Here is a 56746-nt window from a genome sequence, read left to right on the forward strand (position 1 = left end):
CGTCCACGCATGGTCATAGGCGACAAGGTCGGAAATCTTCACGCGCACGTTGGGCGCGCCGCCGAGCGCCCGCAGGCCGCGATACCAGAGCGCCATGCCGTCCTTCGTCCGGTCGGCAGGGCTGCCGCCGTGGTTGAGCACGAAAAGCGTGTCGGGAAAAGCCTGCACCAGATCGAGCGCCTCAGCCATCTGCCAGGGATAGAGCATCAGGTCGCAGACCAGCCCGAGCCGCGTGGCATGGGCAAGCCCCGCGCGCCAGGCGGGATCGGCCATGCGATCCGGACGCGATGCAAAACGCTTCGCCACATCGGGATGCCAGCTCAGAATATCGCGGATGCCGACGACGTTGGGGTTTTCCGCTTCCGCCTCGAGCAGGCGCGCGGCATCCGGACCGTCGAGGGGAACGCGGGCGACATAACGGCGGGCCACGCCGGAACTGCGGTCGAGACCCTCAAGCCAGCGGCTCTCTTCCAGCGGGTAGGCAACCGACCAGCCGGCCTCCACATGCACCGTCGCAATGACGTTCTGTCGCGCAGCATCGGCGCGATAATCGTCGATGCCGTAATCACGCAGGATCGGTCCGAGGTTTCCCACCACCATCTCCTCGCCGGAAGCCCGCGCCTTCTCAAGCCAGGGGTGGCGCTGCAGGCTGAGGTCCCAGAGATGGTGGTGCGGGTCGATCACCGGCCCGTCATAGCACTTCGTCATCGGCGCGCCTCGCGGCCGGAAACGAGCAGCAGGGCGAGGATCAGCGTGCCGAACATGATCGAGCGCCAGCCGGGCGAGGCATTGACGACGGTGATCAGCGCCGTCGTGGTGACAAGCAGGATCGCCCCCGGGATAGTGCCGGCATAGGTGCCGCGGCCGCCGAGGATGGAGGTGCCGCCGAGCACGACGGCGGCGATCGAGGTCAGCAGATAGGGGTCGCCGATGCCGACATAACCCTGCCGGTTCATGCCCAGCACGAGAATGCCCGCAAGCCCGGCGAAGAAGCCGGACAGGGTATGGACGATCAGCGTGTTACGGGTGATGCTGACGCCGGAAAGCCGGGCGGCGAGCGGGTTTGCCCCGAGCGCCAGGAACCGGGCGCCGATCGGCATGCGGTGGACGAGCAGCAGGACGACGATCGATACGGCGAGCCACAGCAAGATGCCCGAGGGGATGCCGAGCGGCCGCGCCTGCCCGAGCAGGATGACGGCCGGATTGCTGACGGTGACGGCGCTGCCGCCGGCGACGATGACCAGCAGGCCCTGCAGGAAAGTCGCCATGGCAAGCGTCATGATGATCGGCGGCACGCGCAGATAGGCAGCGCCCGCACCGTTCATCAGGCCGATGCCGGTGGCGATGGCAAGGCCCACCGCGATGCCGGCAAGGCCGGTCGGATCCCAGGCCGGCGAGATCAGCGGCAATAGGATCGCCGTGACTGTGATAACAGCGCCGACCGAAAGATCGATGCCGCCCATCAGGATGACGAGCGTCTGGCCGGCCGCGACGATGCCGATCACCGCGGCGAGTTCGAGGAGGTAGCGCAGATGGCCGTAGGCGCCGAAACCGCGCAAGGTGACGCTTGCGACGATCCAGACGAGCGCGACCAGAAGGAAGGTAAGCAGCGGCGGATTGCGAAATGCGGACCGGATGATGTTCATCGCCTTGCCCTCCAACCCTTAACAAGTTCCGGCACGGCGACCGCGCCGACGATGATCAATCCTTGCGCGACATATTGCGCGACCGGCGGAAAGCCGAGGAAGAACATCACGTTGATCATCACCGAGAGCAGCAGGCTGCCGCAGATCGCGCCGCGCATCGTGCCCTTGCCGCCAAGGAAGCCGACACCGCCGAGCACGGCCGCGGCGATCGAATTCAGCGTGAAGGGTGTGCCGATCACGGGATCGCCCGAGCCGGTCTGCGCCGCGACGAAGAGGCCGGTCAGCGCCGCAAGCAGGCCGGAGAGCGCGAAGGCAGCGACCCTCACCCGTTCGACCGGGACACCGGAGCGGAATGCGCCGACCGGGTTGTCGCCGGCCGCATAGATGCCGAGGCCGAGCGGCGTTGCCAGAAAGGCTTTCCAGAGCGTGAGGATGACGACCAGCAGCAGGAAGGCGATGGGCGTGTGGCCGGCAAGCGCCGTCGACAGCCAATCGGGAATGAACCCGCCCGGCCGCGGCAGCAGGATCAGCGCGACGCCGCCGATGATGAAGGAACCGGCCAGCGTGACGATGATTGCCGGCAGCCTCAGATGCGTCACGATGGCGCCGATGATGGCGCCGATCGAAAGGCCGGCGAGCGCGACAGCCAGAATGCCGCCCGGCACGCCGAGCACCCCTTGCATCGTCGTCGCCGCGATCACCGCTCCGAGGCTGACGAGTGGGCCGATCGCCAGGGTGATGCCGCCGTTCAGCATCAGCAGCGCCTGCGCCATGGTGACGAGCGCCAGCGGAAACCAGTTCTGCGTGAATTTGGAGAAACCGCCGACGGACAGGATGCCGGGAAAGAGCACCGCATAGAGGATGAGAAAGCCGGCAACGACGAGATAGAGGCCGGCGAGGCCGCGGTTGCGGCGGAGCTGGATCGAACCGTAGAGCCGGGAGGACGCAATCGTGCTCATGCCGCCTCTCCCTGCGTCGCAGCCGCAATACCCATGGCCGCACCGACGATCGCGCCTTCGCTGATCGCATCGCCCGAGAGCGTCGCGGCAACGCGCCCCTCGCGCAGAACCACGACGCGGTCACAGAGATGGACGAGCTCCGGCGTATCGGAACTGACGAGAATGACGAGCCGCCCCTCGGCGGCGAAGGCGCGCAGCATCAGGTAGATTTCCCGCTTGGTCTCGATGTCGACACCGCGCGTCGGATCGTTGAGGAGCAGAATGGAAGGATCGAGCGGCAGCCATTTGGCGAGCGCCACTTTCTGCTGGTTGCCGCCGGAAAGCGCCTGCACCAGGCGGGCCGTATCGCCCTTGATCGTCAGCCGCCGGGCAAGATCGGCGACCAGGCCGCTTTCCGCCGTCAGGTCGCGCAGCCCCTTGCGGGCGAGCCGTCCGAGCGAGGGCAGGATGAGATTGGCGGCGATGGAGTGGGGTAGCACCAATCCCTCATGTTTGCGGTCGGCCGGCACATAGACGATGCCCGCCGCATTCGCCGCGCCGACGTTTGCGGGCAGACCGGGATTTCCCGATACTTCCGCCCGGGCAGCAGACGCGGGAATCGCGCCATAGAGGCCGAGCAGCAGGTCTTCCTGGCCTTGTCCCACCAGCCCGCCGATACCGACGATCTCGCCAGCGCGGGCGGAGAAGCCGATATGGCGCACCATGCCGGCGGAAAAATCCTCGACGCTGATGCGCGTCGCGCCGGGCTTGGCGGCGACACGCGGCGGGAACAGGTCACCGGTCTCGCGGCCGACCATCAGGCGGACCAGCCCCTCGCCGTCGATGCCGGAGAGCGACTGGTCGGCCGTGACGCCGCCGTCCTTCAGCACCGTGACATGCGAGCAGAGCGCCTGCACCTCGTTGAGCCGGTGGGAAATATAGAGAAGGGCGGTGCCGCGACCCTTGAGCGTTTCGATGAGACGGGCAAGGATGCCGGCTTCATGGGCGGAGAGCGATGAGGTCGGCTCGTCCAGAATGAGCACGCGCGGCTTGCGGAACAGCGCCTTGGCGATCTCGACCACCTGACGGCGGCCAAGGGCCAGATCGGCGACCGGCATGTCGAGCGGTTCGGTGAGCCCGACCATGTCGCAGACCTCTCGTACGCCGCGATGCAGCGCTCGATAGTCGATCAGGCCGAACCGGCGCGGAAAGGCGCCGGTTCCGATGTTTTCGGCAATCGACAGGCTGGCCGTCAGGCTCAGCTCCTGCTGAACCACGGCGATGCCGGCCGCGCGCGCCGCCGCCGGGCTGAAACGCCCGACAGGCTTGCCGTCGATGAGGATGGAGCCGCTGTCCGGCTGAAGGGCGCCGGACAGGAGATTGATCAGCGTCGACTTGCCGGCGCCGTTTTCACCGAGCAGGGCGTGAACCCTGCCCGGCAGAAGGGCGACGTCGACGCCCTTCAAAACGGGATTGCCGAAAAATCCCTTGAACACCTGCCGGGCTTCCAGCAGGGGCCGTTCTTCCGTCATGACGGTGTCCTCAGCTCGGGATTACTTGGCCAGCAGCTTGTCGAAGAGCGCCTGGTCGTAATCCGAGTAGATATAGCCGTCGGCCGGAAACTTGTCGGCCCGGGCGAGGTAGCTGCCGATGGTGCTGTCGTCGATGACGGGAAGCGGCACCTTGACGAAAGCGGGCACGTCCTTGCCTTGCAGCGCCTGCACGGCGGTATAGACGGAGAGCGCGCCGAGCCAGTTCGGCTGCATCGTCGCCCAGCCCTTCAGGCCCTTCTCCTTCCACAGCTCCAGAAACTGCCGGGCGTTTTCGCCCGTCGTCGGCACCTGGTCGCGGCCCTGGCGCTCAAAGGCGAGGACGGAACCGGCCGACAGCGCGCCGCCGAGCGACAGCACGCCGTCGATATCGGGATTGGCGAAGAGCAGGCTGGTCATCGCTTCCTGTGCGGGCGCAACGTTATATTCGGTATTGGTCTCGGTAATCACCTGCAGACCCGGATTGGCGTCGAGGACCGGCTGGGCACCCTTGCGGCGATCATCACTCACCGAAATGCCGGCCGGGCCGTTCATGATGATGATCTTGCCCTTGCCGCCTAGCTGGCTGACCATCCACTTGGCAGCGGTCGCACCCCATTCGTTGGAATCGGTGTTGATCTTCGCCGTCACCTTGTCGGTGTTCACAAGGCTGTCGAAATTGACGACGGCGATGCCCTTCTCGCAGGCATCCGAAATGACGCGGTCGAGCGCGTTGGAGGAGCCGGCGATGACGACGATGGCGTCGACATTGGCGTCGATCATCGACTGGATATGCTGGATCTGCGTCTGGGCGTTGCCCTGCGCGTCGGTGATCATCAGGTCCTTGACGAGACCCCCCTTCTTCAGTTCCTCCACCTCGGCCGTGATGGTGCCTTCGGTCTGCTTCATCCAGGTCGGCACCGAATAGATGTTCGCCCAGCCGATCGTATAGGGCGCTTTCCTATCGCCCTTGATGCAATTGGCGGCGGCCGAGGCCGTGCCAGTGGAAAAGACGAGGAGGGCCGCGGCAGCGGCGGCACCGGCGAGAAGGCGGCGGCGCAGTGAAGCGGAAATGCTGTTTTCAAAATTCTTCATGTCGATCCCCTTTTTTGTGCGGCAGCCTTGACGGCCTGCCATCAATGTCCAATATATTGTACACATGATCTTTATACCGGACGAGGCGATCTTATGCCGATTTTTCTACCTCGCAAGAGGGGTGAAAAAAATTTTCGTCTGCTGCGAAATCACGGAGGTCGGTTGACAGATGCGGCGGAGGATTTGAAAAGCTTGGCCGAACAGAAATTGGGATCGACAGCAATGGATGCAGTTCAGGACGAAGCAGCCGGCAAACGCGCCCGCGGGCTCGACCGCGCCTTCGAAATCCTCGATTTCCTGCGCCAGAAACGGCAGGCGCTGAAGCCGAACGAAATCGCAGCGCAGATCGGCGCGCCGCGCTCCTCGGTCTACGAGCTCGTCAACCTGCTGCTGAGCAACGGCATTCTCGAATTCACCGGCGGCGAGGGACGGGTCTATCTCGGCCGCAAACTCTATTTCCTCGGCGCCGCCTATGAAAATCATTTCGATTTCACCCGCGAATGCGAGGCGACGCTGGAACGGCTTGCCGACGAGACACGGGAGACGGCGCAGTTCTGCATGCTGGATGGCAACCGGTATACGGTGGTGCGCATGCGCGAAGGCGCGCGGCCGTTCCGCATTTCGACCGATGTCGGCCAGTCGGTGCCGATCCCGTGGACGGCGTCGGGACGGCTGCTGGTTGCGCATCTTTCGGATCAGGACATTCTGAATTTCATTCCGCCGCAGGATTTCCGCCTACCGGGCGGCGAATGGCTCGAGCCCCAGACCTTCATCGCCGAGGTGCGCCAGGCCGAGCGCGAAGGCCTCTTCACCTTCAATAGCATCGTCGACAGCTTTACCCATTGTTTTGCCGTGCCGGTGCGCGGCGAGGAAGGCCATGCCGCCGCAACGCTCTGCCTCGTCACCCCGCGCGACGACGGCATCGCCAACCGGGACCGCTATCTCGACTGCCTGAAGAAGGCTGCCGCCGGCTTGGAGCATGCCCCGGCCCGGCCAAAACGAGGCTGACGCCAAATCATGTCACGCTAAGGCAGGACGCCACTCGTCGACCTGTCCGACATGGAAAGATAAAAGACCGCCGCAAGAGATATCTCTTGTTGGCCGCCGCGATCGTCGATTTCCAGATTCAAGCCGATCCCGCAAAACTATTCACGCTTCCTCCGAAATTATGAAATGTAGTTTCTCTATAAAATTTATGGAAAACGTAGTTTAGCGTCCTGACAGCCTATCTATGCCTTGGCCTTGAATAAGACCGGGCGATCAACGGCAAACGGAGAGGACGCGAAATGACACGGAAAATCAGGCTTGGAGCATTTCTCCCCGGTGGCGGTCAGCACGTCGCCTCGTGGCGCCATCCCGACCAGCCGGCCGACGGCGCCACCAGTTTCGAGTTTCACAAGCAACTCGCCCTGACGGCTGAGCGCGGCCTCTTCGATGCCTACTTCCTGGCCGATGGGCTGGCCGTCGGTTTTGGCGGCGCACGCGAAGGCGGCAATGCTCGTGTCGCAGGCTTCGAGCCCGTCACCTTGTTTTCCGCACTCGCGCCTCTGACCACCCATCTCGGCTTTATCGCCACCTCCTCGACCACCTATGAGGAACCTTATACGACCGCCCGCAAATTCGCTTCGCTCGATCTGATCTCGGAGGGCCGCGCCGGCTGGAATGTCGTCACCACGACGGGCGACCTCACGGCGCAGAATTTCAATCGCGACACCCAGCTTCCGCATGCCGAGCGCTATCGCCGTGCTGCCGAACATGTCGACGTCGTCCGCAAACTCTGGGAGAGCTTCGAGGACGACGCCTTCATCCGCGACAAGGAGAGCGGCGTGTTCTTCGATCCGGCGAAGCTGCACGATACCGACCATCGCGGCGAGCATTTCAGCGTGCGCGGTCCGCTCAACGTCTCGCGCTCGCCCCAGGGACATCCTGTTATCGTCCAGGCCGGGCAGTCGGACGACGGGCGCGGGCTTGCCGCGGCAACGGCCGAAGTCATCTTCACCGCCCATCAGCACATCGAAACCGCCCAGGAATTCTACCGGGATATCAAGGCGCGCGCCCGCGGCCTCGGCCGCAATCCCGATCACATCCTGGTCATGCCCGGCGTCTCCGCCTTCGTCGGCAGGACCGAAGCCGAGGCGCGGGAGAAGTATGATCGCCTGACCTCGCTCATCGTCGAAGAGGATGGGATCGGCCTCCTCAACGGCCTGACCGGCGGCACGCTCGACCTGCACGGCTATGATCTCGACGGGCCGCTGCCGCCGGCGCCGCCGACCGAAGGCATGAAGAGCCGCCAGGCCCTCATCCGCCAGATCGCCGACGAAAATAACTTCACCATCCGCCAGCTCTATCAGTGGATCGCATCGGCCCGCGGCCACTACACCATCGTCGGCACCGCCGAGCAGATCGCCGACACGCTGCAGCAATGGTTCGAGAACGAAGCCGCCGACGGCTTCAACATTCTGCCGCCCTGGCTTCCCACCGCGCTCGATGACTTCGTCGATCTGGTCATCCCGGAACTGCAGCGCCGCGGCCTGTTCCGCACCGCCTATGAAGGCAAGACGCTGCGGGAAAACCTCGGCCTACCTTTCCCGACCAACCGATGGGCTGCGGGGCGCGCAGCTCTCCAGGCAGCAGAGTGAGGAGCGATCCATGGCTTATGAAATCAATCAGGTCCTCCCAAGAAGCTTCGGCCGCCTGAAGAGCAGCGAAAGCAATAGGCCCACTTTCGCGTCGCATGTGCGCCATGCGCTCGCATCGCTTCTGCCGCGCTACGGCCTGCTGATCGCCTTCCTCGCACTCTGGCAGGTTTCGAGCACCAGGGGCTGGATCAATCCGGCCATTTTCCCGCCCCTGAACGTGATCCTGTCGGCCCTCTGGACCAACCTTGCCAATGGCGCGCTGCTTGATGACATCGCCATCAGCCTGCAGCGATCGGGAACAGCCTTTGCCTTTGCCGTCGTGGTCGGCATTCCGCTCGGCCTGTTCATGGGCCAGTTTCGCGCGGTCGAGCAGGCGCTCGATCCGATCCTGCAGCTCTTCCGCCAGACCTCGGCGCTGGCGCTCTATCCGGTCTTCATCCTGCTGCTCGGCCTCGGCGAAACATCGAAGATCTTCGTGATCTTCTGGGCGACGCTGTTTCCTGTGCTGCTCGCCACGATCAGCGGCGTCAAGGAGGTGGACCAGAAGCTCATCGAGATGGCGCGAACTTACGGCGCCGGATCGCTGACCGTCTTCCGCCGCGTCATCCTGCCGGCCTCCGTCCCCGCAATCTTCGTCGGCCTGCGCCTCTCGGCGACGACGGCACTTCTGCTGCTGATCGCCGCCGAGATGATCGGCGCCAACAAGGGCATCGGCTTCCAGGTCATGAACGCTCAGTACAATTTCCAGATCCCGCTGATGTTTGCGGCGATCCTGCTGCTCGCCTTTCTCGGCCTTGCCGCCAATGCCTTGCTCGTTCTGCTGCAGCGCCGCCTCTGCCGCTGGTCTCAGCCGAACGCCTGACCGCTTCCACCGATTTTCCTCCTCCGAAAGGACACGTCATGACTTTCCATCCCCGCAACCTTCTCCTGCCGGCCGTGATCGCTCTCGGTCTCGCCACGCCGGCCGCCGCCACCGATACGGTCAAGCTGCGCTATCTCGCGAGCCAAGGCGGCCTTGCCGCCCATGAACTCGCCGACGCACTCGGCTACTTCAAAGATACCGGCATCACGTTTGAGAATGTCGGCTATGCCCAGGGTGGCCCGGCCTCTCTCATCGCTCTTGCATCCGGGGATGTGGAGATCGGCAGCGCCGCCACGTCAGCCGTCTTGAATTCGATCATCGGTGGCAATGATTTCGTCGCCGCCTACCCATCGAACGGCATCAATGACGAGGTGCAGTCGACCTTCTACGTGCTGGAAGACAGCCCGATCAAAAGCATCAAGGACATTGCCGGCAAGAGCATCGCCGTCAATACGCTCGGCGCCCATCTCGATTACACCATCCGCGAAGCCCTGCATTCCGTCGGCCTGCCAAGCGACTCCGCCAATCAGGTCGTCGTTCCCGGGCCGCAGCTCGAGCAGGTGCTGCGCTCCAAGCAGGTCGATATCGCCGCCTTCGGCTACTGGCAGACGACCTTCGAGGGTGCTGCGCTGAAGAACGGCGGCCTGCGTGCGGTCTTCGACGATACCGACGTGCTCGGCGACATTGCCGGTGGTTTCGTGGTCCTGCGCCGCGATTTCATTCAGCAGCATCCCGAAGCCTCGAAGATCTTCGTCGAGCAGTCGGCCCGCGCCCTCGACTATGCCCGTGAACATCCCGAGGAAACCAAGAAGATCCTGGCAAGGGCACTCAGCGAACGTGGCGAGAACCCTGACATCGCACAGTATTTCCGCGGTTACGGCGTGCGCGCCGGTGGCCTGCCGGTCGAGCGCGACATCCAGTTCTGGATCGACGTGCTGGTCCGCGAAGGCAAGCTGAAGCAGGGCCAGCTGGCGGCCAAGGACATCATCTACGCGGCCGATGCCAAGCCGGTAAGCAACTGAGGAAGAGTGATGAGCCTCGCCCAGGACATTCGCCGCGGAGAGGTGACAATCCGTCACCTCTCCAAATCCTACAAGCTGAACGGCAGCCATCTGCAGGTTCTGAAAGATATCAATCTCCACATCCGCTCCGGCGAAAGCCTTGCAATCGTCGGCGCCAGCGGTTCGGGCAAGACGACCCTGCTCCGGGTTCTCGCCGGCCTCGAAGAGGCCGACACTGGTGAGGTGCTTGTCGACGGCAAGGCGATCCGCGGCGTCGGCGCGGAACGCGCCGTCATCTTCCAGGAGCCGCGCCTTCTTCCCTGGCTCGATGTCCTCGGCAACGTCGCCTTCGGGCTGGAAACGAGAGGCCTCACCCGCGAGCAGGCGAGGGCGCGGGCGCGTCACTACGTCAAGCTCGTCGGTCTGCAGCAGTTCGAGGCGGCCTATCCCCGGCAACTCTCCGGCGGCATGGCACAGCGCGTCGGCATCGCCCGAGCGCTTGCCGTCCAGCCGGAAATCCTGCTGCTCGACGAACCGCTCGGCGCGCTCGATGCGATGACCAAGATCGGCATGCAGCAGGAACTCGCCCGGATCTGGCGCGATGAGGATGTGACGACCATTCTCGTCACCCACGATCTCGAGGAGGCGATCTATCTCGCCGACCGGATCCTGATCCTGCCGCGGGAAAAGGGGGCCGAACCGCGCCTGATCGACATCGATCTGCCGCGCCCGCGCGACCGCAGCGCACCGGAATTCGTCCGGCATCGCGAGCAGCTGCTGAACCTGTTCGGGCTGCATTGAAGGCTGCCGCTGCAGCCTTCGCCAAGACTATACGATCCAGGGATCGATCAGTTCGATCCCAAAACCCTCGAAATCCCTAGGGTTGCGCGTCTCGGCCCCGCATTGCGCTGAAGAAACCGGAGGCGGCTATCAAGACTTGCTCTTCGCTCCGGCGGTCAGATAAGGCCGCCGATCCAGTTCCGCCGACCGGTAGGAGCTGCGCAGCCGTAACAGATCCTTGCGGGCTATCAGGCCGCAGAGTTTGCCGGACGCCGGATCGACGATCGGAATACGCCCATCGCCGGTCGACAGCATCAGGTCGGCGATGAAGGCAACGGTATCATCCGGATGCCCGACGGGAACGGAATCGTCCGTGACGTTTTCGGCCAGCGTCTGTAGGGCCAGATCCGCCTTCCCCTGCCAGAGCAGGGCATCGGCGCGCGAGACGATGCCGGCCAATCTGCCTTCCGCGTCCACCACCGGGTAGATCCGATGGGTTTTCTCCTGAGAGGCGAAGAAATCGCAGGCCTCGCCGATTGTCATCGTAACGGGAAGCGTGTCGACATCGGCGATCATGATCTCCCTTGCCCGGGAGAGTTCGAAGGGATCGACGCCATATTCGCGGGTGATGTGCTGCCCACGGCGCGCGATCTTCTCGGTGAGGATCGAGCGGCGCAACAGCAGCACCGTGACGGCATAGGCCACCACTGTTGCGGCGAGCAGGGGAACGAGCGTGCTGACGTCGCCGGTAATCTCCATCGCAAAGAAGGTGCCGGTCAGCGGCGCGCGCATGGTTCCGCCCATCATCGCCGCCATGCCGAGCAGCGCCCAGAAGCCGGGATCATAGCCAGGCAAGACGAGGCCGACCAGCCATCCGAGCGCGCCGCCGAAGATGAGAAGCGGCGCGAGCACGCCACCCGAGGTGCCCGACGACAGGGCAAATAGCCAGATGATCGTCTTCACCAAGAGGATCGACAGAACCGCCGGCGCGAGCAGCCGATTGTTGAGCAGGCCATCGATAATGTCGTAGCCGACACCCATCGCCCGCGGCTCGATCAGGCCGCCGAGGCCGATGACGAGACCGCCGAGCATCGGCCACCACATCCAATGGATCGGCAGCGCCTCGAACAGGTCCTCGATCCGGTAGAGCAGCGTCGTCAGCAATCCCGATTGCAGCCCCGATATGATGCCCATCGCCGCACAGGCAAAAATCCCCCACCAGGGCAAATCAACCTGGAAATGGGTTGGGAACAGCGGTCCGGTGCCGAAGAGTAGCGGACGCCAGCAGATCGACACGCAGGCGGCAACGGCGACGGGAATGAAGCTGCGCGGCTTCCATTCGAACAATAGGAGTTCGACCGCCAGCATGACCGCGGCGATCGGCGAGCCGAAGATCGCCGTCATGCCCGCGGCGGCACCGGCGACGAGCAGCGTCTTCCGCTCGGCCGCGCTCATGTGGAAGAACTGGGCAAAGAGCGATCCGATCGCCCCGCCCGTCATGATGATCGGTCCTTCGGCGCCGAACGGGCCGCCGGTTCCGATCGAGATTGCCGAGGACAGCGGCTTCAGGACCGCGACCTTCGGCGACATCCGGCTGCCGCCGATCAGGATGGCTTCGATTGCCTCCGGAATGCCGTGGCCGCGGATTTTTTCCGACCCGAAGCGGGCCATCAGGCCGATGACCAGTCCGCCGAGCGGCGGCACCAGCACCACCCATAGCGAGCGCGGCACTGAAGCCAGAGAGTTAGGCTGAGTGCCGATCTCTCCGAACCAGATGACATTGGTCACCAGCGCGATCAGGCTGACGAGACACCAGGCCGCAAAGGCGCCCGCCGTGCCGACGATGATGGACATCCCGACCAGCAGGAGAACCCGCCGGTCGGTAGTGAAATCGCCGGCCTCGCGTCGGGAAAGACCGCCGGTAAAATCATGCGGGCGGTTGCTGGGTTGATGCTGCGCCATGGAAGCCTCTGCTACGCGAAAATGGGTCTGCTTGAGTGGCGTCATTATATCGTGATACGATATAAATCAATGGACGAAAGCAAGTAGGCGAAAATCTCTCGGAAGATGCTTCACTTGACCGGCCGGCGGCTGTCCATCTATTCGAGATCGGCAATAGCGCGCGCATGGATCGCCTCCTGCGAACCAAGCGGCAAAGGAGAATGAGTGTGAAGAAAATCCCGCCGCCGCTGAGACAGGAGGATTACGAGGCGCTCGCCGACCTCAGATTCGCGCTTCGCCAGTTCATGGACTTCAGCGCGTCGGCCGCCCAGTCGGAAGGACTGCCGGTGCAGCAGCATCAAGCGCTGCTGGCGATCAAGGGGCAACGCGGCGGCGAAACCATGACCATCGGCATGCTCGCCGAGCGGCTGATCATCGCGCCGCATACGGCGACCGAGCTCGTCGGGCGGCTGTCGGATGCCGGGCTGGTCGAACGACATGCCGATCCGGTCGACAGGCGCCGTCAGACACTCCTCCTGACCGAGAAGGCGGACGAGCTTCTGACGAGGCTGAGCGCCGTCCACCTTTCGGAAATCAGGGTGATGGCGCCGAAGCTGATCGAACTTCTGCTCGAGCTTCAAAAGACGGCGCCGAAAGTGGAGTGAACGAAGCCGCGCTGCGGCTTATCGTGAAAGCGTCTTGCCGAGACGATGGATATGAGCGGCGCCGATTCCGCAGCAGCCGCCAATGATCGTCGCACCGGCTTCGGCCCAGGAGCAGGCAAAACGCGAATAGGCATCGTCGTTCAGATCGTCGCGGGTATCGTGCAGGCCTTCATTGGCGGCCGAGGTGCCCTGTTCCCCTTCGAAGGCGTTGGCATAGACGCCGATTTCGATCTGGGCGTCCATCTTGCGGAACGTCTCGGCGGCCGTCTCGACCGCTTCTCGCATGACCTCGGGCTTGCTGCAGTTAAACAGGAAGGCTTCGGCGCCCGATGACGCCGCCCAGGACGCCGCATCCTCGACGCTTTCGCCGGAGCGAAGCTTCGGCTCGCTGCTTTCGATATCCGCTTCGTCATCGGCCAGCGTGAAGGAAATCCAGAACGATTTACCCGATCCCGCCACCGCCTGACGGACGGCCTCGCCCTCGGCGATCAGGCTCAGCGTCTCGCCGAGCCATATGTCGACGAAGGGGGCGAGGTTTTCGACCAGCACCTCGAGATAACCCTGCACCCGCTCAGGCTGAAAATTCTGCGGCTCGTAGGAGCCGAAGATCGGCGGCAGCGAACCTGCGACCAGCACCTTGCGATCGGTGGTGGAATCGGCCGCCTCGCGCGCCAGGCGGCCGGCAAGACGGATCAGCGCCGCACCCTCCTTCTGGAACCGGTCCTCGCCGATATGGAAGGGCACCAGCGCATAGCTGTTGGTCGTAATGACCTCAGAGCCGGCGGCGATGAATTCCTTATGCACCTCGCGGACGATATCCGGCGAATTGATCAGCGCCAGGGCCGACCATTCCGGCTGTTTCAATTCGGCGCCGAGCCGCAGCAGCTCGCGGCTCATGCCGCCATCGAGGATTCGTGTCCTGCTCATGAAGGGTCTCCATTCGGGCCGCCGCACCGTCACCGGCGGGCGTGCTTTTCATTTACAAAATAGTGAGTGAGTGTTGTTCGCTCCGACAGGCGGCGGGGTTTCATAGCGGGCTCTTCCGATCGGCTAACGACGAACCGGCACTTGCGCTTCGAGACCTCGAAAGACGCGGGCAATCACTGCGGTCAGGGCGAGATAGAAGAGAGTGACGACGAGCAGCGGCTCATAGACCAGCAGCGTATCCTGACGGACCTTGTTGGCCACGGCATAGAGATCCATCACCGTCACCGTGAAGGCGAGCGGCGTCGCCTTCAGCTGCATGACGATCTCTCCGGCAATGGTCGGCAGGGCGATGCGGATGGCGCGCGGCAGCCAGATGCGGCGGGTCAGCTTCCAGGGTGACAGGCCAAAGGCCCGCCCGGCTTCAAGTTCGCCCTTGGGAACGGCAAGCAGCGCGCCGCGCAAAACCTCCGCCTCATAGGCCGCATAATTCAGCGTGAAGCTGACGGCGGCAAAGAAGAAGCCCTCGCGCAGGATCGGCCAGAATAGGCTCTGGCGGATACCGGGGATCATCGGCAGCAGCGAGCCGACCCCATAGTAGAGCAGCCAGAGCTGGATCAGCAGCGGTGTGCCGCGGAAGAAGGTGCAGTAACCGCGGGCCAGCAGCCGCGTCAGCCTGCCGCCGCTGACCTGCGCGAAGGCGAGTCCGATGGCGATGATGAAACCGAACACGACTGAGATGACCAGCAGCGCCACGGTCTGCCAGGCGCCGGTCAGAAGCAGCGGCCAATAGGAGGAAATCCAGGTGAAACTCATGGGCGCGGCTTCCTCAGGCGAGACGCGGCTGTCCGCGCCGCACCCGCCCTTCGATCAGCTTGAAGGCGACGTTGGAAACAAGGGTGATGGCGAGGTAGAGAAAGGCCGAAGCGAGGAAAAACACGAAATAGTGTTTGGTGCTTGCCCCGGCAAGCCGGGTGGCGAGCGCCAGTTCCTGGTAGCCGACGACCGCGACGAGCGCACTGTCCTTGGTGACCGACATCCAGAGATTGGCCAGCCCTGGCAGCGCGTTCGGCAAAAGCGCCGGCAGCAACACGCGGCGGAACCGCAGCATCGGCCCCATGCCAAAGGCCTTGGCCGCCTCGATCTGACCGGTGGGAATGGCGAGGATCGCGCCGCGCAGCACTTCGGTCATATAGGCGCCCTGCACGAAGCCGAGCACCGCGACGGCGGCGACGAAGCCGTTCACATTGACCGGCGGCAGGTCGAGTGCCGCCAGCAGCCGGTTGAGGCCGTCGGTGCCGGCATAATAGAGGCCGACGATGAGGATCAGTTCGGGAACGGCGCGGATGAGCGTGGTGTAGAGATTGAGCACCAGGCGCAGTGCTCGATTGCCGGAAAGCTTTCCGAACGCGCCGCCGGTGCCGAGCAGCAGGCCAATGGCGAAGGCGCAAGCCGAGATGGCGACCGTGGAGACAGCACCTGTCAAAAGAACGCCGCCCCATCCCGGAGGATAGGGAGACAGCAGATCCAGAATGCCTTGTTGAGCGGTCGCCATCTCTTGGATCGCTTACTTCGCGCCGTAGATGTCGAAGTCGAAGTATTTCTTGGTGATCGCGTCGTACTGGCCGTTGGCGCGAACTGCAGCGATCGCCGCATTCAGCTTGGCTTTCAGCTCGGTGTCTTCTTTCCGCAGACCGCCCGAAACGCCGGCGCCGAGAATTTCCTTGTCGTCGGCGACATCTCCCATCTTGGCGCAGCAATCCTTGCCGCCGTCGCTCTTCAGGAAGGCGTCGAGTGCCAGGGAATCGCCGAAGACGTAGTCGATGCGGCCGGAGACCAGATCCTGGAAAGCTTCGTCGAGCGTCTGGTAGGTTTTCTCCTCGGCAGCATTGGCAAAATACTTCTTGTAATATTCAGACTGAATCGTCGACACCTGGATGCCGATGGTCTTGCCCTTCACGTCTTCGGCCGTGGCGCCCGGCTTCTGGTCCTTGGGACCGATCAGGGTGCTCGGCGTGTTGTAATATTTGTCGGTGAAATCGATCACCTTCGAGCGTTCCGCCGTGTTCGACATCGACGACCAGATCACGTCGAACTTCTTGCTCTGGAGAGCCGGAATGAGACCATCCCAGGAAATGTCGACGATCGAGCATTTCTCCTTCATCTCCGTGCAGACGGCGTTCATGAAGTCGATTTCCCATCCGTGCCACTCACCCGAGGCGTCCTTGGCAAAGAAGGGCGGATAGGATTCGTTCATGACGCCGAAGCGGACTTCGGCCTGCGCGGTGACCGCGGAAAGCGCAAGTGCGGCGCCGGCAAAAAGCATGGGGAGCAGTTTCATTCGCAGGATTCTCCTGGTTCGTGGGTGTCGATGACGGCTGGTGTGGATCAATGGGCGCTGAGACGAGTGAATTCCCGGCAGCGGGCGCTGACCGGCGCCCCGAAAACCTGTTCCGGCGGCCCTTCCTCCTCGATCCGTCCCTGATGCAGGAAGAGGACACGGCTCGAAACATCCCGGGCGAAGCGCATTTCATGGGTGACGATCAGCATGGTCCGGCCTTCTTCCGCGAGATCGCGGATGACTTTCAGGACCTCGCCGACCAGTTCCGGATCGAGCGCCGATGTCGGCTCGTCGAACAGCATGACGGCGGGATCGACGCAGAGCGCCCTGGCAATCGCCGCGCGCTGCTGCTGGCCTCCGGAGAGGAAGGCGGGATACGTGTCGCGCTTATCGAAAAGCCCAACCTTGTGGAGCAGGGCTTCCGCCTTTTCGATCGCCTCGCGCTTGGATATGCCCATGACATTCACCGGCGCCTCGATGACGTTTTCCAGCACGGTGCGATGGGCCCAGAGATTGAAACTTTGAAAGACCATGCCGAGCCCCGTCCGCAACCGCTCGATCTGCCGCCAGCTCTGCGGCTGCAGCCGCCCGCCGCGACCGGCTTTCAGCACGACTTCCTCGCCGTTCACCGCAATGCGCCCGCGATCCGGTGTTTCCAGGAAATTGATGCACCTGAGAAAAGTGCTCTTGCCGGAGCCCGACGAGCCGATGATCGAAATCACATCGGACTTGTAGGCCTCCGTCGAGATACCCTTGAGAACCTGTTGCGAGCCGAAGCTTTTATGGAGATCTTCGACGCGAAGAGCAGGAAAGGGTTGATCCGACATGCAGGGGTCCGGCTGAACTGAGTTTGCGAAGGATAATGATAAAACAACGCGGTTTTTTCGCGCAATTATCACCTCTTTTGCATATTATGCGCAAAATAATCTTCCTCACGCATCGAATGCGGCGAAATCTATGAAATGCCATAACTGGAATTGGACTGGACAATGGAACAGCTGGATCGTTTTGACCGTGACATTCTCGATATCGTTCAGCGCGACTGCCAACTGAAGGCCGAAACGATCGCCGAACGGGTCGGCCTGTCTGTCTCGGCCGTGCAACGGCGGTTGAAGCGGCTGCGCGAGGAGGGGATCATCAAGGCGGAGGTCGCCGTCGTCGATCGGAAAGCGACGGGAACATCGATGGTGTTCATCGTCGGCATGGAAATCGAGCGGGACAATTACGACGCGCTGGCGAAGTTCCGCGTCTGGGCGGAGAAGCAGGATCATATCCAGCAGGTCTATTACGTCACCGGCGCCGTCGATCTGATCGCCATCGTCACCGCCCGCGACGTCGAGCACTATGACGATATCGCCGCCCTGATCATGGCTGACAATCCACAGATCCGCCGCATGCACACCAATGTCGTGCTGCGCGACGTCAAGCTCGGCCTGTTCGTGCCCCTGGAATAGCGCCGGATAAGCCCCTGGACTCGCAATCGGCAAAGGGCATAATTCCGGGCGCAAATTCTCGGGAGGAACGAGCCTTGACGTTACGACACCAGATCATCGCATTGGCGATCGTCCCGCTCGTCATTTCGATCCTTGCGATCACCACCTTCATCACCTGGCAATCGGCAAACCTCGCCAAGAACAGCATCGACACGTTCGAGCAGAACATGCTGAAGACCAAGGAAGCCGAGATCCTCAACCTGACCAATCTTGCCCTCTCCGCCATCCAGACAATCTATGACAAAGCCGGGGCCGACGACGAAGCCGCCAAGCAGCAGGTGGCTGAAATTCTGACCTCGCTCGACTACGGCAAGGACGGGTATTTCTTCGTTTACGACTACGCCGGCAACAATATCGTCCATCCGCGCCAGAGTTTCCGGCATGGCCACAATTGGCTCGACCTTACCGACCCGGATGGCGACAAGGTCATCGCCGAACTGATCGCCACGGCCAAGGCAGGCGGCGGCCTTCATCAGTACAAATGGCAGAAACCGTCGACCGGGCAGATCGCCGACAAGCTCTCCTTCGTCGTCAGCCTCGACAAATGGAACTGGGTCGTCGGCACCGGCGTCTATCTGGATGACGTCTTTGCCCAGAGTGCCGCCGCCAATGCAGTGACGCGCGCCAACATCAGACGGACCTTCGTCATCGTCGCGCTGATCGCCGTGCCTTCGGTGCTGGTCGTGTTCACCACCTGCATGCTGCTGACCTTCCATGAGCGCCGCATGGCCGACAGCCGGCTGAAGGAACTGACGCAGCGGGTCATCGACACCCAGGAAGAAGAGCGCACACGGCTGGCGCGCGAGCTGCATGACGGCATCTCCCAGACCCTTCTCGGCGTGCGTTATGCAATGGATCTCGCCGGCCGCAAGGTCAGGACCAATGTCGACGAGGCCGCGCTGACCATCGAGCGCGGCGTCGAGGCGCTGAACGGCGCCATAAAGGAAATACGGCTGCTCTCGCATGATCTGCGCCCGCGCGTGCTCGACGATCTCGGCCTGACGGCGGCGCTGGAGGCGCTCTGTCATCACTTTGCCGAACGGACGGGGATCGAGACGGAGATAGACGCCTCGGGCTTTACCGGCATGCTGAAGGCGGAAGCCAACACCGCGCTTTACCGCGTCGCCCAGGAGGCCTTCAACAATGTCGAGCGACACGCGGGCGCCTCCCGGCTTACGGTCAAGCTCTGGAGCGACGGCGGCCGCGCCCGCATGACCATCTCCGACAACGGCACCGGGTTCGCTGGCGCCAGGGATGGCGCTTCCGGCAGCTCGGGTCTGGGCCTGCGCAACATGCAGGAGCGGATGGCACACTTCCGGGGCCTGCTACTGATCGAGAGCGGCGAGGCCGGCACGACTTTGACGGCGATGATGCCGAGATCGGCCAATCTGCCCGCCGGCAAGCAGGCGGAAGCCGCATGAACGAACGCCCGAAAATCAAGGTGCTCCTGATCGACAACCATCCGCTGGTGCTGGACGGGCTGAAAGCAGTGCTCGAAACCTTCGACCATATCGAAGTAGCGGGCACTGCCGGACTGGCCCAAACCGGGCTTGATATCGCCCGGCAGGTCCAGCCGCAGGTGGTGCTGATGGACATCAACATGCCGAAGCTCAGCGGCATCGATGCGATCGAATTGTTCCGGAACGAGCTTCCGCAAACCCGCGTCGTGATGCTTTCCATGCATGACAGCCGCGAGTATATTTCCTCGTCGGTCCTGCATGGCGCCGCCGGTTATGTGCTGAAAGACGTGTCGACCGACGAGATCGTCGCGGCCATCGAGACAGTGGCGGGCGGCGGTACTTATTTCTCCTCCGGCGTCTTCGACGCGCTGATGGGTGAGCGCGTAGAAGAAGGGAGCGATCCTCTGACGCCGCGCGAGCGCGACACGCTCGGGCTGATCGTTGCCGGCAGGAGCAACCGCGAGATCGCCGAAGCGCTCGGGATAAGCGCCGCCACGGCGGAAACCCACCGCAAGAACCTCAAGAAAAAGCTCGGCATCGCCACCACGGCAGGCCTTATCCGCTATGCGCTCGACCATGGCATCGCCTCGAAAAGCGAAGGAAATCCGCGCCTACCCACTTCTGGGTAGGCCCCGGTATTTCGCCTCTGCGCCCATCTTGTGGGGATAAAACCAACGCCCTAGGACTCCAGTCACGGCTGGCCAAGTGCCAAGCCGTTGGGAGGAATTCACATGCGTTACATCAGCTTCCGATCCGCCGGAAAAGCTCGAGCGACCCGAAACGGGCCTGCTGCCGCCGCCGGCTGAAAGACCTGCCTTCCACGCCGACAACTGGAACATGGCGACCGCCGCCGCGCGGCGCCTGAAAGGTATTCCGACATGGAAAAACCACGTAGCAAGGCAGCACTCTGGCTGCTGATCATCCCTTACATAGGTCTGCTCTGGCCATCATTTTACAATCTCCGCGAGCCGTCGCTTTTCGGCTTTCCCTTTTTCTACTGGTATCAGCTTCTCTGGGTGCCGATCACAGCGACGCTGACCTGGATCGCTTATCGGAGCGTGCGCCATGACGACTGACATCAACGGCACGGCGCTTGCCGTCTTCATCTTCTTTTTCGTCCTCGTCACGGTCATGGGCTTCGTCGCCAGCCGCTGGCGCAAGCCCGAGACGCTCGCCCACATCGATGAATGGGGTCTCGGCGGCCGCAACTTCGGCACCTGGATCACCTGGTTCCTCGTCGGCGGCGATTTCTACACCGCCTACACTGTGATCGCTGTCCCGGCACTAGTCTATACGGTCGGCGCCTACGGCTTCTTCGCGCTGCCCTATACCATTGTCGTCTATCCCTTCGTCTTCATGGTCATGCCGGTTCTGTGGAAACGCGCCAAGGATTTCGGCTATGTGACGGCCGCCGACGTCGTCCACGGCCAATACGGATCGCGCGGCCTGGAACTCGCCGTCGCTGCAACCGGCGTCATCGCCACCATGCCTTACATCGCCCTCCAGCTCGTCGGCATGACGGCGGTCCTGAAGGCGCTCGGGCTGCATGGCGAACTCCCGCTGGCGATCGCCTTCATCGTGCTGGCGCTCTATACCTATTCGGCGGGCCTGCGCGCACCGGCGCTGATCGCCTTCGTCAAGGACATCATGATCTATATCGTGGTTATCGCAGCCGTCGCACTGATCCCGTCGAAGCTCGGCGGCTACGCCAATGTCTTCGCCTCTGCCGATGCGGCCTTCCAGGCCAAGGGCTCCGGCAACCTGCTGCTCGGCGGTAACCAGTATGTCGCCTATGCCACGCTCGCTCTCGGTTCGGCGCTCGCAGCCTTCATGTATCCGCATACGCTGACGGGCATCTTTGCATCCAACAGCGGCAAGACTATCCGCAAGAACGCGATCATGCTGCCCGCCTATACGCTGCTGCTCGGCCTGTTGGCACTGCTCGGCTATATGGGCCATGCCGCCAACCTGAAGCTCGACAGCGCCAATGATGTCGTTCCGACCCTGTTCAAGACGCTGTTTTCAGGCTGGTTCTCCGGCTTCGCCTTCGCGGCGATCGCCATCGGCGCACTGGTGCCGGCGGCGGTAATGAGCATTGGTGCGGCCAACCTCTTCACCCGCAATTTCTGGAAGGCCTATGTCGACCCCAAGGTCAGCGACGCGGGCGAGGCCAAGGTCGCGAAGGTGACGTCGCTGGTGGTGAAGGTCGGGGCACTGCTTGTCATCATCTTCCTGCCGACGCAGTTCGCACTCGACCTGCAACTGCTCGGCGGCATCTGGATCCTGCAGACGCTTCCGGCCCTGGTTTTCGGCCTCTACACCAACTGGTTCCGTGCACCCGCCCTGCTGGCCGGCTGGTTCGTCGGCTTCTGCGGCGGTACCTTCCTCGTCTGGGATGCCGGCTGGAAGCCGCTGCATATGATCAGCCTCGGCGGTGAACCCTTCACCGTCTATACCGGGCTGCTGGCGCTGGCGGCAAACATCGCCGTCGCGGTGGTGATCAATGCCCTGCTTCCGGCCAAGGTTCCGGCTCGGGCGTAAGACAAAAATACGAAGGGCAGCAAACGCTGCCCTTTGTCCTTTTATTTTTCAGCAGAAGCTGAGGAGAGGTTGGGCGATCAAAACTCCTCCCAATCGCCAACCAATGCCGCATTGCCCTGGGTCGCATTCCCCTGGAACGACCTGCCCACCTTGGCGATCATCTGGCGTGCCGGCGAGGCCACGGGTTGAGCATGCTGTGCCGGGGCCGCCGGCTGCGATACGCGCTTCGGTGCTGCTACTCCGCCAATGTTGAACTGGCTGAGCAACTGGAACAATGCATCGGCTTCCTTGGCGAGGTTATGAGAGGCGGCTGTCGCTTCTTCCACCATGGCGGCGTTCTGCTGCGTGCCCTGGTCCATCCTGTTGACGGCGGTATTGATCTCTTTCAGTCCTGTCGCCTGCTCTTGCGAAGCGCCGACGATCGCGCCGACATTGCCGTCGACCTGCTGCACCTGCGCCGCAATCTCCTGCAGGGCCTTTCCGGTCTCGCCAACCAGGGCGACGCCGTTTTTCACGTGGCCGTTCGAAGCGTTGATCAGTTCCTTGATTTCCTTTGCCGCCTTGGCGGAACGCTGCGCCAATTCGCGTACTTCCTGGGCAACGACGGCAAAGCCCTTGCCGGCTTCACCGGCGCGGGCGGCTTCGACGCCGGCATTCAGCGCCAAGAGGTTGGTCTGGAAGGCGATCTCGTCGATGACGCCAATGATGCTACCGATTTCGGTGGCGGAGGATTCGATCTTGCCCATGGCGTCGACCGCATCCCGCACGACACTGCCCGAGCGTTCCGCATTGTCCTTGGTCTTGCGAACCAACTGGCCTGCTTCCTGAGCCTTGTTGCTCGAGTCGGCGACGGTGGTGGTGATCTCTTCAAGGGCAGCGGCGGTTTCTTCGACGGAGGCGGCCTGCTGTTCGGTCCGTTTGGCGAGATCGTCCGAAGCGGAGCGGATCTCTTGCGCGCCGGCTGCGATGGCGCTGGCGTTCTGGGAAACCTTCTGCATGGCGGCGCGCAGCTTTTCGACGGCGGCATTGAAGTCGGCTCTGAGCTTTTCGAGGGACGGAATGAACGGCGTGCCGATCTGCTGCGTGAGATCGCCATCGGCCAGCGCCTGCAATGCAGTACCAAGCTGGCCGACCGCTCGGTCCGTCTGCTCGGCAAGGGTGCGGCGTTCATCGGCATCCTGTTCGAGTCGATGCCGTTCCGCGACCGCCCGCTTGGCTTCCGTGTCGGCTTCCCGCTCAGCCTTTGCCGAAATGGCATCGCGCAGGCCGGCGACGGCGCGCGCAAGCGTGCCGATCTCATCGCCGCGCGCTTCGAGGCGGCGATCGCCATCGAGATTGCCTTCCGCCATCGCCTTCAGCGAAAGCTGCAGTTTTGCCAGCGGGCCAACGATCGTACGCGCGGTAATCGCAGCCGCAACGATCGAAAGAAGAGCTGCGATGCCGAGCGCCGTCAGGACCATCGGCTTGAAGCCGCTCGCCGTGCTGCGGACCTCACCGCCGATCGATTTGTTATATGCTTCCTGGTAGTCGATGAATTTGTTGATGGCGCCGAGCCAGGCAACGAAGGCCGGTCTTGCCTGTTCGAGCAGGATCTTGCGGGCAGCCTCGCCATCACCCTTTTCCTGCAGCGCAATGATCTGGGCGACCAGGGGATTGGTTTTCGCCTGGATGTCGGCGATCTCGCTCAGAATGGTCTTTTCCTGATCCGTCGCACCCGCCGGCGATGCAACCATCTCCGCCATGCGTTTTTCGTTTTCGGCGTAGGAGGCCGCGAGCTTTTCGATCAATGCCTCGGCCGCCTTGCGTTCATCGGCGGACGTCACCAGGGTCACATCGCGAATGGCGATCGCCCGATCGTGCACGCTGCCGCGATAGTTGATGGCAAAGCGCTGCTTGACGCTGTTGACGTCGTTGATCGTTCCGAGATTGTTGTTGATCTCCGCGACCTGCACCGCCGAGTAGATGCTGAGGCTGGCCATCAGCACGATCAGAAAGCTGAAACCAAGGGCGAGACGCATCGCGATCCCGAAACTCTTAATGCTGTTCATTCGCGCGCTCCATCGTGTCGGCGAGGTTTAAAGGTGTCTGTGACCAGGATCTGTCCCCGAACGCCTCCGCCGGCCACCACTACACGCGTCGCCTCCAAAGCGGGCGCGCGTCAGGGTACCAACGTCGATTTCATGCGGGATTTCGGGATACCTGGCCGGCCATCATGGCGTAGGTGACGATCCTCAGAACGTCGCTCCGATATAAATAGGAGGAGATATTTTAGAGAGTGTAAACGAAGCCCACAGGGCGTCATTATGCTGCGATTTTTGTATATTTCGTCGTATTTGCTGCAGAACCACGAATGGTCGGAGGTGACCCCATGGATTGAAGTCACCTGTTCGATCGGCCTGACTGTCGGTCCTTGGCCAATACTTGGAGGCGGCGCTGCAGGTGGCCGACGCCAATCTCTGCGCCGCCAAGAATACCGGCCGCAAACGATACGTGTCGATGGCGAGCTGTCGCCTCCTGCTTCAGTCGCGCAGTAGCGGCAAGAGCTGATCGCCTTGCCGCTTGATCTCGGAGAGATAGGGCGTGTCGGACAGCACGAAATGCGTGATCCCGAGATCCTGGTATTTGCGCAGCGAGCGGGCGACGTCTGCCGGTGAACCGACCAGCCAGGTGGTGCCGGCACCGCCGCCGCCGAACCTGCCCGGCGCGGTATAGAGATTGTCGTCGAGGACGTCGCTGCGTTCATGGAGAGCAAGCAGCCGCTGCTGGCCGACGGCGAGCACGCGCTGGTGATCGTGCCAGCCGGTGCCCTTGCTCCTTGCCATCTCGGCGACCTTCGCCTCGGCGTCGGCCCAGGCCTCATCCGTCGTGTCGCGAACCAGCGTCGTTATCCGTAGCCCGAATTCCAGCGGCGGGAGGTCGCGGTCGAGAGCACGGCTCAGCCCCTTGAGCCGTCCGATCCGCTCGCGGACGCCCTCGAGCGGCTCGCCCCAGAAAAGCTGGACATCAGCCTCGGTGGCCGCCACCCGTTCGGCCGCTTCCGAGGCGCCGCCAAAATAGAATTTCGGATGCCGGCGGTTGCCGCGAACCTCGATGCGCGGCACCACGGTGGATTCGGCGACCCGGAAATGGTCGCCTGCCGAGGTGACGTTTTCTTCGGTCCACAGCCTGCGGACCAGCCGCATGAATTCCTTGGTCCTGGCATAACGATGCGCCTGGTCGCCCTCGCTGTCGCCATAGGCGGCCAGATTGTCCTTGCCCGAGACGATGTTGATCCGCACCCGGCCGCCAGTCAGATGGTCGAGCGTTGCCGCCGCGGAAGCGAAGTTCGCCGCCCGCCAATAACCCGGCCGGATCGCAATCAGCGGCTCGAAGCTGGTGGTGCGCGCGGCGAGCGCGGCCGCGACGGTGAACGTGTCGGGACGGCCCCAGCCGGTGCCGATGAGCGCGCCCTTCCAGCCATGCTCTTCCAGCGCCTTCGCGTGGCTGGTCAGCGTGTCGAGGCTGTTGTGGTTGTCGACGGCGGAATCTCCGCGATGACCTGCTCTGACGTCGTTGGGAATATACCAGAGAAATTCGGAATGCTTGCTCATGCGATGCCGGTTTATTCGGGATTGGAAGAAGGAGGCCAAGGAAAGACCGGGAAGATCATACGGCTGCCTGTGCTGCCTGCGCCTGAAGCGCAAAACCGTTCGGCGGGCGCTGGAGGCCCAGATTCTCCCGCAGCGTCGTGCCTTCATATTCATGCCGGAACAGGCCACGCCTGCGCAGGATCGGCACGACCTGATCGACAAAGTCGGTGAGAGCCGTGGGCAGGATCGGCGGCATGATGTTGAAGGCGTCGGCGGCACCATTCTCGAACCAGATCTGCATCGCATCGGCAATCTGCTCGGGCGTTCCGACGACAGTGCGATGGCCGCGCGCGGTGGCGACCGCCAGATAGAATTGGCGCAGCGTCAGATGATTGCGCGAGACGAGGTCGGAAACCAGCTTGAGGCGGCTTTTGTTGAGTTCGGTATTGTCAGGCAGGGGAGGGGCGGGATCATCAAGCGAATAGCCGGAAAGATCGACGCCCCTATAGTGGCGGGCAAGGATATTCCAGGCGATAGCGGGATGCACCAGCGATTGGATATACTCATAATTCGCTTGAGCTTCCGCCTCCGTACCGCCGAGAACAGGGAATATGCCGGGACTGATCAGGAGGTCGTCCGGCCGCCGCCCGTAACGGGCAAGCCGCCCCTTGACGTCGGAATAGAATTCCTGGGCATCCTCGATCGTTTGGTTGGCGGTAAAGATCATCTCGGCGGTGCGTGCGGCAAGCTCGCGTCCGGGTTCCGATGCGCCAGCCTGCACGATGACGGGATAGCCCTGCACCGGACGGCCGACATTGAGCGGACCCGCCACCGAGAAGAACTTGCCCTTGTGATTGACGAGATGCACCTTGTCGGGATCGAGATAGACCCCGCTTTGCTTGTCGCGGATAAAGGCATCGTCCTCGTAGGAATCCCACAATCCCTTCACCAGGTCGACGAATTCCTCGGCCCGCTCATAACGATCGGCATGGGCGGGATGGCCTGCGATCGAAAAGTTCTTCGACACGTCGGCGCCCGTCGTGACGACGTTCCATGCGGCACGGCCCTTGGAGATATAATCCAGCGACGCGAATCTGCGGGCGAGAAGATAGGGGTCCTCGTAGGTCGTCGATGCCGTGGCGACGAAGCCGATATGACTGGTCGCCTGGGAGAGGGCGGCCCAGAGTGTCAGCGGCTCGAAATGAGCGCCCTGGGCAATGCGGCGAAACGCTTCCGGATCCGCGGCCCGCTCCCATCCCGCCGGGCTGTCGGCGACGAAGACGAGATCGAATTTCCCGCGTTCGGCGGTCTGCGCCAGGTCCCGGTAGTGATCGATATTGAGGCCGGCATCGGCCTGCGCATCCGGATGGCGCCAGGCGGCGATATGATGGCCGGTCGCCATGATAAAGGCGCCGAGCCGCATTTGCCGTTTCGATGTGCTCATTGGCTTGCTTCTCCGCTATATCAGGCTGCTCTGCGGCCGGGGACGCTGACCCCGAGCCGGCCGAGAAGATGGCTTCGGAACTCTGCAAAACGCGGATCGCTGTGATCGCGCGGCGCCGGCAGATCGATCCTGAGATCCTCGATGAGCCGGCCTTCGTCGAGAACCAGAATCCGGTCCGCCAGCGAGATTGCCTCGTCGACGTCATGGGTGACGAGCAGCACGGCGGGACGGTGCCTTGCACATAATTCCCGCAGCAGATCGTGCATCTTCAGCCGGGTCAGCGCGTCGAGCGCGCCGAAGGGTTCGTCGGCGAGAAGCAAGGCCGGCTCGCGCACCAGGGAACGGGCAAGCGCGACCCTCTGCTGCTCGCCGCCGGAAAGCTGGTTCGGCCATGCCGTTTCCCGCCCCGCGAGTCCCACTTCCGCCAAAGCCTTCCTGCCGCCTTCCTGGCCGGTGGCGCGGGGCAGGCCGAGCGTGACGTTCTGGATGGCGCTGCGCCAGGGCAGCAGGCGGGCATCCTGGAAGACCACGGAAAGCCTTTCCGGCGTCTCAAGCGTGCCGCTTCCCTCCACACCGTGATCGAGACCGGCAAGGGCCCTGAGGAATGTGCTCTTGCCGGAGCCGCTGCGGCCGAGCAGGGCAACGAATTCGCCTTCTTCGATATCGAGATCGACACCGTCGAGGATCGTCTTCGCTGCAAACCGGCGGACGAGGTTTCGCACATGGACGGCCGTGGCCGCCGGCTTCAGTTTGCCAGGGTGCGGCGCCATGAGAGAGCCCTCCGTTCGATGAGGCGGACGAGGCCGTCCGAGACGAGACCCAGGAGCACATAGACCACCAGGCCGACGAGGATGACATCGGTCTGCCCGTAATTGCGGGCGAGATCGATCATGTAGCCGAGCCCGCTGGTGGCGTTGATCTGCTCGACGACGACAAGGGAAACCCAGCAGAGGGTGACGGCAAAGCGCAGCCCCAGCAGGAAACCGGGCAAAGCGCCCGGCAGCACCACTTGGAGGATGAAGTCCTTCTGGCTCATGCGCAGCGTCTCGGCCAGTTCGACATAGCGACTATCGATGCTGCGCAGCGCATTGTGGGTGTGGATGTAGATCGGCACGATGACGGCAAGCACGATCGTCGTAACCTTCATGCTCTCGCCGATGCCGAACCACAGGATGAGCAAGGGGATCAAGGCGAGCGTGGGTATCGCCCGCTTGATCTGAACCGGTCCGTCGATCAGCGCCTCGCCGATCCGGGAAAGACCGGCGATGACGGCCAGGATCGTTCCGATCAGCAAACCGATGCCGAGGCCGAGCAGAGCGCGCGTCGCTGACGTCACGAAATTGTCCTGCAGGCGGCCCTGTTCCAAAAGCCGCGCGAAAGCCTCGACGACCGTCCACGGTGCCGACAGGATACGCGGGTCGATCCATCCGAGCGCCGAGCCGGCGACCCAGGCCAAGACAAGCAATGCCGGTCCGATCTGCAGCCCGAAAGGTATCGCCGGGCCGGGACCCAGCCTGCGCCGGGCGCGCGCGCCGGCAGAGCCGGGAAGACCAACCGGCCTTGCCGCGCGTAAACCCGCCGGCGCAATTCTGCCACCTGACCTCAGGGACAGGTTCGCTTCATCTGCATCCCAAATGGTTGCCATGCTTGAAATCTCCTCCTGAATGGAATGGGGAACGTTAAAGGCCCTTGGCCAAAGCCGCCGCACCCAGCTTTTCGAAGCGATTGTCGAAAATCTGCTCCACGTCGAACGGCTTGTAACCGAGCTCGTCCGCTAGCAGGTTGATCGTTTCCTGATGACGCTTCTTCACCTCGCTCCAATCGGAGGGAACGATCTGCTCCCCGGTCATCTTGACGAGATATTCCCCGTCGTCCTGGCTGAGGCCCTGCTGACCGACGTAATATTCCTTGATCCAGAGGTCCGGGTTGCGGTTCACCCATTCGGTGGCGCGCGCCCACAGGCCGACATATTCAGCGAGGGCAGCCGCCTTGGCGGGATCATCCAGAACCCATTGCGGAGCATAAAGATGGCCGGGATCATCGCGCAGCCCATGCTCGAGGAGAGTCGCGCCATCCGGCCCGTATTGCGTGATGTAGCGCCTGATATAGACGCTGCCGAGCGGCGCGATGTCGACCTGTTTGCCCGCCAAGGCCTTCGGATAGACATCGCCGGTGCTTGGCAATTCCACGAGAGTGACGTCGCTGCTCTTCAGGCCGGCGGTGTGAAGCGCGCGCAGGACGAGAGTGCCCTGGGCCTGACCGGGGCTAAACGCGATGCGCTTGCCGCGGAAATCAGAGAGCGTCTTGACGTCGGCGCCAGGCGCGATGCCGAAGCGGTAGATCGGATTGGCGATCGGGTCGCGGCGTTCGCGATAGGCGATGTTGCGGACCGGCAGGTTGTTCCAGTTGGCGAAGATCGAGGGGATCTCGGCCACCGAGCCGACGTCGAGCGCATGGGCGCGGAAGGCTTCCGATGTCTGCGGTCCGCCGCTGATATTGGCCCATTTCACTTCGAAAGTGAGCTCCTTGTCGAGGCCAGACACTTCGAGAGCCTTCTGCGTGACCGGGTCGCCGATCGTCAGCACGGTGCCCGGCGGCACTTTAGCAAGGAGGGGCGCGTCGGCCTGGGCTGCGGCCGGATTGTGAATGGCGCCGAAGCCAAGCAGACTGAACAACGCGATTTTGAATGCTTTTGCCAATGTCATCGTCGATCTTCCCGTTTCGGATTGCTGATTGCAGGAACGATGCACGGTAAGATGGAACATTATCCACTAAATCTATAGACTATTTAATTCAATAATCACGTCGCTGATAAAAAATTGTGCCAAAGCTCGGGTCGCTGGCCCGATTGGGCGCCCCCGAGGATTGCCGATGCCCAGACGAAAAAAGGCGCCTGAGACATATGCCGCAGGCGCCTTGTGGTCACTCCAGTCTTCGACTGTGTCTTGAAGCCGGCAGATGTCAATCGCTGACGTCAGGCAGCGGCCGGCGGGTATTCGTTGGCCTGGAATACGTGATGATGCACCTTGCCGGTGAAGAGTTGCAGGAGTTCGCCGGTAACTTCACGGCTCTCGAAGCGCACATCGGAACTTAGCGCTGCGCTCACCGCATCCATATCGGGATAACGGATCGCCAAGGCCATGGCATAGACCGGGGCGCCTTCATCGCGCTCCATCCCGTCCAAGACCCGAACTTCCTCGGCGCCTGGAAATTTCGTCCATAGAGGAACGAGCCGCTCCCTGACAAAAGCGCGGAATTCCTCTTCTCTGCCGGGATGGATTTCGCCTTCAAACAAAGCATAACGGATGATCATAGGTTCTCTTTTCCAAAACTCGCCGGAGCCGGATCGATATGATGGGGGAAAGTGAGGGCGTATCGATCGATACGCCCTGATTGGAGGCTTATTTGCCCCAGATTTTCTTATACTGATCGCGATAGCCGTTATCGGGATCGAAGCTATTCTTCGGTCCGCCGTCGAACTCGACGTTCGCGCTGGTCACCACATGCAGCGGCGACACATAGCCCGACCACGGGGCGCCGGCGAAAGCGCGGTTCAGCTCATCGACGAGCTGCCAGCCCTGGAGGTTGAGCGGTTCGGCGACCGTGACGGCCTGGAACTGCTTGGCGCGGATACGCTGATAGGCGCTCTCCGAACCGTCGCCGGCTGCAACGTTTACCGGCTTCCCGTCGCCGGCGATGCCGGCTGAGGCAAGCGACGGTCCCATGAAGTCGTAGTAGAGGTCGTTGATCGCCAGAGAATGCGTCCACTTGGCGCCGTACTTCTGCAGCAGCGACGTGGTCAGCTGCGGCATGCGCTGGGAGGTTTCGGCGATCGGCGTGTCCACATATTCCAGCACGGTACCGCCGAGATCCTCGATCTCTTTCTTCATGCGGTCGGCCTTGGCAATTGCAATTGCATAGGTCGAGTCGGTGAAGATGATGACGCCCGGTTTGCCGCCGGCGTCGACGAAGGCCCAATCCGCCGCCGACTTCGAGACTTCCATCGCATCGGTGGTGACGTTGGCGAAAACGCCGACTTCGGGAACCGGACCGACGGCCGAGGCGGCATGCCAGGAAACCATCGGAATGCCGGCCGCCTTTGCCGCTTCCATCGCCGGCTTCTGCTCGACCGCGTCGAAGCCGTTGATGATGATGCCGTCGGGCTTCAGCGCCATGGCCTGGCCGAAGGCAGCCGTCCGTCCGCCGATCGAGCCGGCGCCGTCAAGCGCCTTGACCGTCCAGCCCAGGGCGCCTGCCGCTTCCTGAACGCCGTTGACCACGCCGAGAATGCCGCCGTTCTTCATATCGCCAGCAAGAATGACGATGTTCTTTCCGCTAGCAGCCTTGGGGCCGCTCGTCGGGCCATCCCATGCGCTCACCTTGGAAGCATACTTGTCGACCACGGCCTTGGCGTCGGCCATGGAATCGGCCATTGCCGGCATGCTGAGCATAATGGCGACGGTTGCGACCGTTGCCTGCAATAAAGTCCTGCGCTTCATGTTCACTCCTCCATTTTGTTTGTTGTGGAATGCCGGTGAGCCGGCATCCTCATTTGGATGCGGGTGTGATCCTCCTCACAGCTCCGCGCTTGCGCTGGGCATAACCTGCAATGCCGATGGCAATCAGCAGGGTCACGCCGTTGAACAGCGGTTCGACGAAGAACGAGCCGCCGAATTGCTGAATTCCTGATATCCCGACTGCCAGGATGATGACGCCGATCAAAGTCCCCCAGACGTTCACCCGGCCTGGCTTGATCGTCGTCGATCCGAGAAATGCGCCGACCAGCGCCGGCAGCAGATATTCAAGACCGACGCTTGCCTGGCCGATGCGAAGCTTCGAGGCGAGAAGGACCCCGGTCAGAGCAGCCAGCAGGCCGGAGGTCACGAATGCGCCGATCACGAACTTGCGGACCGGAATGCCATTGAGGGCCGCAGCCTTGGGATTGGCGCCGATCGCGTAAAGGTACCGGCCGATCGGCAGGTATTCGAGCACGACCCACATGCAGATGGCGATCAAGAGCACATAAAAGCCGGTGATCGGCAGGCCGAACAGCATGGTACCGTTCAGCGCATAAAAACCTTCAGGCAGTACACCGACCACCTGCCGCCCGCCGGTGTGCCAAAGGGCAAGCGCGTAAAGAACCGTGCCGGTACCGAGCGTGGCGATGAAGCTGTCGATCTTGGCGACCTCGACCAGCAGGCCGTTGATGAAACCGGTGAGGACGCCGAGCGCGAGTACGATGAGGACGGCGACCGGCCAGGGCAGGCCGTAGGCCGTCTGCAGGCTGATGGCGAGAATGTGCCAGAGCACGATGCCGTAGCCGACCGTCAGATCGATGCGGCCCGATGCCATCGGGATCATTGCGGCCAGCGACAGAAGCGCGATGATCGCCTTGTCGGAGACGATCGAGCGAACGTTCAGCACGGTCGGGAACGTATCCGGCAGAAGGATCGAGAAGATTACGATCAGGCCGACGGTCAGGATCACCAGCCCGTAAACCGGGATCAGGCGGCCGATCTTCTGGCCGGTGGACAGGCCGGCCATTTCGCTCTTGGTCGGCTCCAGTGCGGTGGATTCAATGGATTGCATGGCTGTTCTCCCGATGGCTCAAGCGGCTTCCGACGCCGAAGCGGCCGTGATGACCGCCTCCGTGGTCAGAGCGCTTCCGCTCAGTTCGCTGACGATTTTTCCGCGCGAGAAAACCAGCGCGCGGTGGCAGATATGGGCGATTTCCTCGAAATCCGTCGAGACCACGACGACCGCGAGACCGGCTTCCAGCGCCTGGGTGATCAGGCGGTAGATTTCCGCACGCGCGCCGATGTCGACGCCGGCGGTCGGGTCTTCCGCAACCAGCAGCTTGCGCCCGGTCGCCAGCCAGCGGCCAACGACCACCTTCTGCTGGTTGCCGCCCGACAGCGCCTCCACCGGCAGATCCGGATCGTTCGGCCTGAGGCCGACGGAATGGCCGATCGCATGGGCAAGATCGGCTTCGCCACGCGGCGACAGGAAGGAGAAAATCCCGCGTCCGACGGCGCCCGGATTGAGATAGGTATTTTCCCGAATGGACAGCGAGAGCGCGACGGATTCCTCCGTCCGGTCACGGGCGATCAGACCGATCCCTGACGCCATGGCCTGCCGCGGGCTGGAAAGATCAGGGGCCAGGCCATGCAGCAGAACCGAGCCGTTGAAGGGCTCGCAGCCGAACAGCGCCCGGCCGATGCGTTCCTGACCGGCGCCGCGCAATCCAACCAGCCCGAGCAGCTCACCCTCGCGGATATCGAAGGATATCGGGCTCGTGCCGGTGCAGACGAGATCGCGAACCTCGACGATCGCCTTGCCGGGCTTGATCTCGGCCTTGGAAAAGAGGCTGTCACTGCTGCGGCCGATGATCATCGTCACCAGTTCGTCGGGGGTGGTCTCGCTGACCGGCTTCTGTCCCACCATGCATCCGTCGCGCAGCACGGCGACGCGATCGGCAATGCGGAAAATCTCGTCCAGCCTGTGGGAAACGTAGATCATGCCGACGCCCCGCTCCTTCAGGGGGCGGATCGCATTGAACAGCCGGTCGACTTCGTCGGCGGGAAGGCTTGCGGTCGGCTCGTCGAGCACCAGAACGTCGGCCTCGACGGCAAGCGCGCGGGCAATGGCGACAAGCGATTTTTCGGTGCGCGACAGGGCCGAGACCCGCGTTGTCGGATCGAAGTCGCAGCCGACCAGTTTCAGGGCCTCCTTGGCGCGCGCCTGTGTCCTGTTCCAATCGATCACGCCGCGACGCATCGAGAAACCCTGTGACAGGCCCATATTCTCGCCGACCGTCATCCACTCGATCAGACCGAGATCCTGGTGGATGAAGGCGACCGGTTGGCGCTCGTTCGGCTTCGGCGGACGATGATGGTAGCTCTGGCCGCGGAAAAGGATGTCGCCATTATCCGGCCTGTAAATGCCGGCGAGGGTCTTGATCAGCGTCGATTTGCCGGCGCCGTTTTCGCCCAGCAGCGCCAGGATTTCGCCCTCGCGCAGATCGATCGAGACGTCACGCAACGCCTGCGTGCCGCCGAAGCTTTTGGTGATCGATTGGAACTCCAGCAGTCTCTTGGCTTCCACTGTGGCTCCTCCCAAAGCTGCGGTTGTCATTGGCTGTATGTTATCGATAACATTCATGCATGGTCAAGCGGAAAGATGACAATCTCGAATTTCGAATGAAGATTGCCGTCAGCCGGCCTGAAGCCCGTCGAGAAGGCGCATCATCTCGGCCGAGTCCTTCGGCCCAAGCCCGGCCGCACAGAGCAGTCGGTGAATTTCGACCACCGCCCCGGTCATCGGCAATGGCGTCTTCGTCTTCAGCGCGAAAGCCTGAAGCGAATCCAGGTCCTTCAGCATGTTGTCGATTCTTCCTGTCGGGGAGAAATCGCGGGCGGAGAATTTTGCCATGAATTCCTGCAATATCCGGCTGTCCGCCCTGCCGCCGGCAAGGGCTGCCGGAATGGCTGAGGGATCGACGCCGCCGGCTTCAGCGAGCTTGACGGCTTCAGCGACGGCCTGGAACAGCACGGCGCAAAACAGCTGATTGATCAGCTTGGTGGTCTGCCCGGCGCCGGATTGGCCCATCAGCGTATAATTGGCGGCAAGATGCCGCATCACCACGCGGGCCCGTTCGAAATCCTCAGGGCTGCCGCCGGCCATGATCGTCAGCTTTCCGCCAAGCGCGCCTGGCACGCCGCCGGACAACGGGCAATCCACCCATGCCATGCCCGTTTCCGCACGCAGCCGCTTCGCCATGTCGACCGTCTCGGCGGGATCGATGGAGGACATGTCGATCAGCAGCTTGTCGGCGCTTGCCGCCGCCGCTACCCCCTTCTCGCCGAAGACGACGGCACGCACGATGTTGGCGTGATTGAGGCTGAGCACGCAGAATTCCGACGCCGAGACCGCATTCTCCACGGAACTCGCCGCGTGGGCACCCTTGGGCGTGAGTGCCGCGACCTTTTCGGCATCGAGATCGAAGACCGATACTTTGTGCCCGGTTTCGATCAGTCGCGTGACGATCGCCGTTCCCATGATACCCGCGCCGATGACGGCGACGTCTGCTCTATAGTCATCCTGCATGATTATCTCCTCCCTTGACCGCCACGCCGCTCAGCCCTTTGCAAGCCAGCGCCATAATATCCTCCAACGCATTCTCGACCGCCACCGTCACCACCCCGGCTTCATCGGTCGGCGGCTCCAGCGTCTGCAACTGGCTGTCAAGCAGCGACGCCGGCATGAAGTGGCCCTGACGGGCCTGCATCCGCGACAGCAACAGATCGCGCGTCCCCTCCAGAAAAACAAAGGCCAAGCGTCCGCCCGCCGCCTGACGCAGCCTGTCCCGATAGGTTTTCTTCAGCGCCGAACAGGAAATTACCAATCCCTGCGACGCCTTTTGCGCGGTGTTAATCTCCTCGCCGATCCGGTCGAGCCAGGGCAGCCTGTCGGCGTCGGTGAGCGGTATGCCTTTCGCCATCTTCTCGACATTGCGAGCCGGGTGGAGTTGGTCGCCTTCCACAAAACGCATGCCGTTTCGAGTCGCGATGCCCGCTCCAACCGAGGACTTGCCGCAACCGCTCACGCCCATGACGACAACGGCCAGAGGCAGCGTTTCTTTTTCGAGTTCCATCGTCGCGTCTCTGTCAGAGGCAGGTCGTGATGCCGCCGTCGACGTACAGCGTGTGGCCGTTGATGAAGGACGACCCGCGGCCCGCCAGGAAAACGGCGGCGCCGACCAATTCTTCGACATTGCCCCAGCGCCCGGCCGGCGTCCGCTTCTCCAGCCAAGACGAGAATTCAGGATTGTCGACGAGCGCCTGGTTGAGCGGCGTCTTGAAATAGCCGGGCGCAATCGCGTTGATCTGCAGGCCGTGCTTGGCCCAGTCGGCGCACATGCCGCGCGTCAGGTTGCGCACCGCACCCTTGGTCGCCGTATAGGGAGCGATGCCCGGGCGGGCCAGCTCGCTCTGAACCGAGGCAATGTTGATGATCTTGCCCTGACCGCGGGCTATCATGGCTTTGGCGGCTGCCTGGCCGACGTAAAACACGCTCGAAATATTGGTGGTCAGCAGCAGCTCCCATTTGTCCGCCGGGAAATCTTCCAGCGGCGTGCGAAACTGCATGCCGGCATTGTTGATCAGGATGTCGAGCGGGCCGATATCGGCCTCGATCGCATCGATGCCCGCTTTGGCGGCATCCTTGCTGGTCACGTCGAAGATAGCGGCATGGGCAGACAGGCCTTGAGCCTTGAGACTTTCCACTGCGCGTTTGACGCTTTCGGGCGTGCGGCCGTTGATGATGACCTCGGCGCCGTGCTGCGCTAGGCCCTCGGCCAGCGCATAACCGATCCCCTGGCTCGAGCCGGTGATCAAGGCAAGCTGCCCGGTCAGATCAAACAGGTTCTTCATGCAAATAACTCCTCCGGTGTCGCTGCGAATGACGGCTTATACCGCCACTTCAGGTGAAACTCACTTGACATCGCTTCTCTGGATTATATGTTATCGATAACATAATCAACTGCCAAAATGCGGGACGGAGACGGAATGCCTGACGTAGAGATCTTGATGACCGGAGCTTATCCGGAATGGGATATGGTCGATCTGGAGGCGAAGTATCGCGTTCACCGCCTGTGGGAAGCGGCAGACCGGCAGGAACTGATTGCAAGGGTCGGCAAGGATATTCGCGCCATCGCGACGCGTGGTGAACTCGGCGCCTCCGCCGAGCTGATGAAGCAATTGCCGAAGCTGGAGATCGTCTCCTGTTACGGCGTCGGCACCGACGCCATCGACCTCGCCTATGCCCGCGCCAACGGCATTCGCGTCACCAACACGCCTGATGTGCTGACCGAAGATGTCGCCGATATCGCCATCGGACTGCTGCTTGCCACGGCGCGGCAGATCCCGCAGGCCGATGTTTTCGTCCGCGCCGGCCAGTGGGGCAATGTCGCCATGCCGCTGGTGACGCGGGTCGCCGGCAAGAAGGTCGGACTGGCCGGCATGGGGCGGATCGGCAAGGCGATCGCCAAGCGGGCTGCCGCTTTCGGCTGCGACATCTCCTATTTCGCCCGCAATGAGCACACGGATGTTGATTATGCCTACCAGCCGGACCTGGTCGCACTTGCCGATTGGGCCGATTTTCTGATCGTCATCGTCCCCGGCGGGCAGGCGACCATGAAGATCATCAACGCCGAGGTGCTGAAAGCGCTCGGTCCGAACGGCATGTTGATCAATGTTTCTCGCGGAACCACCGTCGATGAAGAGGCGCTGATCGCAGCCCTACAGGACGGCACCATCCAGGCCGCCGGCCTCGACGTCTTTTTGAACGAACCGAAGATCGATGCGCGGTTCCTGACACTCCAGAACGTGGTGTTGCAGCCCCATCACGGCTCCGGTACCGTCGAAACCCGCAAGGCCATGGGCCAGCTGGTCAGAGACAATCTCGCCGCGCATTTCGCCGGCGCAGCACTTCCAACTCCCGTCGTGTGAGGGTTTCGATATGAAAGCCATCGTCATTCATGCCGCCAAGGATCTCAGGATCGAGGAGCGCGAGCCGGAGGTTGCGGGCGAGGGGCAGGTGGAAATCGCCATCGAAGCCGGCGGCATTTGCGGATCCGACCTGCATTATTACAATCATGGCGGCTTCGGCACCGTTCGCCTGCGCGAGCCGATGATCCTCGGCCACGAGATCGCCGGCACAGTCAAGGCGCTGGGTGCCGGTGTGAGCGACCTTGCCGTCGGAGACCGCGTTGCAGTTTCTCCGAGCCGGCCGTGCAATCATTGCCAATATTGCCTGAAGGGGCAGCAGAATCACTGCCTCAACATGAGGTTTTACGGCAGCGCCATGCCGATGCCGCATATTCAGGGCGGCTTTCGCCAACGGCTGGTGGCGGAGCGCTGGCAATGCCACAAGGTCGCGGACGGCATTTCCATTCACGAGGCCGCCTTCGCCGAACCCTTTGCCGTGACGCTGCATGCGGCCAGCCGCGCCGGATCGCTGCTGGGCAAACGGGTGCTCGTCACCGGCTGCGGCCCGATCGGGATGCTGGCGATCGTTGCGGCACGTGTTCTCGGCGCTCGAGAAATCGTCGCGACCGATGTGACCGACAGCGTTCTGGCGATCGCCCGCACCAGCGGCGCGGATCGAACGATCAATGTTGCCACGCATGCCGCCGACCTCGCCGCTTACGGCGCCGACAAGGGATATTTCGACGTCATGTTCGAGGCGTCGGGCAATGAGCGGGCGGTGCGCGCCGGCCTGGAGGCGCTGAAGCCTCGCGCCGTGCTCGTACAGCTGGGCCTCGGCGGCGATGTCTCCATCCCGCAGAACATGATCGTCGCCAAGGAAATCGAGATGCGCGGGACATTCCGCTTTCACGAGGAATTTGCGCTTGCGGTCGAACTGATCAATGCGCGCCGCGTCGATCTGAAACCGCTGCTGACAGGTGTTTTTGCCATCGAAGAGGCCGTCGCCGCCTTCGAATTGGCCAGCGACCGCAGCAAGTCGATGAAGGTGCAGATCGCCTTCTGATATCGGCGCCCATTATTGGGCGCTGCGATCCGTGCTTTCGCGCAGCACGACCCTGTAGCCTGTCAATGTGATCTCGTCGCCGGTCGTCTCGCCGCTGCCCTGCAAGGCATCGAGAAGGCGGGCGGCGGCCTGGCGGCCGATGCCGTAACAGTCGACATTAATGGTGGTGATGCTGGGGTGACAGATCGACGAGATCTCGTAATCGCCGAAGCCGGCTATGGCGATATCTTCAGGCACGCGCATTCCCCGGCGTTTGCATTCCATGATCGCGCCGAAGGCGGACAGGTCGGAGACGCAGAGAACGACTTCGGTATCCGGCCAACGCTCCAACAGGCTGACGATCGCCTGGCCGCCCTGTTCCATGCTGATCGGCGGCACGCCAAAGGAAATCGCCCGCCCCGGTCCCAAACCCAGTTCCTCGACGGTCCTCAGAAAACCGCTTCGTCGCTGGCTGCCGCGCGTATCGCGCGCTGTCGTACCGCCGATATAGCCGAACCTGCGATAGCCCTGGCTCGCAAGCGCTCGCACCAACAGGGACATCGCCTCGCTGTTGGAAAAGCCGACGACATGATTGATCGGCTCTTCCGGAATTTCCCAGGTTTCAACCACCGGAATGCCGGCCTTATCAAGCATGCGCCGCGCCCGGTCGGTATGCGAACCGCCTGTCAGGATGATGCCTTCGGGGCGGCGGCGCAGCATTGCCTCGATCAGCTTTTCTTCTTTCTCGGCGGAATAGTCGGTATAGCCGAGAAGAAGCTGAAGGCCGGTATCTTCCAAGGCATCGGTGATGCCGCGGGCGGTGTCGGAAAAATTCGAATTGTTGATCGAGGGTACCAGCGCCGCGATGAAGCCGCTGCGCCGAGAGGAAAGACTGCCGGCCGACAAGTCGAGCACGTAGCCGAGCGCATCGACGGCTTCCATGATGCGCTTGCGCGTCTCTTCGGAAACGCTCGCATCCTGCCGAAAAGCGCGCGAAACGGTCATGGCAGATACGCCGACATATTTGGCGACTTCAGCCATCGTCAGTTTTTGGGCGTCGCCTCCCTTGAGACGCTTGTCTTTTGGCTCATCCTCGTTTTTCACTGGCTCCGCTTTCAAAACAGCTTCCGAGTTGGGCAACTCAACACACGATAAAGTTATCGCTATCATCGCACAATCGATATTATTGCAGGAATGCCGCGTTCCACAGTTCGCCGATATCTGTACGAAGAGCGAAAAACAAAGCATTATGGTATCGATAACAATTTGAGATGAGGGAGCATCATGTTCGGAGAAATCGAGGGGACTGGGTTCGAGGTTCTCGATCCGCGCTTTGAAAACTGTTTCGTCGGCCATGCCCGCGTCGAGCGGCTTTGGACGGGCGGGCGCTGGCTGGAAGGACCGGCCTGGTTTGCCGCCGGGCGCTATCTGGTCTTCTCGGATATCCCCAACAATCGCATGATGCGCTACGATGATACCAGCGGGCAGACATCGGTCTTCCGCTCACCCAGCAACAACTCGAACGGCAACACGGTCGACAATCAGGGACGGCTGATCACCTGCGAGCATCTGGCGCGCCGTGTCACGCGAACCGATTTCGACGGCGGGATCAGCGTGCTGGCCGATCGCATTGCCGGCAAGCGGCTCAATTCTCCCAACGATGTCACCGTCAAATCCGACGGGACCATCTGGTTCACCGACCCGAGCTACGGCATCCTCCACGATTATGAGGGCGACTATGGCGAGGCGGAAATCGGCGGATGCCACGTCTACCGGCACGACCCGGCAACAGGCGCCACCGACCAGATGACATCGGATTTCGTCAAACCGAACGGGCTGGCTTTCTCCCCGGACGAAACGCTGCTTTATATCGCCGATACCGGGGCATCGCACCTGTCCGGCGGTCCGCGCCATATCAGAAAGCTCGCCGTGTCCGATAACGGCAAGCTGAGCGATCTCGGCATTTTTGCCGAATGCACCGCAGGCTTTTTCGATGGTTTTCGCGTCGATCGAAAGGGAAGGATCTGGACGAGCGCCCGCGACGGTGTGCACTGCTATGATCCAGATGGCACACTGATCGGCAAGATCCATATTCCCGAGATTGTCTCCAACGTCGCTTTCGGCGGCGAGAGATTGAACCGCCTCTTCATTACGGCAACCACGTCGCTCTATGCGGTCTATCTCACGGCCAACGGCTCAAGACTGGGATAGAGCGCCCTATCTTCCAACAATAAATCAGCCCGCGACCTGTATTAATGGGTTTCCGTTTCATACGGTGGGCTGATTTAACCATATCGATTATCAGTCCACAGACTGAACAGGGAACTCCTCGTTCCAAACGCTCAGAAGCAGAGGCCGTTTCCCCGGCGGTCTCTGCTCTGCGGTATTCCTCAATTCATCGTTGGCTGAGGCCGTCAGCCAACCTGATGAGGCCGAGGAAGTCCGACCTGTAGCCGAAGGGATCCGCCCCGCGCGATGCCGCAGCGAGATCGGCAATCGCCTGATAGGGATAGGTGTCGAGGGCGCTGGTGCGGCTCAGTTTCTGGCCGAAGGCGGCGACGGCCACGGAGAAGCGAACGTCCTGCGGCGCGGCGTCGATGGTGGCGAACGCGTTGCCGTCACCGACAGGGGTGGTGATCAGCGCGCTCTTGTCCTCCCCCGGCCGCTTGTAGCGCATCTTGACGAAGGCAAGCTCGCCGTGATGCGTGCCGTCCGATGCCGCGGCCGGCGCCTTGTTGGGCAGGCCGTAACGCAGATCGTCATTCATCACCGCGGGGCTCCCCTTGGGCGTGATTTCGTAGATCACCGTGACACTGTGGCCGGAGCCGATATCGCCGGCATCGACGCGGTCGTTGTTGAAATCCTCGCGGTTGAGGGCGCGTGTCTCGTAGCCGATCAGCCGGTATTCGGCGATCCGTTCCGGGTTGAACTCGACCTGGAACTTGACGTCCTTCGCAATCGGAAACAGCGTCGACCCGGCTTCTTCGACCAAGGTCTTCTGCGCCTCCGCGAGCGTGTCGAGATAGGCGGCGCTGCCATTGCCGTTCTGGGCCAGCGTCTGCATCAGGGAATCGTTGAGATTGCCGCGGCCGAAGCCGAGAACGGTCAGGAAGATGCCGTCCTTGCGTTTCTCCTCGATGATGCGCTTCAGATCCTCGTCGCTCGACGGGCCGACATTGAAGTCGCCGTCCGTCGCCAGCATCACCCGGTTGACGCCATCCTTGACGAAGGCCTTCTTGGCAAGATCGTAGGCCGCCTCGATGCCTTCGGCGCCGCCGGTCGAGCCTCCAGCCTCCAGCCTGTCGATTGCCACGAAGATCTTCGATTTCTCCGCTACCCGCGTCGGCTCGAGCACCGTGCCGGCATTGCCGGCATAGGTGACGATCGAGACGGTATCGTCGGCCTTCAGCTTGCTGACCAGAAGACGGAAGGCGCTCTTCAGCAGCGGCAGCTTGTCCGGCTCGTCCATCGAGCCCGAGACGTCGATGAGGAAGACGAGATTGGCATGCGGCGCGGTCGCCGGCGCAATGTCATAACCCTTGATCGCCACGTGCATCAGTTCCGTATCGTGATTCCACGGTGTCGGCATCACCGTCACGGTCGCCTTGAAAGGTTGATCGGCCTTCTCGGGACCCGGCCAGTCATAGGGGAAATAATTGATCATCTCCTCGACGCGAACCGATTGCGGATCCGGCATCGCCCCGCCGGCCAACGACCGGCGGACGAAGGAATAGGAGGCACTGTCGACATCGGCCGAGAAGGTCGAGACCGGATCGGTCGCGACACTCTTGATCGGATTTGCCACGGCATTGGCAAAGCGTTCGCGGCTGGGATCGAGCTGAACCCGGACATTCCCTTCCGCCGGCGGGACAGGCGAGGGGGCCGCGGCCATTGGTTCTGCCGACAGCTGGCCCTGAGCAACCACGCCGGGAGCCGCCGGCGCAGCACGTTTTGCCATGCCAAGTGCCGCGGCGGAATCCTCCGACTTGTTCTTAAGAGTGGCGATCTCGCCGGCATCGAATTCAGCGCGCAGCTCCGCAGCGGACTTTGCGGCCTGAGGTTCCTTGTCCTGCAAGACTTGAGTGCTATCAGCCGCCGACGATTGAGCCGGCCGATTCTCTTCGGCTGGCGCTTCGGAAAGCCGAGGTTCGGCCGGTTTCGGCATGTCATTTTTGGAAACGGTGCCGGCGATCTTTTCCTGGTTGACGATCGGTTGGTTGCGGGCCAGCTCGAGGGTGAGATAGCCGGCGGCGGGAATGACGAGCAGCGTTGCAAGGGCTGAACCGGCGAGGAATTTCTTATTCACAGCAGAGCTCCATATCCAGTTGATGATGGAGCTTGGACGCCAGCCTTTCGTAATTCCTTGGGCTGCTGCGGCATTATTTTCTGCGTTGTCGAAGGCCTGCATTGCCGCGGCAAGGGCGCGTGCACGCGCCTCCGGATCGGTTGCCGGCGGGGTGAGGCGGGAGAGCTTCTCGAGTTCCTTGTCCATTATACCTCTTCCTTGCCGAGCATGGCCTTCAGCCGCCTGCGCGCCTCGTGGACCTGCCAGGACACGGTCGTTTCCGAGCAGCCCATGACATCGGCGGCAGCCGAATGGCTGAGGCCTTCGCCATAGACGAGCAGCACGGCGTCGCATTGGCGTTCCGGCAAAGCGCGCACGGCCGCCCATAATTCGCTCGACAGCTCGTCGTCGTTCCCGCCCGGTGCATCCGGCTGCGGTTCGGAGGCGTAAGCGCGGAATGTCTGCTCTTCCCGTACAAGTTTGCGTCTATGGTCGCGGGCGGCATTGAGCGTCAGCGTATAGAGCCATGTCCTGAAGCGGCTGGCGCCGTGAAAGCCGCGGATGGCCGCGCCGAGCTTGACGCAGACCTCCTGGGCGATGTCGTCGGCGTCGGCGGAACTGCCCGACCATCGCCATGCCGTCGCGTGGACGAAATCATAATGGCGCGAGACCAGTTGCCCGAAGGCCTCCCGGTCGCCGCCCTGCGCTCGTTCTATGAGCTCCGCATCCAATGCGCACCTACCCCCAAGCTATCAAGCAAGATGCTATTTCGGGATTGAGACGTTTCTCCAGTGGCTTTCCTTGGGTCGACGACGAAAAAAATATCGGAATTTTTTGAAAAAGCGGCAAAGCCTTGAAATGCAGGATCAAAATAAGGAAGCATCGCGACATCCATGGGTCGCGGCCAGACAGATTGCCTCCGCCGCAAAGGCGCATGATGGGGTGAGAGTCGGCCAGGGACGTCTCCGCAGTCCCAAATCGAAAGGACCCTGCATGTCCGCTCCATCCCCTGTCCCCACCGAAAAAGGCATTCTGCAGTTTCTCCAGATTTGCGATAGCGTCTATCCCACTGAGGCTGTCGAAGCGTCGGTCGAGCAGCAACGGCATTGGTACGATGCGCTTTGCGCCCGCTTCGACCGCCCGCTGCCCCCGGATTTGATCTTTGCGGACGGCATGGTCCAGCGCATGCCGATCCGGCGCTACCGTCCGCGGAAAATCATCACCCGGACTGTTCTGCTCTATCTCCATGGCGGCGGCTTCGTCGTCGGTTCGCTTGAGAGCCATCACGCCATCTGCGCCGAGATCGCTGATTTTGCCGGCGCCGAACTCGTTTCCGTCGATTACCGGCTGGCCCCTGAATATCGCTGGCCGGCACAGACGGATGACGGCTTCGCCGTGCTCAAACATCTGCTTGCCGCCGGCAATAAGGTCGTGCTGATCGGCGACAGCGCTGGCGGCAACCTTGCGGCAGGGCTTGCCTTGCGGGCGCGCGACGAGGAACTCTCCGGCATCGTCGGCCAGGTGCTAATCTACCCCGCGCTCGGCGGCGACCTCGACGCAGGTTCCTATCTCGAAATGGCCGCCGCACCCGGCCTGACGACGGCCGATGTCGCCTATTATCGCGAGATTCTGCAGGCGCCTGAAGGAAATGAGATCGCCGAGCCACTCCAGGCGTCTTCGCTTGCCGGGCTGCCGCCGGCCTTCATCACGGTCGCGCATTTCGACCCCTTGAGAGACGACGGCCGGCACTATGCCGCCCGGCTCACTGAAGCGGGCGGAGAGGTCTGGTTCCGGGAGGAGCCCCAGATGGTGCATGCCTGGCTGCGCGCCCGGCATATGAGCGATGGCGCCCGCGATGGCTTCCATGCCGTCTGCGAGGCTGTCCGGCATTTCGCCGTGCCCTGACGATCACATCAGATCACGTGGGATCCGCTTTTCCGCAAAGATCTTTTCGAAGATCTGCACGTCGTCCTCGAAAGCGGTGACGACGGCACTGATGATCCAATCGGTGGCGGTGCAGGCAATCCGCGCGGTTGCCACGGTGCGCACGAACCAGCCGGGGCGGCGCATATCGCAGGTCCAGGTCGACACACCGGTCATCGACAGCGGATCATCGGGTGAAATCGACCAGACTTCCTCGCGCAATTGCCGGGTCGACAGGCCCGTCTCAGGATGTTCGTAGAGCCCGGTATCCTCGTGGATGCGATAGTCCGTCCGGTTGCCCGAGAGGTTGCGAACGACCTGGCGCTCCGTCGCCGCCGCGGCATGCTCGATATATCGAGGCAGGGGATCGGGATTGGCCGGCTCCTTGATTTCGATGCGGCGATGGTCGCCGAGCACCGGCAACCCCAGGCCGAGCGATGCCATGTCGATTTCGATTCCCTCATCCTCAGGCGGAGGAAGGATCATCGGCCAATAGGCGGTGGAAAGCGAAAGGCGGATGCGATGTCCCTTGCGGAAGCGATAGCCGCAGGCGTCGAGCACGAGACGGATCGACACCGTCTCGCCCGGGATCAGCGGTTTCGGATCGGCATTGCCGTCGCGGTGGGTGAGATTGACGACGCCGAAGGCGACCCGCATTGCCGTACCATCAGGATGAACATCGATCAGCCGGGCGCAGAGATTGCCGCCCGACGTCCGGGAGCGCAGCGCAAGCGTCAGCACGGGCTGGCCGAGATAGTCGCAATCGCCGGAAAGCGGCATGGTATCGAAGACCAGCGAGCCGGCATCGTCCGAGCGCTGATCGATCGCCATTTCGGCGTCGGGCTTCAGCGTGAAATATTCACCGGATGCCGTGCCGATATCGAGCGGAGAATGGAGATAAACGGGATGTTCGGGCGCGTGCGGGATCGGCATGCCTTCCGTCAGCCTGCCGAATTGCTCGACGTAAAAACACTGCATGCGCGGCGGCGTCCAGACATCCCTGGCGATCCAGAAACCAGGATCGCTGTCGCGGCGTGGGGCAGGGCGGATGGCATCGAGAATATAGGCACGGGTCTGCGGCAGTCTGTCGATGCCGTTGTCCTCGCCACGCAGCCACTTGTTCCACCAGGCGATCGCTTCGCCATGGAAATCGGCGCGCGGTTTCGGCCAGGCGAAGTGCGGATATTTGTGCACCCAGGGACCGATCAGCGCCTTGGCTTTATCGCCGAGGCCTTCGACCGCCATCAGCGGCGTATTGCGGTAACCGTCGGCCCAGCCGGCAATGACCAGTGCGGGAATCTCGACGCTGGAAAAATCCTCTGCGATCGAGCCGTGACGCCAGAAATCGTCGCGCCGCTGATGGCTCAGCCACTCCTCCATGAAAAAGGGTTCGCCCGCCAGGCGCTCCAGCCACAGCGCCTTCCAGCGCTCGCCGGCCAGTGCGGGATCGGGCGGGCGCGACTGATAGCCGAGCATCGTCGCCGCCCACGAAAGCTGGGCGGAGAGATGGCAGCCGTTCTTGTAGTGGATGTCGTCATTGTAGCGGTCGACGGTCGAGGCGATCGAGATGACGGCCTTCAGCGCCGGCGGGCGCAGGGCTGCGACCTGCAGGCTGTTGAAGCCGCCCCAGGAGATGCCCATCATGCCGACCGCGCCGTTCGACCAAGGCTGCGCGGCAATCCAGGCGATCAGCTCACAGGCATCGGCAAGCTCCCGTTCGGTATATTCGCCATCGATGACGCCGTCGGATTCTCCCGATCCGCGGATATCGACGCGCACGCCGGCAATGCCGGCGGCGGCGAAGACCGGATAGGTCGACTCGTCCCTGAGGCTCGTCCCGTCGCGCTTGCGATAGGGGAGGAACTCGAAGACCGACGGCACGGGATCCTCCTCCGCGCCGTCGGGCATCCAGATGCGTGCCGCCAGCCGCGTCCCATCCTTCAAGGTGATCCACTGATTTTCGATGGTTGTGAAGCTGCGGTCTGACATTGTCATATATCCAGGAGAGCTTTAGGCATTAAGCCACACGCGGCTGCCGATGTAGCCGTTGGACATATCGTTGCCGATATCGTCGACATATCCCTTCAGCATTTTCGAAGAGGCCATGATGTAATCGTTGAAGACGGGCAGGATCAGACCGCCATCGTCTCGCACCATCAGGGCCAATTGCCGATAAAGCACCTTGCGCTTGGCCTCATCGAGTTCTGACCTTGCTTGCAGAACCAATTTGTCGAAGTCAGGGCGCTTGAAATGCGTGTCGTTCCATTCTGCGGTCGACAGGTAAGAGGTGGAATAGCGCGAATCCTGGGTCGGACGACCGCCCCAGAACGAGGCGCAGAAGGGCTGCTTGTTCCAGACATTGGTCCAGTAGCCGTCTTCCGGTTCGCGCTTGACGTCGATCGTGATGCCGGCCTTGCGCGCGCTTTGCTGGAACAGGATCGCCGCATCCACAGCGCCAGGAAAGGCTGCGTCTGACGTGAGCAGCTGAATGGAGCGGTCGAGACCCGCTTTCTTGAAGTGGAAGGCGGCCTTGTCTGGATCATAAGGGCGCTGCTCGATATCGGTCGGGGCGAGAGCGTAGTTGGAATTGACCGGATAGTCGTTGCCGATGACTCCGTAGCCGCCCAGAACCTTGTCGAGGATCGCCTGACGATCAATGGCATATTTCAGCGCAAGCCGAAGATCGGTGTTGTCGAAGGGAGCCGTGTCGCAATGCATCAGGAAACAATAGAAGCCCTTGCCTGCATTCCGGAGGATTTCGACGGTCGGTGCTCGCTGCAGCATCGGGACTGTCTTGGGGTCGACATTGTTGACGAAATGGACTTGGCCGGAGGCAAGTGCGGCAACGCGGGCGGTGTTGTCGTTGATGACGAGGATCTCGACACTGTCGACAAAGCCGCGGTCGGAGCGCCAATCCTTCGGGTTTTTCTCGAAGGTTGCGTGAACGCCCGGTTCGAAGCTTTTCAGAATGTAAGGACCTGTACCGATGGCCGCCGCAGGCTTGTCGAGGCCGCCCTTCGGTTGGATGATCAGGTGATAGTCGGTCAAAAGCAAAGGCAGGTCCGCATTGCCTTCCGAAAGTGTGAGGACAAGGTCGCCCGCTTTTTCTTCGATACCGGTGATCGAGGCCATGAGCCCCAGAGCGCCCGACTGCGAATTCTTGTCCGCGTGTCGCTTCAGTGTCGCGACGATGTCCGCGACGGTCATCTTGCTGCCGTCGTGAAACTGCACGTCGTTCCTAATTTTGAAAGTCCAGACGGATGCGTCCGCCGATGGCGTCCAGGAAGTCGCCAGCGACGGCAAGGGCGTACCGGTCTTAGGGTCGGATTCGACAAGTGTGTCGCCCCAGAGACGGCCAATCACGAACAACACGGAGGCGCTATAGGTCGCGGGGTCGAGCGCATCACTGGTGGCGCCGCCCTTGAGGCCGAGTTTCAGATGACCCCCGCGCTTCGCTTCCTGCGCGCGGGCATCGCGCGGCATCAAGAGTCCGGAGGTGAGGACTGGCAAAGCACCCAGCGCGACGGCACCGCCAACGAAGTGACGACGGCCGATACTCAAAGGCGAAGATTGATCCTTTTCACGTCTCATTTCAGTTCCCTTTTCAACGTTCTTAGAAGGGAACGTAGAGATCAGGCTGCTTCACGCAATTTCGCGACTTGACGCATTTTTGAGCGAGTTTACGCTACTATCATTAAGACGGAACCGCCGATGCCTCACCTAGTCGAGAACCTCAAGATCGCCTGTGCCACGCAGCGTTCCATTTCGCATCTTTGCCGCGCGATCGATATCAATCGGCAGCAATTCAATCGATACATCAACGGCCAGACGAGGCCGTCTGCCCATAATCTCGCTCGCATAGCCAAGTATTTCGATCTCGACGCAGCCGACTTTGGTCTCGTTCCCAGGCTCTTTCGCGAGCGGCTTCGCAAACCGACTCTAGACCTCAATCAAAGTTCCGAACTATTAAAGGCGTTCCCAGGCGATCTGACCGCGCTCCGGCGCCATATCGGCTATTTCCAGACCTATCATCGCTCCCCGTCCTGGCCGGGAATGGTTGTGTGTTCGTGCAGCCGCTTTGTGGAGAAGGGTGGGCTTGTGCATGTCAAATCAATGGAGCGTCTGCGGGACGCTGGAAACGGCATCCAGCAATTTTCGAAATATGTCGGCCTTGCGGCCTTCTATCGAAACCGGATCTTCATTACGGAGCGAGTCGTCGGCTCGAATCCGATACTTTCACAGACGATCCTCCTGCCATTCGATGAGTACCAGCGCGTCTATCTGCGCGGGACGACAATGGGAGTTTCGTGGCGACGGGAAAATCTCCCGTATGCGTCGCGGATGATCTGGCGGCATGTCGGCGCCGAGCCCAACCTGCGCGAGCTTCTGTCGCGTTGCGGACCACTGCCGCTGTCTTCACGCCAGCTGCCACCGACAGTGCGCTCGTTCCTCGCCGATCCATCCGCGGAAGTGTATGCGGTGCCGGCAGAGTATTGAAGACACCGATTTTCAACGAAGCCATCCGGATGAGTACCGGAAGATTTCGAGCCTTCAATTCCCGGCGCTTGCCATCTTCCGCGTCGTTAGCACCCGCTCCAGCCAGCCGATCTCCATCTCCGGTACGGATTTCAGCAACAGGTCGGTGTAGTCGTCGAAGGGCGGCGATAGCGCTTGGGATTTGGGACCGAAGCGGACGAGCTTGCCGCGATGCATCACCGCGACGCTGTCGGCAATGGCGCGCACGATAGCGATGTCATGGGTGATGAACACGTAGGAGAGATGTTCCTCTTCCTGCAGCTTCAGCAGCAGTTTCAGAATGCCTTCGGCAACCAGCGGATCGAGGGCCGAGGTCGGCTCGTCGCAGAGGATAAGTTCGGGCTTGGCGGCAAGGGCTCTCGCGATCGCCACGCGCTGCTTCTGGCCGCCGGACAGTTCGGCCGGATAACGATCGACGAAACCGTTGCCCATTTCGATCTGGTCGAGCAGTTCCTTTACCCGCGCGGTTTTCTCGGCACCTCTCAGACCATAATAGAAGGTCAGCGGGCGGCCGATGATGTCGCGGACCGTCTGCCGCGGGTTCATCGCCGTATCGGCCATCTGGTAGATCAGCTGGATGCGCCTCAAGTCGTCATTCGGCCGGCTTTTGAGGCCAGGCAACAGCGGCTTTCCATCAAAGACAATGCGTCCGTTGCTCGGCGGCAACAGGCCGGTAATGACGCGCGCCAGGGTCGATTTGCCTGAACCGGATTCGCCGACGACGGCGAGCGTCTGCCCCTTCGGCACGTGCAGCGAGACATCGTGCAGCACCTTGAAGCCGTTGGAATATTCGGCGCTGACATTCTCCACGTTGAGAAGTGCTGCAGACTGGTCGGCGGCTTCCTCGCGGTAGGCCTGCCTGACATTAACGAGGGCGCGCGTATAGTCCTCCCGCGGTGCCTCGATGATCTGCTGGACGCTACCGTATTCGACTTGCTTGCCATAACGCAGGACCATGATGTCGTCCGAAATCTGGGCGACGACGGCGAGATCATGGGTGATATAGAGGGCGGCGGTGTGCGTTTCCTCGATGGCATGCTTGATCGCCGCCAGCACGTCGATCTGCGTGGTGACGTCAAGCGCTGTCGTCGGCTCGTCGAAGACGATCAGTTCGGGATTGGAGCAGAGCGCCATCGCCGTCATCGCCCGCTGCAACTGGCCGCCGGAGACCTGGTGGGGAAAGCGCTCACCGAAGGTTTCGGGATTGGGCAGGCCGAGAACCCCGAACAGATAAAGCGCACGCTTGCGCGCCTCGTCCTTGCTCATCAAACCATGTTTAACCGAAGCTTCGATCACCTGATCGCCGAGTCTGTGCGCCGGATTGAAGGCGGCCGCCGCCGATTGCGCGACGTAGCAGACCCGGGCGCCGCGGATTTTCCGGATGCCGTTCTTGCCAAGCACCAGGATATCGGCGCCGTCGAGCCGCACCTCGCCGCCGGTGATTTCGGCGCCGCCTCGGCCATAGGCAAGCGCCGAAAGGCCGATCGTCGACTTGCCGGCGCCCGATTCGCCGATCAGGCCGAGAACCTTGCCCTTCTGCAAATCGAAAGAAACGCCGTCGACGATCGTCACCCGCTTCGGCGGTTCGCCCGGCGGATAGCTGGTTGCTTCGATCTTCAGATTGCGAACGGAAAGAAGCTCAGGCATCGCCGCGCCCTCCCTTGAGGCTGGATGTGCGTTTCAGGAGCCAGTCGACGACGAGGTTGACGCAGACGGCAAGCACGGCAATCGCCGTGCCCGGCACCAGTGCTGCCGATATACCGAAGATGATGCCGTCCTTGTTGTCCTTGACCATGCCGCCCCAATCGGCCGCTGGCGGCTGAATGCCGAGGCCGAGGAAGGAAAGCGTCGAGAGGAACAGGATCGAGAAGGCGAAGCGCAGCCCGAATTCGGCCAGCAGCGGCGACAGGGTGTTCGGCAGGATTTCGCGGAAGATGATCCAGAGCTTGCCTTCGCCGCGCAGTGTTGCCGCCTCGACGAATTCCATCACCGCGACATCGAGCGCCACGGCGCGGCCAAGACGGTAGACGCGGGTGGAATCGAGGATCGCCATGACAAGGATCAGGACGACGATATTCTGCGGCAGGACCGCAAGAACCACCAGCGCGAAGATCAGCGTCGGGATCGACATCATCAGATCGTTGAAACGCGAAAAGACCGTGTCGATGATGCCGCGCGAGACGGCAGCGGTGAAGCTCAGGATGATGCCGAGCGAGAAGGAGATGACGGTGGCGGCGGACGAGACCAGCAGCGTCGTACGCGCGCCATAGATCAGGCGCGAGAGGATGTCGCGGCCGAGATTGTCGAGGCCGAAGATGTATTGATTATCCGGCAGCTGCCAGACGTCGCCGACAACCTGCGTCTCGCCATAGGGAGCGAGCCAGGGGGCGAAGATCGCAAAGATGAAGGCGATGGCGATGCCGGCCATGCCGATCCAGGCGGTGATGGGAATGTCTCTCAATCTCATCGCGGATGCCTCAGCCGGGGATTGGCGATAATCGCGAGGATATCGGCCGTCATATTGAGGAAAATGTAGACAGCCGCGAAAATCAGGCCGCAGGCCTGTACCACAGGCATGTCGCGCACGGTGACCGCATCGACCATATATTGCCCCATGCCGGGATAGACGAAGACCACTTCGACAACGACGACCCCGACCACGAGATAGGCAAGGTTCAGCGCGATGACGTTGATGATCGGCGCGAGCGCGTTGGGGGCGGCATGCTTGACGATCGCGCGGAAGGCGCTGAGGCCCTTCAGTTCGGCGGTTTCCATATAGGCCGACGACATGACGGAGAGGATCGCCGCCCGCGTCATGCGCATCATGTGCGCAAGCACGACGAGCACCAGCGTCGCCGTCGGCAGCGCGATCGCCTTCAATCGCTCGGCGAGACCCATGCTGTCGTAGACGGTCGCTGGAAAAGTCGCCATGCCGAGCTTCACCGCGAAGAACAGGATCAGCAAGTAGCCGATGAAGAACTCCGGCAGTGAGATCGCCGCGAGCGAGATAATGTTGATGATCTTATCCGGCAGGCGGTTGCGGAAATGCACCGACAGCATGCCGAGGCCGACGGCGAGCGGCACTGATATCACCGCGGCGAAACCCGCCAGGAAGAGCGAATTGCCGAGACGTTTGCCGATCTGTTCACTCACTGAATTCTTGCTGGCCCAGGAAGTGCCGAAGTCACCCTGGACGGCATTGCCGAGCCACTCGACATAGCGCGTCGTGACCGGCCGGTTCAGCCCGAGATCCTGTCGAATATTGGCAACGGCCTGCGGTGTCGCCGACTGACCGAGATAGGTTGTGGCAAAATCGCCGGGCAGGGCTTCCAGACCACCGAAGATCAGGATGGAGACGGCAAAAAGCAGGACCAGGCTGAGCACGAAGCGCTCGAGGATAAGGGCAAGCAGCGGAAAACGCTGCCGGAACCCGAGGCCGGGCAAGATGCTTGGGGCAGGATTGGTCATGGCGAGGGCCTCGCGCTAAAACGTCGGGAGGACCGCGGGGTTTCATCCCACGGTCCCGGCTTCGTTGGGGATCGGAGGGGCAAGCGCCCCTTTGCCATCAGGCGTCCAGCCAGACGCGCGTCGCGACGTAGCCGTTCGACATGTCGTTGCCGATATCGTGGACATAACCCTTCACCTGCTTGGTGGAGGCGTTCACGAAATCGTTGAACATTGGCAGGATCACGCCGCCCTCGTCGCGCACCATCATCGCCATGGCGCGATACAAATCCTTGCGCTTGGCTTCATCAAGTTCGGATCGGGCCTGCAACAGCAGCTTGTCGAAGTCAGGACGCTTGAACTTGGTGTCGTTCCAGTCCGCCGTCGAGAGATAGGCGGTGGAATACATCTGGTCCTGTGTCGGCCGGCCGCCCCAGTAGGAAGTGGAGAAGGGCTGGACGTTCCAGACATTGGTCCAGTAACCGTCGCCCGGCTCGCGCTTGACTTCAATCTCGATGCCGGCCTTCTTGCAGCTTTCCTGATAGAGGACGGCTGCATCGACACCGCCGGGGAAGGCGACTTCGGAGGTGCGCAGAAGGACCGAGCCGCTATGGCCCGACTTCTTATAGTGGAAGGCGGCCTTGTCGGGATCGTAGACGCGCTGCTCGATGCCCTCGGGGAAGAGCGCATAGGTGCTGTTGATCGGGAAGTCGTTGCCGACCTTGCCGTAACCGCCGAGGATCTTCTGCACCATGGTCTCGCGGTCCATGGCGTATTTGAGGGCCAGCCGCAGGTCGTTGTTGTCGAACGGCGCCTTGTCGCAATGCATGATGAAGACGTAATGGCCGCGGCCGGCAGTCGAGAGGATCTCGACGTTCGGGGCGCGCTTCAAAAGGTTGACGGTCTTCGGGTCGACGCGGTTGATGTAGTGCACCTGGCCGGACGACAGTGCTGCGATGCGGGCGGTCGCGTCATTCATGCCGATGATTTCGATCGAATCGACGTAGCCCCGGTCGGTGCGCCAGTCGTCCTTGTTCCTTTCGAAGGTGGCACGGACGCCGGGCTCGAAACTCGTCATCTTGTAGGGGCCGGTGCCGATCGAGGCCAGCGGATCATCGACGCCGCCGTTCGGCTGGATGACCAGATGGTAGTCCGACAACAGCAACGGCATGTCGGCATTGCCTTCGCTGAGCGTCAGCACCAGATTGCCGCCGTCAGCCTTGATCTCCTTGATCGAGCCGAGAACACCCAGCGCACCGGATTCCGACTTCGCATCGGTGTGGCGCTTCAGCGTCGCAACAACGTCGTCAATCGTCAGTTCCTTGCCATCGTGGAACTTGACGCCCTTGCGGATCTTGAAGGTCCAGGTGACAGCGTCTTTCGACGGCTCCCAGGATTCGGCAAGCGAGGGCACGGCGGCACCCGTCAGCGGGTCGGACTCGACCAGCATGTCGCCCCAGCAGCGGCCGATGCAGAACATGACCTGTGACAGGAACTTCGCCGGATCCTTGGAATCGGTGGCTGCACCTCCTTCGAGGCCGAGCTTCAGGTGGCCGCCGCGTTTCGGTTCGGCGGCCTCGGCACTTTCGGTGAAGAGCTTGTCGGCGACGGCAAGTGTGATGCCCGCCGCCATGGCGCGTCCCATGAATTCGCGGCGGCTGAGCCCGCCCGCGGTGACGCGGCCTGCGAGATATTTGCTATAGTCGTTCATTCCCCAGTTCCTTCTTTGTGGTGCGTTGACAGAACTTCCGGGCAGGATCGCAGGCGGTTTCCTCTCCACCTCCGGTGCCCGCATCATGCGGGAAACATTGCGGTTGCTGCCGCCTCGTTATTGTCCTTTCCAGATAGGGCTTCGCTTCTCAGCGAAGGCCCGTGCGCCTTCCAATTGGTCTTCGCTCGAATAGAGCCTGTCGACGGTCGCAAACTGCCGCTTGGTGATCTTGTTCATGGCAGTCTGGAACGTCGAACCCTCCGCTTCGCGCACGATTTCCTTGATGGCCGCATAGACGAGCGGCGGCCCGCTTGCGAGCAGGCGAGCAAGCTCCCAAGCTCTCTCCATCAGCCGGCCGGCCGGCAGGACCTCGTTGACGAAACCCCAGCGATGCGCCTCGTGAACGTCGAGCCAGCGTCCCGTCAAAAGCATGTCCATGGCGATGTGATAGGGGATGCGCTTCGGCAGCTTGATCGACGCCGCATCGGCAACCGTGCCCGAGCGGATTTCCGGCAGGGCGAAACTCGCATGTTCGGCGGCGACGATCAGGTCGGCCGAAAGGGCGAGCTCCAATCCGCCGCCGCAACAGATGCCGTTGACCGCTGCAATAACCGGCTTGTTGAGGTCGCGCAGCTCCTGCAGCCCGCCGAAGCCACCGACACCGTAGTCACCGTCGACCGCATCACCGGATGCTGCCGCCTTGAGGTCCCATCCAGCGCAAAAGAACTTTTCGCCCCCACCCGTCACGATGGCGACGCGCAATTCCGGATCGTCGCGAAAATTCTGGAAGATCAATCCCAAGGCACGGCTGGTCGCAAGGTCGATGGCGTTCGCCTTCGGCCGGTCGATGACGACTTCGAGCACCCCGCCGTCATGTCGTGTGCGAATGCATTCGCTCAACCTATGCTACCTCCTACGCCGTATGAGGGCATCGACTGCAGCAACACCGCGCCCTTCGGGAAGAACCATCAATGGATTAATGTCCAGTTCCTCCAGGCGTGCCACGTTCTTTACGACATAATCTGCCGCTGCTGCGATAGCGGCCACCGCGGCGTCGAGATCGCCTTTCGGCCGTCCGCGATAGCCATAGATCAATTTTGCCAGTTTGAGGCGCAAAATCGCCGCATGAATCTCGGTTTTCGTCGTCGGAAGCGGCAGGATGACGGAATCCTCGAGCAATTCGACAAAGATTCCGCCCGCTCCCAAGGTGAGCGACAAACCGAAGGCGGGATCGCGAATGGCGCCGACGATGAGCTCGGCGACCGGCGGGTCAATCATCTTCTCGACCAGGTAACCGGCATTCGGCGGCATTGCCGCCGCGGCGGTCGAGACCGCCTGGCTATCCCGGAGGTTGAGCGCGACGGCGCCGGCTTCGGTCTTGTGTGCGATGCCGACACCCTTCAACACGACGGGGAAACCGAGCCGTTCGGCCTGCTCGACGGCCTCATGGGGAGAAAAAGCCTGCAGCCCCCGGGGAACGGGGAGGCCACAGGCAGCAAGCTCCGCCTTCGCATCAGCTTCGGTCAGCGTCTCGATCTCACCATCCATGGACGGCACGTCGAGCAGCGGCAGGGGAGGCGGGGCTTGCCAAGCTTGGCCAATGCCGGCTGCGACCTCAGCTGCAGCCATGGTTTCGTCGATGCCTGAGAAGGCGACGATGCCATTGGCCATCAGCCGATCGGCGACAGGTTCGGGCATATTCTCCGGAAGCGTCGCGAGAAGGCCGGCCAGCGCACCTGTCGCAGAGGCAGCAGTGATGACCGCGTCTGCCGTCATTGCCCATTCGGACGCATCGCAGCGGTCGCGCCGCGGGAAGTCGAGGACGACCAGATTGAGGGCATAGCCGCCTTTGAACATGGCGCTGAAGGCTTCGGTCTGGCTGGCGAAATCACCCCACACGAAGGTGTGGTAGTCGAGCGGATTGGAGAGCGTCACCATCTCGCCCAGCACCCGCCGCAGACGCGGCAATTGTTGCGGGTGCAGCGCAGGGAATTCGATATTGCGGCCGACGGCGGCATCCGCGATCAGCGAAGCCTCGCCGCCCGAGCAGCTCATCGACGAGATCGACCGGCTTGGCAGAGGGCCGGCGACATGCAGCAGCTTCAGGGTTTCGAGCAGCGCCGGCAGGCTCTGGACACGGCCGATGCCGAGGCGGGCAAGCACGGCATCCGCCACGGCATCACTGCCGGCAAGCGAAGCGGTGTGCGACACTGCCGCCTGTTTTGCCTGCTCGGATCGGCCGACCTTCAGCACGACGACCGGCTTCTTGGACCGGCGGGCAATGGCAGCAAGGCGTTCGAGGCCGGAGAGATCGCCGAAACCTTCGACATGAAGGCCGACCGCCGTGACACGCGGATCCTCGATCAAGGCGCAGGCGACGTCGGCAAGCGTTGTCTGCGCCTGGTTGCCGGCCGTGACCATATAGGCGATCGGCAGTCCACGGGTCTGCA

Annotated in this window: 52 protein-coding genes (2 of these 52 cut by a window edge); 17 read left to right on the plus strand and 35 right to left on the minus strand. The window is 62.2% G+C overall.

What is annotated here, in order from left to right; translation table 11 throughout:
* The 5 genes in view from FHX03_RS24045 to FHX03_RS24065 are tightly spaced (at most 21 nt apart) and all read right to left on the minus strand, a layout consistent with a single transcriptional unit that may run on beyond the window.
* A protein-coding gene (locus FHX03_RS24045) for an amidohydrolase family protein (RefSeq protein ID WP_183780038.1) crosses the window boundary here: on the minus strand, positions 1–708 show its 5' portion. It extends 249 nt beyond the left edge of the window; the window shows 708 of its 957 coding nt (coding positions 1–708); it begins with the start codon at positions 706–708; the stop codon falls past the left edge of the window.
* On the minus strand, positions 705–1646 hold the full coding sequence (locus FHX03_RS24050) for an ABC transporter permease (RefSeq protein ID WP_183780041.1): 942 nt from the start codon (positions 1644–1646) through the stop codon (positions 705–707). The genes FHX03_RS24045 and FHX03_RS24050 overlap by 4 nt, the downstream gene beginning before the upstream one ends.
* The gene (locus FHX03_RS24055; protein WP_183780044.1) at positions 1643–2605 is read right to left on the minus strand and encodes an ABC transporter permease; all 963 of its coding nucleotides are present in this window, start codon (positions 2603–2605) and stop codon (positions 1643–1645) included. Before FHX03_RS24055 ends, FHX03_RS24050 begins: the two co-directional genes overlap by 4 nt.
* The gene (locus tag FHX03_RS24060) at positions 2602–4116 is read right to left on the minus strand and encodes a sugar ABC transporter ATP-binding protein (RefSeq protein WP_183780047.1); all 1515 of its coding nucleotides are present in this window, start codon (positions 4114–4116) and stop codon (positions 2602–2604) included. Before FHX03_RS24060 ends, FHX03_RS24055 begins: the two co-directional genes overlap by 4 nt.
* Positions 4117–4137: 21 nt before the next feature.
* The gene (locus FHX03_RS24065) at positions 4138–5208 is read right to left on the minus strand and encodes an ABC transporter substrate-binding protein (protein ID WP_183855792.1); all 1071 of its coding nucleotides are present in this window, start codon (positions 5206–5208) and stop codon (positions 4138–4140) included.
* 222 nt (positions 5209–5430) lie between these two features.
* On the opposite strand from FHX03_RS24065, the gene FHX03_RS24070 reads away from it, so the two are divergent.
* The 5 genes from FHX03_RS24070 (at position 5431) to FHX03_RS24090 (ending at position 10511) form a co-directional block, all read left to right on the plus strand.
* On the plus strand, positions 5431–6216 hold the full coding sequence (locus tag FHX03_RS24070) for an IclR family transcriptional regulator (protein WP_097620086.1): 786 nt from the start codon (positions 5431–5433) through the stop codon (positions 6214–6216).
* Positions 6217–6494: 278 nt separating this feature from the next.
* Entirely contained in the window at positions 6495–7847 is a 1353-nt protein-coding gene (locus FHX03_RS24075) for an LLM class flavin-dependent oxidoreductase (RefSeq protein ID WP_097626148.1), read from the plus strand.
* A gap of 10 nt (positions 7848–7857) precedes the next feature.
* Positions 7858–8709, plus strand: coding sequence for an ABC transporter permease (locus tag FHX03_RS24080; RefSeq protein WP_097626149.1), 852 nt, complete (start codon positions 7858–7860; stop codon positions 8707–8709).
* A gap of 38 nt (positions 8710–8747) precedes the next feature.
* Positions 8748–9731, plus strand: coding sequence for an ABC transporter substrate-binding protein (locus tag FHX03_RS24085; protein WP_183780053.1), 984 nt, complete (start codon positions 8748–8750; stop codon positions 9729–9731).
* A gap of 9 nt (positions 9732–9740) precedes the next feature.
* A complete protein-coding gene (locus tag FHX03_RS24090) occupies positions 9741–10511 on the plus strand; it encodes an ABC transporter ATP-binding protein (protein ID WP_131711173.1) in 771 nt (256 codons plus the stop codon).
* 129 nt (positions 10512–10640) lie between these two features.
* On the opposite strand, the gene FHX03_RS24095 is transcribed toward FHX03_RS24090, so the two are convergent.
* Entirely contained in the window at positions 10641–12452 is a 1812-nt protein-coding gene (locus FHX03_RS24095) for a chloride channel protein (RefSeq protein ID WP_183855794.1), read from the minus strand.
* A 206-nt stretch (positions 12453–12658) separates the two neighbouring features.
* Here FHX03_RS24095 and FHX03_RS24100 point away from each other — a divergent pair, with 206 nt between their 5' ends.
* Complete coding sequence (locus FHX03_RS24100) at positions 12659–13096, plus strand: MarR family winged helix-turn-helix transcriptional regulator (protein WP_097626153.1); 438 nt, start codon at positions 12659–12661, stop codon at positions 13094–13096.
* Between the two features lie 18 nt (positions 13097–13114).
* Here FHX03_RS24100 and FHX03_RS24105 read toward each other — a convergent pair whose 3' ends face one another.
* The 5 genes from FHX03_RS24105 to FHX03_RS24125 form a co-directional block, all read right to left on the minus strand.
* Positions 13115–14023: a homocysteine S-methyltransferase family protein gene (locus FHX03_RS24105; RefSeq protein WP_131711176.1), complete on the minus strand. Its 909-nt coding sequence runs from the start codon at positions 14021–14023 to the stop codon at positions 13115–13117.
* Between the two features lie 123 nt (positions 14024–14146).
* Complete coding sequence (locus FHX03_RS24110) at positions 14147–14836, minus strand: ABC transporter permease (RefSeq protein WP_064832009.1); 690 nt, start codon at positions 14834–14836, stop codon at positions 14147–14149.
* Positions 14837–14849: 13 nt separating this feature from the next.
* Positions 14850–15575 carry an ABC transporter permease gene (locus FHX03_RS24115; RefSeq protein WP_183780059.1) on the minus strand — a complete coding sequence of 242 codons (726 nt, stop codon included), beginning with the start codon at positions 15573–15575 and terminating at the stop codon, positions 14850–14852.
* Positions 15576–15587: 12 nt separating this feature from the next.
* Positions 15588–16361, minus strand: coding sequence for a transporter substrate-binding domain-containing protein (locus FHX03_RS24120; RefSeq protein WP_183855796.1), 774 nt, complete (start codon positions 16359–16361; stop codon positions 15588–15590).
* 47 nt (positions 16362–16408) lie between these two features.
* Complete coding sequence (locus FHX03_RS24125; RefSeq protein ID WP_097626157.1) at positions 16409–17188, minus strand: ABC transporter ATP-binding protein; 780 nt, start codon at positions 17186–17188, stop codon at positions 16409–16411.
* A 162-nt stretch (positions 17189–17350) separates the two neighbouring features.
* Here FHX03_RS24125 and FHX03_RS24130 point away from each other — a divergent pair, with 162 nt between their 5' ends.
* The 5 genes from FHX03_RS24130 to mctP all read left to right on the plus strand — a co-directional run bounded on the left by FHX03_RS24130 (position 17351) and on the right by mctP (position 21855).
* Positions 17351–17815, plus strand: coding sequence for an Lrp/AsnC family transcriptional regulator (locus FHX03_RS24130; protein WP_003577754.1), 465 nt, complete (start codon positions 17351–17353; stop codon positions 17813–17815).
* Between the two features lie 74 nt (positions 17816–17889).
* Positions 17890–19275 carry a cache domain-containing protein gene (locus FHX03_RS24135; protein WP_183855798.1) on the plus strand — a complete coding sequence of 462 codons (1386 nt, stop codon included), beginning with the start codon at positions 17890–17892 and terminating at the stop codon, positions 19273–19275.
* The gene (locus FHX03_RS24140) at positions 19272–19943 is read left to right on the plus strand and encodes a response regulator transcription factor (RefSeq protein ID WP_183780065.1); all 672 of its coding nucleotides are present in this window, start codon (positions 19272–19274) and stop codon (positions 19941–19943) included. The genes FHX03_RS24135 and FHX03_RS24140 overlap by 4 nt, the downstream gene beginning before the upstream one ends.
* A gap of 249 nt (positions 19944–20192) precedes the next feature.
* Positions 20193–20390, plus strand: a complete 198-nt coding sequence (locus tag FHX03_RS24145; protein ID WP_097626160.1) for a DUF3311 domain-containing protein — start codon at positions 20193–20195, stop codon at positions 20388–20390.
* Positions 20380–21855: a sodium:solute symporter family monocarboxylate transporter gene (gene mctP / locus FHX03_RS24150; protein ID WP_088939141.1), complete on the plus strand. Its 1476-nt coding sequence runs from the start codon at positions 20380–20382 to the stop codon at positions 21853–21855. The genes FHX03_RS24145 and mctP overlap by 11 nt, the downstream gene beginning before the upstream one ends.
* 77 nt (positions 21856–21932) lie before the next feature.
* On the opposite strand, the gene FHX03_RS24155 is transcribed toward mctP, so the two are convergent.
* From FHX03_RS24155 to FHX03_RS24215, 13 genes are all read right to left on the minus strand, one after another.
* Complete coding sequence (locus FHX03_RS24155) at positions 21933–23903, minus strand: methyl-accepting chemotaxis protein (RefSeq protein WP_183780068.1); 1971 nt, start codon at positions 23901–23903, stop codon at positions 21933–21935.
* Positions 23904–24374: 471 nt separating this feature from the next.
* Positions 24375–25445 carry an LLM class flavin-dependent oxidoreductase gene (locus tag FHX03_RS24160; RefSeq protein ID WP_183855800.1) on the minus strand — a complete coding sequence of 357 codons (1071 nt, stop codon included), beginning with the start codon at positions 25443–25445 and terminating at the stop codon, positions 24375–24377.
* Positions 25446–25500: 55 nt separating this feature from the next.
* Positions 25501–26868 carry an LLM class flavin-dependent oxidoreductase gene (locus tag FHX03_RS24165; RefSeq protein ID WP_183780071.1) on the minus strand — a complete coding sequence of 456 codons (1368 nt, stop codon included), beginning with the start codon at positions 26866–26868 and terminating at the stop codon, positions 25501–25503.
* 20 nt (positions 26869–26888) lie between these two features.
* The gene (locus tag FHX03_RS24170; RefSeq protein WP_183855802.1) at positions 26889–27638 is read right to left on the minus strand and encodes an ABC transporter ATP-binding protein; all 750 of its coding nucleotides are present in this window, start codon (positions 27636–27638) and stop codon (positions 26889–26891) included.
* Positions 27614–28513, minus strand: a complete 900-nt coding sequence (locus FHX03_RS24175; RefSeq protein ID WP_183780077.1) for an ABC transporter permease — start codon at positions 28511–28513, stop codon at positions 27614–27616. Before FHX03_RS24175 ends, FHX03_RS24170 begins: the two co-directional genes overlap by 25 nt.
* 34 nt (positions 28514–28547) lie before the next feature.
* Positions 28548–29573 carry an ABC transporter substrate-binding protein gene (locus tag FHX03_RS24180; protein ID WP_183780081.1) on the minus strand — a complete coding sequence of 342 codons (1026 nt, stop codon included), beginning with the start codon at positions 29571–29573 and terminating at the stop codon, positions 28548–28550.
* 269 nt (positions 29574–29842) lie between these two features.
* On the minus strand, positions 29843–30181 hold the full coding sequence (locus tag FHX03_RS24185) for a hypothetical protein (protein WP_012555586.1): 339 nt from the start codon (positions 30179–30181) through the stop codon (positions 29843–29845).
* A gap of 88 nt (positions 30182–30269) precedes the next feature.
* Positions 30270–31367: a substrate-binding domain-containing protein gene (locus tag FHX03_RS24190; protein WP_183780084.1), complete on the minus strand. Its 1098-nt coding sequence runs from the start codon at positions 31365–31367 to the stop codon at positions 30270–30272.
* A gap of 49 nt (positions 31368–31416) precedes the next feature.
* Positions 31417–32457, minus strand: a complete 1041-nt coding sequence (locus FHX03_RS24195; RefSeq protein ID WP_131711187.1) for an ABC transporter permease — start codon at positions 32455–32457, stop codon at positions 31417–31419.
* Between the two features lie 18 nt (positions 32458–32475).
* Positions 32476–33972 carry a sugar ABC transporter ATP-binding protein gene (locus tag FHX03_RS24200; protein WP_183780086.1) on the minus strand — a complete coding sequence of 499 codons (1497 nt, stop codon included), beginning with the start codon at positions 33970–33972 and terminating at the stop codon, positions 32476–32478.
* A gap of 108 nt (positions 33973–34080) precedes the next feature.
* Complete coding sequence (locus FHX03_RS24205) at positions 34081–34974, minus strand: NAD(P)-dependent oxidoreductase (protein WP_183855804.1); 894 nt, start codon at positions 34972–34974, stop codon at positions 34081–34083.
* Positions 34964–35521 (minus strand): gluconokinase, encoded by a 558-nt coding sequence (locus tag FHX03_RS24210; RefSeq protein ID WP_183780093.1) that lies wholly within the window; start codon positions 35519–35521, stop codon positions 34964–34966. The genes FHX03_RS24205 and FHX03_RS24210 overlap by 11 nt, the downstream gene beginning before the upstream one ends.
* A 13-nt stretch (positions 35522–35534) precedes the next feature.
* A complete protein-coding gene (locus FHX03_RS24215; RefSeq protein WP_097626170.1) occupies positions 35535–36299 on the minus strand; it encodes an SDR family oxidoreductase in 765 nt (254 codons plus the stop codon).
* Positions 36300–36434: 135 nt separating this feature from the next.
* Here FHX03_RS24215 and FHX03_RS24220 point away from each other — a divergent pair, with 135 nt between their 5' ends.
* The gene (locus FHX03_RS24220) at positions 36435–37376 is read left to right on the plus strand and encodes a 2-hydroxyacid dehydrogenase (protein ID WP_097626171.1); all 942 of its coding nucleotides are present in this window, start codon (positions 36435–36437) and stop codon (positions 37374–37376) included.
* 10 nt (positions 37377–37386) lie between these two features.
* Positions 37387–38418: an L-idonate 5-dehydrogenase gene (locus tag FHX03_RS24225; RefSeq protein WP_183855806.1), complete on the plus strand. Its 1032-nt coding sequence runs from the start codon at positions 37387–37389 to the stop codon at positions 38416–38418.
* Positions 38419–38430: 12 nt separating this feature from the next.
* On the opposite strand, the gene FHX03_RS24230 is transcribed toward FHX03_RS24225, so the two are convergent.
* Entirely contained in the window at positions 38431–39501 is a 1071-nt protein-coding gene (locus tag FHX03_RS24230) for a LacI family DNA-binding transcriptional regulator (RefSeq protein WP_097626330.1), read from the minus strand.
* On the opposite strand from FHX03_RS24230, the gene FHX03_RS24235 reads away from it, so the two are divergent.
* Together FHX03_RS24235 and FHX03_RS24240 are read left to right on the plus strand one after the other, a co-directional pair.
* On the plus strand, positions 39401–39667 hold the full coding sequence (locus tag FHX03_RS24235; RefSeq protein WP_183855946.1) for a hypothetical protein: 267 nt from the start codon (positions 39401–39403) through the stop codon (positions 39665–39667). The two genes, FHX03_RS24230 and FHX03_RS24235, sit on opposite strands and share 101 nt — an antisense overlap.
* A 14-nt stretch (positions 39668–39681) precedes the next feature.
* Positions 39682–40608: an SMP-30/gluconolactonase/LRE family protein gene (locus FHX03_RS24240; RefSeq protein ID WP_097626173.1), complete on the plus strand. Its 927-nt coding sequence runs from the start codon at positions 39682–39684 to the stop codon at positions 40606–40608.
* A 184-nt stretch (positions 40609–40792) separates the two neighbouring features.
* Here the strand turns inward: FHX03_RS24240 and FHX03_RS24245 are convergent, their stop codons facing one another.
* Both FHX03_RS24245 and FHX03_RS24250 read right to left on the minus strand, forming a co-directional pair.
* On the minus strand, positions 40793–42889 hold the full coding sequence (locus tag FHX03_RS24245) for a vWA domain-containing protein (RefSeq protein ID WP_183855808.1): 2097 nt from the start codon (positions 42887–42889) through the stop codon (positions 40793–40795).
* Positions 42889–43413, minus strand: a complete 525-nt coding sequence (locus tag FHX03_RS24250) for an RNA polymerase sigma factor (protein WP_183855810.1) — start codon at positions 43411–43413, stop codon at positions 42889–42891. Before FHX03_RS24250 ends, FHX03_RS24245 begins: the two co-directional genes overlap by 1 nt.
* Positions 43414–43675: 262 nt before the next feature.
* Here FHX03_RS24250 and FHX03_RS24255 point away from each other — a divergent pair, with 262 nt between their 5' ends.
* Positions 43676–44587: an alpha/beta hydrolase gene (locus tag FHX03_RS24255; RefSeq protein ID WP_183855812.1), complete on the plus strand. Its 912-nt coding sequence runs from the start codon at positions 43676–43678 to the stop codon at positions 44585–44587.
* A gap of 3 nt (positions 44588–44590) precedes the next feature.
* On the opposite strand, the gene FHX03_RS24260 is transcribed toward FHX03_RS24255, so the two are convergent.
* Together FHX03_RS24260 and FHX03_RS24265 are read right to left on the minus strand one after the other, a co-directional pair.
* Positions 44591–46594 carry a CocE/NonD family hydrolase gene (locus tag FHX03_RS24260; protein ID WP_183855814.1) on the minus strand — a complete coding sequence of 668 codons (2004 nt, stop codon included), beginning with the start codon at positions 46592–46594 and terminating at the stop codon, positions 44591–44593.
* A gap of 21 nt (positions 46595–46615) precedes the next feature.
* Positions 46616–48196, minus strand: coding sequence for an ABC transporter substrate-binding protein (locus FHX03_RS24265; RefSeq protein WP_183855816.1), 1581 nt, complete (start codon positions 48194–48196; stop codon positions 46616–46618).
* 120 nt (positions 48197–48316) lie between these two features.
* Between FHX03_RS24265 and FHX03_RS24270 the strand changes: the two genes are divergently transcribed.
* Positions 48317–49102, plus strand: a complete 786-nt coding sequence (locus FHX03_RS24270) for a helix-turn-helix domain-containing protein (RefSeq protein WP_183855818.1) — start codon at positions 48317–48319, stop codon at positions 49100–49102.
* A 54-nt stretch (positions 49103–49156) separates the two neighbouring features.
* On the opposite strand, the gene FHX03_RS24275 is transcribed toward FHX03_RS24270, so the two are convergent.
* From FHX03_RS24275 to FHX03_RS24300, 6 genes are all read right to left on the minus strand, one after another.
* Complete coding sequence (locus FHX03_RS24275) at positions 49157–50788, minus strand: ABC transporter ATP-binding protein (protein ID WP_183855820.1); 1632 nt, start codon at positions 50786–50788, stop codon at positions 49157–49159.
* A complete protein-coding gene (locus FHX03_RS24280) occupies positions 50781–51608 on the minus strand; it encodes an ABC transporter permease (protein WP_097626181.1) in 828 nt (275 codons plus the stop codon). The genes FHX03_RS24275 and FHX03_RS24280 overlap by 8 nt, the downstream gene beginning before the upstream one ends.
* The gene (locus tag FHX03_RS24285; protein WP_183855822.1) at positions 51605–52609 is read right to left on the minus strand and encodes an ABC transporter permease; all 1005 of its coding nucleotides are present in this window, start codon (positions 52607–52609) and stop codon (positions 51605–51607) included. The genes FHX03_RS24280 and FHX03_RS24285 overlap by 4 nt, the downstream gene beginning before the upstream one ends.
* A 97-nt stretch (positions 52610–52706) precedes the next feature.
* On the minus strand, positions 52707–54296 hold the full coding sequence (locus tag FHX03_RS24290) for an ABC transporter substrate-binding protein (protein WP_131711201.1): 1590 nt from the start codon (positions 54294–54296) through the stop codon (positions 52707–52709).
* 117 nt (positions 54297–54413) lie between these two features.
* A complete protein-coding gene (locus tag FHX03_RS24295) occupies positions 54414–55196 on the minus strand; it encodes a carnitinyl-CoA dehydratase (protein ID WP_131711202.1) in 783 nt (260 codons plus the stop codon).
* Between the two features lie 6 nt (positions 55197–55202).
* On the minus strand, positions 55203–56746 hold the 3' portion of the coding sequence (locus tag FHX03_RS24300) for an acetate--CoA ligase family protein (protein WP_183855824.1). It continues 511 nt past the right edge of the window; 1544 of the gene's 2055 nt are visible here — the last part of the coding sequence; its start codon lies beyond the right edge, outside the window; it ends in the stop codon at positions 55203–55205.

It is taken from the genome of Rhizobium sp. BK456 (assembly GCF_014194045.1).
Lineage (GTDB): Bacteria > Pseudomonadota > Alphaproteobacteria > Rhizobiales > Rhizobiaceae > Rhizobium > Rhizobium redzepovicii.

What these genes read in the sequence shown, in the direction of transcription:
- FHX03_RS24050 (WP_183780041.1), bottom strand. Translation starts at nt 1,646, where the DNA reads ATGAACATCATCCGGTCCGCATTTCGCAATCCGCCGCTGCTTACCTTC.
- FHX03_RS24055 (WP_183780044.1), bottom strand. Translation starts at nt 2,605, where the DNA reads ATGAGCACGATTGCGTCCTCCCGGCTCTACGGTTCGATCCAGCTCCGC.
- FHX03_RS24060 (WP_183780047.1), bottom strand. Translation starts at nt 4,116, where the DNA reads ATGACGGAAGAACGGCCCCTGCTGGAAGCCCGGCAGGTGTTCAAGGGA.
- FHX03_RS24065 (WP_183855792.1), bottom strand. Translation starts at nt 5,208, where the DNA reads ATGAAGAATTTTGAAAACAGCATTTCCGCTTCACTGCGCCGCCGCCTT.
- FHX03_RS24070 (WP_097620086.1), top strand. Translation starts at nt 5,431, where the DNA reads ATGGATGCAGTTCAGGACGAAGCAGCCGGCAAACGCGCCCGCGGGCTC.
- FHX03_RS24075 (WP_097626148.1), top strand. Translation starts at nt 6,495, where the DNA reads ATGACACGGAAAATCAGGCTTGGAGCATTTCTCCCCGGTGGCGGTCAG.
- FHX03_RS24080 (WP_097626149.1), top strand. Translation starts at nt 7,858, where the DNA reads ATGGCTTATGAAATCAATCAGGTCCTCCCAAGAAGCTTCGGCCGCCTG.
- FHX03_RS24085 (WP_183780053.1), top strand. Translation starts at nt 8,748, where the DNA reads ATGACTTTCCATCCCCGCAACCTTCTCCTGCCGGCCGTGATCGCTCTC.
- FHX03_RS24090 (WP_131711173.1), top strand. Translation starts at nt 9,741, where the DNA reads ATGAGCCTCGCCCAGGACATTCGCCGCGGAGAGGTGACAATCCGTCAC.
- FHX03_RS24095 (WP_183855794.1), bottom strand. Translation starts at nt 12,452, where the DNA reads ATGGCGCAGCATCAACCCAGCAACCGCCCGCATGATTTTACCGGCGGT.
- FHX03_RS24105 (WP_131711176.1), bottom strand. Translation starts at nt 14,023, where the DNA reads ATGAGCAGGACACGAATCCTCGATGGCGGCATGAGCCGCGAGCTGCTG.
- FHX03_RS24110 (WP_064832009.1), bottom strand. Translation starts at nt 14,836, where the DNA reads ATGAGTTTCACCTGGATTTCCTCCTATTGGCCGCTGCTTCTGACCGGC.
- FHX03_RS24115 (WP_183780059.1), bottom strand. Translation starts at nt 15,575, where the DNA reads ATGGCGACCGCTCAACAAGGCATTCTGGATCTGCTGTCTCCCTATCCT.
- FHX03_RS24120 (WP_183855796.1), bottom strand. Translation starts at nt 16,361, where the DNA reads ATGAAACTGCTCCCCATGCTTTTTGCCGGCGCCGCACTTGCGCTTTCC.
- FHX03_RS24125 (WP_097626157.1), bottom strand. Translation starts at nt 17,188, where the DNA reads ATGTCGGATCAACCCTTTCCTGCTCTTCGCGTCGAAGATCTCCATAAA.
- FHX03_RS24130 (WP_003577754.1), top strand. Translation starts at nt 17,351, where the DNA reads ATGGAACAGCTGGATCGTTTTGACCGTGACATTCTCGATATCGTTCAG.
- FHX03_RS24140 (WP_183780065.1), top strand. Translation starts at nt 19,272, where the DNA reads ATGAACGAACGCCCGAAAATCAAGGTGCTCCTGATCGACAACCATCCG.
- FHX03_RS24145 (WP_097626160.1), top strand. Translation starts at nt 20,193, where the DNA reads ATGGAAAAACCACGTAGCAAGGCAGCACTCTGGCTGCTGATCATCCCT.
- mctP (WP_088939141.1), top strand. Translation starts at nt 20,380, where the DNA reads ATGACGACTGACATCAACGGCACGGCGCTTGCCGTCTTCATCTTCTTT.
- FHX03_RS24155 (WP_183780068.1), bottom strand. Translation starts at nt 23,903, where the DNA reads ATGAACAGCATTAAGAGTTTCGGGATCGCGATGCGTCTCGCCCTTGGT.
- FHX03_RS24160 (WP_183855800.1), bottom strand. Translation starts at nt 25,445, where the DNA reads ATGAGCAAGCATTCCGAATTTCTCTGGTATATTCCCAACGACGTCAGA.
- FHX03_RS24165 (WP_183780071.1), bottom strand. Translation starts at nt 26,868, where the DNA reads ATGAGCACATCGAAACGGCAAATGCGGCTCGGCGCCTTTATCATGGCG.
- FHX03_RS24170 (WP_183855802.1), bottom strand. Translation starts at nt 27,638, where the DNA reads ATGGCGCCGCACCCTGGCAAACTGAAGCCGGCGGCCACGGCCGTCCAT.
- FHX03_RS24175 (WP_183780077.1), bottom strand. Translation starts at nt 28,513, where the DNA reads ATGGCAACCATTTGGGATGCAGATGAAGCGAACCTGTCCCTGAGGTCA.
- FHX03_RS24180 (WP_183780081.1), bottom strand. Translation starts at nt 29,573, where the DNA reads ATGACATTGGCAAAAGCATTCAAAATCGCGTTGTTCAGTCTGCTTGGC.
- FHX03_RS24185 (WP_012555586.1), bottom strand. Translation starts at nt 30,181, where the DNA reads ATGATCATCCGTTATGCTTTGTTTGAAGGCGAAATCCATCCCGGCAGA.
- FHX03_RS24190 (WP_183780084.1), bottom strand. Translation starts at nt 31,367, where the DNA reads ATGAAGCGCAGGACTTTATTGCAGGCAACGGTCGCAACCGTCGCCATT.
- FHX03_RS24195 (WP_131711187.1), bottom strand. Translation starts at nt 32,457, where the DNA reads ATGCAATCCATTGAATCCACCGCACTGGAGCCGACCAAGAGCGAAATG.
- FHX03_RS24205 (WP_183855804.1), bottom strand. Translation starts at nt 34,974, where the DNA reads ATGCAGGATGACTATAGAGCAGACGTCGCCGTCATCGGCGCGGGTATC.
- FHX03_RS24210 (WP_183780093.1), bottom strand. Translation starts at nt 35,521, where the DNA reads ATGGAACTCGAAAAAGAAACGCTGCCTCTGGCCGTTGTCGTCATGGGC.
- FHX03_RS24215 (WP_097626170.1), bottom strand. Translation starts at nt 36,299, where the DNA reads ATGAAGAACCTGTTTGATCTGACCGGGCAGCTTGCCTTGATCACCGGC.
- FHX03_RS24220 (WP_097626171.1), top strand. Translation starts at nt 36,435, where the DNA reads ATGCCTGACGTAGAGATCTTGATGACCGGAGCTTATCCGGAATGGGAT.
- FHX03_RS24225 (WP_183855806.1), top strand. Translation starts at nt 37,387, where the DNA reads ATGAAAGCCATCGTCATTCATGCCGCCAAGGATCTCAGGATCGAGGAG.
- FHX03_RS24235 (WP_183855946.1), top strand. Translation starts at nt 39,401, where the DNA reads ATGGCAGATACGCCGACATATTTGGCGACTTCAGCCATCGTCAGTTTT.
- FHX03_RS24240 (WP_097626173.1), top strand. Translation starts at nt 39,682, where the DNA reads ATGTTCGGAGAAATCGAGGGGACTGGGTTCGAGGTTCTCGATCCGCGC.
- FHX03_RS24245 (WP_183855808.1), bottom strand. Translation starts at nt 42,889, where the DNA reads ATGGACAAGGAACTCGAGAAGCTCTCCCGCCTCACCCCGCCGGCAACC.
- FHX03_RS24255 (WP_183855812.1), top strand. Translation starts at nt 43,676, where the DNA reads ATGTCCGCTCCATCCCCTGTCCCCACCGAAAAAGGCATTCTGCAGTTT.
- FHX03_RS24260 (WP_183855814.1), bottom strand. Translation starts at nt 46,594, where the DNA reads ATGTCAGACCGCAGCTTCACAACCATCGAAAATCAGTGGATCACCTTG.
- FHX03_RS24265 (WP_183855816.1), bottom strand. Translation starts at nt 48,196, where the DNA reads ATGAGACGTGAAAAGGATCAATCTTCGCCTTTGAGTATCGGCCGTCGT.
- FHX03_RS24270 (WP_183855818.1), top strand. Translation starts at nt 48,317, where the DNA reads ATGCCTCACCTAGTCGAGAACCTCAAGATCGCCTGTGCCACGCAGCGT.
- FHX03_RS24275 (WP_183855820.1), bottom strand. Translation starts at nt 50,788, where the DNA reads ATGCCTGAGCTTCTTTCCGTTCGCAATCTGAAGATCGAAGCAACCAGC.
- FHX03_RS24280 (WP_097626181.1), bottom strand. Translation starts at nt 51,608, where the DNA reads ATGAGATTGAGAGACATTCCCATCACCGCCTGGATCGGCATGGCCGGC.
- FHX03_RS24285 (WP_183855822.1), bottom strand. Translation starts at nt 52,609, where the DNA reads ATGACCAATCCTGCCCCAAGCATCTTGCCCGGCCTCGGGTTCCGGCAG.
- FHX03_RS24290 (WP_131711201.1), bottom strand. Translation starts at nt 54,296, where the DNA reads ATGAACGACTATAGCAAATATCTCGCAGGCCGCGTCACCGCGGGCGGG.